Raw genomic sequence first — 55,502 nt, forward strand, 5'->3', positions numbered from 1 at the left:
CGAATTCGTGGCCTGGACAATGGGTGCACTGCTGCTGCTCGAATATGGCCTGGCTGCGTCCGTCGTTGCCGTCGGGTGGGGAGGCTACGTGGTCAGCCTGCTTGCAGATTTCGGATTGCAGATCCCGCTCCAGCTAACCGGCCCGGCCGGATACACACTGATGCGCGACGGCGTGCCCGTTCTCGTCGACGGGCAACCGGTGACCACCATTTTCAACCTTCCCGCTTTTCTGATCTGCCTCGCACTCGCGGCGCTCCTGGTGCGTGGCGTCTCGGAATCCGCGAAGGTCAACAACGCCATCGTTGCCATCAAGGTCAGCGTGTTGGTCGCCTTCATCGTGGTTGGCGGCCTGATTGTTCTTGCCAATCTGTCTGACCTCGTGGCCACCAACTGGACCCCCTTCATCCCGGCCAACGAAGGAGAGGGGCGGTTCGGAGCGGAAGGCATCATGCGCGCGGCCTCGATCGTCTTCTTCGCCTATATTGGCTTCGAAGCAGTCTCGACGGCCGGGCAGGAAGCCAAGAATCCGCAAAAGGACATGCCCTTCGGGATCATCGGGTCGCTGGTGGTGTGCACCGTCATCTACATGCTGGTCGCGGCCATCATGACGCTGCTGGTGCCCTACGCCTCGCTGAACGTGCCCGATCCGGTCGCGGTCGTTGTGGACAGCTTCGGCCCGACGTGGAGCTGGCTGGCCAAGATCATCAAGATCGGCGCGATCATCGGCCTGACGTCTGTCGTGCTGGTCCTGATGTATGGCCAGACGCGCATCTTCTATACCATGGCGCGCGACGGCCTGCTGCCGCGCGTTTTCGCGACCGTCCATCCGCGCTTCAAGACGCCCTACATCAACACGATGTTGGTCGGCGTGATTACCGCCGTTGCGGCCGGCTTCTTCGACATCAACGTTCTGGGCGACATGACATCGGTCGGGACGCTGGCGGCCTTCGCCATCGTCTGCCTGTCCGTCATCTACCTTCGCCGGACGGCGCCCGACCTGCCCCGCGGCTTCTCTGTGCCGCTGTATCCGGTGCTGCCGCTGCTCGGAATTCTATCGTGCGCTTACCTGATCACCACCGTTCCCTGGGCCGTGCTCCAGTTCTTCCTGTGGTACATGCTTGGCGCCGTGATCCTCTATTTCGTCTACGGCATGCACAATTCGAACCTGCAGCGGGGGCGAGGGCAGGACGATGCGCCCGACATGGGCGAATATGTCGCTCCGGTTGGTGAGCAGCCCTGAGCGGTCGGCTCCGCTGATCAACAAAAAGGCCGGACACCGCGAGGTGCCCGGCCTTTTCACTACGGCAACAGATCTCTCATCCGAGGCGGGCTTCGACCAATGCCTTGATGTCCGCGACCGGCCGCGCACCGATGTGGCTGATCACCTCTGCCGCGCACACGGCGCCGGCAGTCAGGCTCTGCTCCAAGGACAGGCCGCGCGCCTGCCCGTGCAGGAAGCCCGCGGCGAAGAGGTCGCCCGCGCCGGTCGTGTCCACCACCTGATCGATCGGCTCAGCCTTCACGGTGACGCGTTCGCCGTCCTTCAGCGCCATGGCCCCATCGGCCCCGCACGTCACCACCAGCAGCGGGACCCTCGGCGCGATTGCAGCCAGTGCTCCCTCTAGATCATTCTGTTCCGTAAGCGAAATGATCTCCGCCTCGTTGGCGAACAGGATGTCCACGTCGCCATTGTCGATCAACGCGACGAAATCTCCTCGGTGGCGCGAGATGCAGAACACGTCCGACAGTGTCAACGCGACCCTCAACCCGGCCTCGCGGCTCGCCGCGATCGCCGCTCGCATCGCTGCCCTCGGCTCTTCCGGATCCCACAGATATCCTTCCAGATACAGGATCGAAGCCGACCGGATCATGCCCAGGTCCAGCGCCGCCTCCGGCAGGAACTGCGACGCGCCGAGATAGGTGTTCATGGTGCGCTGCCCATCCGGCGTCACCAGGATCAGACAGCGAGCCGTTGAAGGCTCGCCCGGCCGCGGCTCGGTCGTGAAGTCCACGCCGACCGCCTTGATGTCATGCGCGAAGACATGGCCTAGCTGATCGTCCGCGACCTGTCCGATGAAGCCCGTCCGACCACCCAGCGCCGAAATCCCGGCAACCGTGTTCGCGGCGGATCCGCCGCTGATCTCGACGCCCGGCCCCATGGCCGCATAGAGCGCCTCGGCCTCGTCCATCGAGAAAACAAGTTGCATGGAGCCCTTGTTGAGCGCCCGCTCGGCGATGAATGCATCGTCAGCCTTGGACAGGACATCGACGATCGCGTTGCCGATCGCGACGACGTCATAACGGGTGCTGGTCAACAAAAATCCTCCTGAACAAAGTCCGATGCCGCATAGCGGTTGCGAAAGCGCGGTCAAAGGGCGGCGCTTGACCCTGGCCGACCCGTGGGCGATCGAAGCGCATGGCACGGGCGCTCCTCCTTTCGCTCGCTCAGCTCGGAGATCGCGCAATCCTGCGGGTTCTCCTGAAATCGCTGCTGGTGACCTTCCTTCTGCTGGCTGCTTTGGTCGCGCTTGCCGCATTCGCCGCCGATCGGCTGGGGAGCGCCTGGTGGCAGTCTGACGAAGGCCTATTCGCTGTGGCCGGTGCATTGGCGGCGCTGGTGGCGGGCGCGCTGCTGTTTCGGACGTTGGCGGTGGCGGTTCTCAGCTTTTTCGCCGACGAGATCGTGGCGGCCGTCGAGCGGCGACATTACCCGGCAGCGAACCGGACGCGGCTCGCACTGCCGTTCCGTCGAGAGATCGGGATGGCTTTGCGTTCGGCGATCCGTGCCGGTGTGGCCAATGCAGTGGCTTTGCCGCTCTACCTGCTTCTCCTGGTGACCGGGGTCGGTGCCCCGCTGCTCTTCATTGCGGTGAACAGCCTTCTGCTCTCGCGCGATCTGGGGGAAATGGTCGGGTCTCGTCACCTGTCGGAGCCGGCACTGAAGGAATGGCTTGCGGCCAGCCGCCGGGCGCGCGCGGCGACCGGACTTGTCGCCGCGCTGCTGTTCGTGGTTCCTGTCGTCAACCTGCTGGCGCCCGTCCTTGGCGCTGCCATCGCAACACACCGGTTCCATGGAGATCGACGAGCGTGACGCAACGGTACCTGCTCCTCGCGACAGCGTTGCTGGCCATCGGAGGCTGCACGGCGGTGCCGACGGGGTCGACCACCGCGCCGCCGCGGTTGCCGACGGCCAGCTACACCACCGCCGGGCTGGAGCGGGTGCTGGGCCATGACGCACCCGCGTTGCAGCGCCTGTTCGGTGAGCCGCAGCTTGATGTGCGGGAGGGACCAGCGCGCAAGCTCCAGTTCGGCGGGGCGTGCGTGCTCGATGCCTATCTGTATCCGAGCCGCGCCGGCTCGGCGCCGGTTGTGACCCATGTTGACGCCCGACAGGCCGATGGCCGCCCCATCGACAGGGCGGCATGCGTGTCGGCGCTGGCGGGGGCGCGGAGCCGATAGGATTCCACAAGCAGCGCCCTCCCGCCTTGTGTTGGAGCGCACCGGGCCGCTACCACGCTGTGGGCCGAGACGTGAGGGGGACGACCGTTGGGTGATCGTTTGGCGCTTCATGCCGCCGGGCTGGTGAAGTCGTTCGGAGGACGGCGGGCGGTCGATGGCGTCGACCTGTCGGTGCCGTCGAACATGATCTACGGCGTGCTGGGGCCGAACGGCGCCGGCAAGACCACCACCTTGCGCATGCTGCTGGGGATCATCGATCCAGACCAGGGCGACCGCACCGTGCTCGGCTGCCAGCAGCCGCGCGATGCCGGCGACCGGATCGGCTACCTGCCGGAGGAGCGCGGCCTTTATCCGGCCATGAAGGCGCGCGAGGCGATCGCCTTCATGGGAGCTTTGCGCGGCCTGCCCTGGCAGCTGGGCCGCAGCCGGGGCGCCGAGATGATGGAAGCGGCCGGCCTGGGCCATGTGGTCGACGAGAAGATCCGCAAGCTGTCCAAGGGCATGGCGCAGCTGGTCCAGCTGCTGGGATCGCTTGTCCACCAGCCCGACCTGCTCGTGCTGGACGAGCCCTTTTCCGGCCTCGACCCCGTGAACCAGGAGCGGCTCGAGAAGATCGTGTTCGCCGAGCGCGACCGCGGCGCCACCGTGCTGTTTTCCACCCATGTCATGGCGCATGCGCAGCGCCTGTGCGACCGGCTGGCGATCATCAACCGTGGTCGCCGCAGGTTCGAAGGAACGGTGGACGACGCGCGGTCGACCCTGCCGATGCGCGCCCATCTCGTCCCGCGCGACCCAGACGGGGTCCAGACCCTGCTGCCCCCGGATGCCGTCGAGGCGGCGGGAGGCGGGTTCGACTTCACGGTTCCGCCGGAAGGCATCGAGCCGGTCCTGGCGCGCGTGATCGAGGGCGGGCACGGCGTGGCTGGCCTGTCCGTGGAAAGACCCAGCCTGCACGACGCCTTTGTGTCGATCGTGGGCCAGGATGGGCGGGAGATGCACCGATGATCGGCCGGTTCCTGCGTCAGACGCTGGTCGTCGCCCGGCGCGACTTCGTCGCGATCGTCTTCACACCGACCTTCCTCATCTTCCTGCTCGCGCCGTTGCTGATGCTGGGCTTCGGCGCGATCGGTGGAGCGGGCGCGGCGCGGCTTGCCGAGGGCAGCGTGGACCGGAACCGCGTCGTCGTGATCGCGGATGCCGCGACCGGCCCCCGCGTGACCGCCGCGGATGCCGGCCTGCGCACCGTGTTCCGGTCGGAGGAAGCGCCCCCTGCCCTGGAGATCCGCGCGCCGGACGCGGACCCGCTGCGCCAGGCGCGCGCCTTGTTCGATGCCGGCGACATCGAGGTGTCGGCGGTTCTGGCCGGCCCGATCGAAACCCCGCAGATCCTCCATGGACCACGCGGCGACCGGTCTGCGGCCTATCTGCGGCAGCTGGCGGAACGCGTCGTGCTGGGCGAGCGGGCGGGCGCCGACGGACAGATCGTCACCGCCACCCTGACGGAGGTCCAGCGGTCGGGCGCCACCAGCAGCTCCCGCCAGGCGGCAGGCTTCTTCGCCGTGTTCGCGATCTTCCTGGTCACCCTGCTGCTCGCCAGCCAGGCGGTCGGCATGCTGGCGGAGGAGCGCGGCAACAAGGTGATCGAGGTGCTGGCGGCCGCGGTGCCGCTGGAGGCGGTGTTCCTGGGCAAGCTGCTGGGGCTGTTCGGCGTCGCGATCCTCTTCATCGGCTTCTGGGGTGCGCTGGGCGCCCAGGGCATCATGCTGTTGCCGCCCGAGCTGGCGGTGGCGAGCGCGCTGCAGCCGGCGATCGGGCTGCCGATGTTCGCGCTGCTGTTCATCGTCTATTTCATCATGGCGTTTCTGATCCTGTCGGCGATCTTCCTGGGCGTGGGCGCGCAGGCATCGACGATGCGCGAGATCCAGATGCTCTCCCTGCCCATCACCATGCTGCAGCTGGGCATGTTCGCCCTGTCTGCGGCGGCGGCAGGCAACCCGGGCGCACCGATCGCGCGTGTGGCCGAGCTGTTCCCGCTGTCATCCCCCTTCGCCATGGCGGCGCGCGCGGCGAACGACGCCAGCCTGTGGCCGCATCTGCTGGCCATCGCGTGGCAACTCCTCTGGGTGATGATCGTGATCTGGCTGGGTGCGCGGCTGTTCCGGGTCGGCGTGTTGAAGTCGGGCGGCGGCCTCAGCCTGCCGTTCCGGCGCAAGAAGCCGGTGGCCGAACCATCCTCTTGAAAAAACAGGACCGGCGTCCGACGTCGGTCAGCATGAACACATCGCGAGACGTGAGCCGTCGTGCCCTGATCGGGCTGGGCGTCCTTGGCGCGGGCGCCGTTGCCGCAAGCCGGCTGGGCCTGGGCGCCGAGCCGGCGCAGGCGCAGACCTATCCTTTCCGGCTGTCGGAGGCCGAGTGGCGGCGCCGGTTGTCCCCGGCGGCGTTCAACGTGCTGCGCGAGCAGGGCACGGAGCGCCCCTACAGCAGCCCGCTGAACGAGGAGCACCGCGCCGGCACCTTCGCCTGCGCCGGCTGCGGACAGCCCGTGTACCGGTCGCGCACGAAGTTCGAGAGCGGGACGGGCTGGCCGAGCTTCTGGGCGGCGGTGCCGGATGCGGTCGGCACCCGGCGCGACACGTCGTTCGGCATGGCGCGAACCGAAGTGCATTGCAGCCGGTGCGGCGGCCATCTGGGCCACATCTTCAACGACGGGCCGCGTCCGACCGGCCAGCGCCACTGCATCAACGGCGTGGCGCTGACCTTTCGTCCGGCCTGACACTGCCCGCCCCCTTAGTGGACGAAGCGGGCCACCACGTCGCGGTAGGAGCGGCTGACCTTCACCTGCGCGCCTGAGTTGAGCACGAGGAAGCACTCACCATTGGTGTGGGGCTTCACCTGCTTGACCAGGTCCAGGTTGACGATGGTCGACCGGTGGATCCGCTGAAACCGGCGGGGATCGAGCCGCTTTTCCAGATCCTTCATGGTTTCGCGCAGTATCAGCGTGTTGTCGCCGGTGTAGATGCACATATAGTCGCCGGCGGCGTCGATCCGTTCGATCGAGTCCACGTCGACGCGGAAGATCTGCCCGCGATCCTTGATGTTGATGAGCTTTTCGAAGCGGTTGGAAGACGGGCCGTCCTCCGTTCCGTCGGCCATCGCGTCCGCGGCCTCCGGCGCGACTTCGGCGAGCACGCCCTTCAGGCGTTCGACCTCTTCCACGCCGCGCTTTTCCGACAAACGCTGGCGCACGCGGTCGAGCGTGTCGGACAGGCGAGTCTCGTCGACCGGCTTCATCAGATAGTCGACCGCCTGCGCCTCGAACGCGCGAATGGCGTGGTCGGAATAGGCGGTGACGAACACGAACAAGGGCGGTTCGACCTCCATCAACCCCTGCACCACGGAGAAGCCGTCGAAGCCGGGCATCTGGATGTCGAGGAAAACGAGATCGGGCTTGTTGGTCTTGATCGCGCGGATGGCCTCGCGACCGTTTGTGCAGGTTTCGATGACTTCGATATCGTCATGCGCCTGGAGGCGGAGTTGCAACCCCTGCGTGGCGAGCGGTTCGTCGTCCACGAGGATGGTTCTGATCGTCATGCGGCTTCCCTGCTGTGCTGGTCCGTCTGGAAGGGGATGTCGATGGTCACGCCAAAGCCCCCACCGGGTTGCGTCTTCGCCTCGAACCGGTGGTCCGCGCCATAGGCCTGGGACAGACGGTCCCGAATGTTCGCCAAACCGACGCCGGTGGAATAGCTGGGTAGTTGCGATCGGTCGTTCAACCCCGGGCCCGAATCGCGCACCGTGAGGAGCACGCGGTCCCCGACGAGCCGCGCGCCCACGGAGATGTCGGCGCCGTCCTCCTGCGGGGTGACGGCATATTTGATCGCGTTTTCGACGAGCGGCTGGAGCAGAAGCGAGGGCAGCTGCGCCTGTGCGGCCGCCGCGTCGATGTCGAAGCTGGTGCGAAGGCGGTCCTCGAAGCGCATCTTCTCGATCTCGAGATAAAGCTTCAGCGTCTCCACCTCCTGCTCCACCGTCACCTGCGCCGTGGGCTCGTTGACCAAAGTGTAGCGCAGGAAGGACGACAGGCGCGACAGCATCGCATTGGCCCTGTCGGTCTGCTTCAGCAGCACCAGCGTGGAGATGGAGTTGAGCGTGTTGAACAGAAAATGGGGATTGAGCTGGTAGCGCAGCATCGCAAGCTGCGCCGAGGTGGCCTGCCCTTCCAGATGGGTCAGCTGATCCGCCTGCTCCTCGACGACCAGGTAAAAGTTGATCGCGAAGTAGAGCGCCGACCAGGCCGCGATCACGACAAAGTCGAGGAAGATGAGCCCGCTGAGCAGCCGGATGTTGAAGGCCTGACCACTGCCCTGGACCACATTGTAGATCCAGGCGTCGATCAGCGAGTAGATGGCGGCCGCCAGCAGGATGGTGACGATCGATCCGCCATAGGTGACGAGCGGGCGGCGGTCGCTCAGCACCCGGAAGGCCGCGGCCATGACCAGCGTGATCGAATAGCCGGTGGCGGTCGACACCAGGATCGGGATGATGAAGCTGGCGGTGAGGCCGTTCGAGAAGCCCGACACGGCGCGCAGGATCAGATAGCCCGCCCACCCGACCGTCTGCAGGTTCCAGAAGGCGCGGTTCTTGTCATCAAAGAACGGCCGCTGCGTGAACCCGATGGCGCTCATGCCCCATCGTCTAGCGCGAAGGCGCCGCCGCGCAAAGACGAACGGCCGCCCCTCGGGTGAGGGACGGCCGTTCAGCATGTTGATCGCGTGGTGGCTTAGAAGCCGAAGCGGATCGAACCCATGAAGGTACGCGGATAGCCGTAGGTTCCGTTCGGATTTCCGGCGGCGTTGATCTGCGTGCTGATGTTGCTGAAGTAACGCTCGTTGAAGACGTTGAGGACGTTCAGCTGGATGAAGCTTTCCTCAAGACCATAATCGGCGAGGTTGAAGCGCAGATCGACGTCGACGAGTGTGTAGTCGTCAAAAACGACGTCGTTCACGTCGGTGCCGAAGCGTTCGTCCACCCACTTAGCCTCAACCCCAAGATCCAGGGGACCTGCGGTGAACTGAGCGCGACCACCGAACTGCCATTCGGGCGTCTCGGGCACGCGCTTGCCGATGATGCCGGCGTTGGTGGTACCGGTCAGCGGAACGTCGTCCTTGAACTCCGAACTCAGATAGGAGCCGATCGCCGTCAGGGCGACCCAATCCGTGGGCCGCACGGTAACGGTCGCATCGACACCATAGCTTTCCACCTCGCCGACGTTGCGGTCGAGCGACGTGCCGAACGTGGGGCTGAGCGGATCGTTGTCGAACGAGGTGATGATGCGGTTCTGGTAGTTGATGTACCAGGCCGACACCTGCGATTGAATGAAGCTATTGTTGTAGCGCAGGCCGAGGTCGAACGCGTCCGTCTTCTCTGGCTGCACGCCCACAAAGGGGCTGCGGTAGAGGTTGTCGGTCCGGGGAGCCGAGAAGCCCTTGGCGTAGCTGCCGAAGATGCTGGCGGCATCCGTCACCGCGAAGGTGAAGCCGATGTTCGGCAGCACCGCGTCGTAGTCATAATCTTGTTCGAACGGCGCATAATACGGGGTCGCACCGGTCGACGGCACCGGATCGTTCGGACCGATGATTCGAAGCGTCGAGACTGGTTCGCTGGTGCAATAGGCGAAGCCCGACGAGCCCCGTGCTTCAGTGTAACAGTTCTGGTTCAGCTCACGGTGGAAGAACGGCACGCGAACGCCGATGTCCACGGTCAGAGCGTCATCGAAAAACCGGCCAATATACTGGCCAGAGATCTGATGAAGGCTGGCGTAGGATTGACGGTCGCGCTGCTGGAACTGAAAGCCGTCCGCCGTCAGGACCGGGCGTCCGTTGCGGCCCGAGAAGATGTTCTCCGGGTTGCCGTTTGGCTGGAGATAACCCCACTCGCCGGTCTGGCGGTGATCACCATAGTCAAAGGTATAAGCAAGGCGAACGCGCTGGCTCTGGGTGAACTCATAGATCAACGAGGCCGTAGCAGTGTAACGATTGGTGTTGGTGATGTTCGGCGTGAAGAAGCGAACGGTGTCGAGGAAATCGCCGTCGCCATTGTAGTCTACGCCCGGCGCCGTTGGCGTGCCCCCACGAGCCCGCGCGCTGCTCTCGGCCAGCGTCGTTGTTCCGCCGCCGTGCGCCAGCGTATACTGATATCCAGCGTCGGCGGTGAACGTCAGCTGATCGCTGAGCGTCAGGCGGAGATTGGCGCGCACGTTGCCCGTGTTCGACGGGTTGACGCGCAGATTGTAGTAGTTGGTGCAGGCTGCCGCGTTCAACGGGTTCTGCGTGCCGCCTGCCAGCGTGGGACCGGTGCCGTTCGGACCCGAACCGCCATTGGCATTCTGCACGCCCGGACCCGGGACGGTGAGGTTGCACTGTCCCAGATTCTCGAACCGACGAATGAGATCGTACTGGCTGTTCGAGAAGTCGCCGATGCGAATCGGATTGTCGGACGTTGCGCCCGCGGTCGCCGGGATCACGGTCGACCCAAGGAGCGAACGAAGGTCGTTCACGGTCAGATTGCGGTAGAAGTTGTTCCGGTTCTCATTGTAGTGACCGGAGACGCGGAAGAAGTCGCCGTTGGACCCGATCGGCTGGTAGATGCCGACGTTCGCCTGCCACTTGTCGATCTCGCCCGGACCCTTGAACTTGTCGTTGCGGGTGCGCGACGCCGAGAGGAAAGCACGCGTTCCGGACGAATTCAGGTTGCCGGTTTCGATCAGGCCAAAGGCGCGCACATAGTCGAAATCGCCAACGCCTGCGACGGCGGTCGCCGACAAGGTCTCTGAGGGGATGATCGTGCGATAATTGATCGTTCCGCCGGCAGCCGACGCCGTCGGGCTGTCGATGTCGGTTGTGCCCAGATTCACGTTGATTTCGTCGATCAGCTCGGGGTCGAGCTGCTGATTGGAATAGATGGCGTAATTGCCCGTGTCGTTGAGCGGAAAACCGTCAAACGTGAGCGAGATGCGGTTGCCGTCGAAGCCGCGGATGCGGATGTTGCCGCCGGAGGAGCCAAACGGATCGCTTTGCGTGAAGTTGACGCCGGGAACGAGGTTCAGCGCATCGAGCACGGTCTGACCGGGGGCCTGCCGCTCAAGATACTCCTGGTTGAGGATGACCCGAGCCTTGGGGCTGTCGGGGATCTCAATGCCTTCCACACCCTGCGTGCGCGTGCCGGTGACGATGATCTCCTCGCCTTCGGTCGTTTCCTCGAAATCGATCGAGCCCGTCGACTGCGCGTGGGCGGCCGTGCTGATGGTGAGGGCGAAGAGCGCCGCCCCGGCAAAAAGCTGATGTCGCATATGATCCCCATTGGAGCGGTGGAGCGTCAGGGGGCTCGACCGCGGCGGGGCCGCTCTGGTCACGCCATGTGTCGGGATTGTGACAAGTTCCGCCAGGCGTTAACGCGCGTTCATAATTGTTTGCCGCGTTGCACAAATGCCGCAGGTCGCAAGGGCGCAACAGCGATTGCAGCCCTTGCAATCGCAGCCACTTAGCTCTCGTCTCCCATGCGCAGCGCGGCGATGAACGCCTCCTGCGGGATCGACACCGAGCCGTATTCGCGCATCTTCGCCTTGCCCTTCTTCTGCTTGTCGAGCAGCTTGCGCTTGCGCGTCGCGTCGCCGCCATAGCATTTCGCGGTCACGTCCTTGCGCATCGCGCTGATCGTCTCGCGGGCGATCACCTTGCCGCCGATCGCCGCCTGAATCGGGATCTTGAACAGGTGCCGGGGAATCAGCTCCTTCAGCCGCTCCACCATGCCCCGCCCGCGCACCTCGGCGGTGGCGCGGTGGACGATCATGCTGAGCGCGTCGACCGGCTCCTCGTTGACCAGGATGCCCATCTTGACGAGGTCGCCTTCGCGGTAGCCGATCTGATGATAGTCGAAGCTGGCATAGCCCTTCGACAGCGACTTCAGCCGGTCGTAGAAGTCGAACACCACTTCGTTCAACGGCAGCTCATAGGTCGCCTGCGCGCGGCCGCCGACATAGGTGAGGTTCTTCTGGATGCCGCGGCGATCCTGGCAGAGCTTCAGGATGCTGCCCAGATACTCGTCCGGCACGTAGATCGTCGCCTCGATCCACGGCTCCGCGATCGTCTCGATGCGGTTGGGATCGGGCATGTCCGCCGGATTGTGGAGGTCGATCTGACCGCCGCCATGCGTCAGCTCGATCTTGTAGACCACCGACGGCGCGGTGGTGATGAGGTCGAGGTCGTACTCACGCGTCAGCCGCTCCTGGATGATCTCCAAATGAAGCAGGCCCAGGAAGCCACAGCGGAAGCCGAAGCCGAGCGCGGCCGACGTTTCCATCTCGAACGAGAAGGAGGCGTCGTTCAGCCGCAGCTTGCTGATGCTCTCGCGCAGCTTCTCGAAGTCGTTGGCGTCAACGGGGAACAGCCCGCAGAACACCACCGGCTGAACCTCCTTGAAGCCCTCCAGCGGCTCGGCGGCGGGCCGCTTCGCGTCGGTCAGCGTGTCGCCGACGCGGGCCTGCGCCACGTCCTTGATCTGCGCGGTGATGAAGCCGATCTCGCCCGGGCCGAGATCGGTCAGCTGCTCGATCTTGGGGCGGAAGCAGCCGACCCGGTCGATCAGGTGGGTGGTGCCCGCCTGCATGAACTTGATCTGCTGGCCCTTCTTCAGCGTCCCTTCCATGACGCGGACGAGGATCACAACGCCGAGATAGGGGTCGTACCAGCTGTCGACGAGCATCGCCTTCAACGGCGCGTCGGCGTCGCCAGTGGGCGCAGGGATGCGCTCGACGATCGCATCCAGGATCTCGTCGATCCCGATGCCGGACTTGGCCGACGCCAGCACGGCGTGCGACGCGTCGATCCCGATCACGTCCTCGATCTCCGTGCGCACCTTTTCCGGCTCGGCGGCCGGCAGGTCGATCTTGTTGATGACGGGCAGAATCTCGTGATCGTGCTCGATCGACTGGTAGACGTTGGCAAGCGTCTGCGCCTCCACGCCCTGCGCTGCGTCCACTACCAGCAGCGCGCCTTCGCAGGCGGCCAGCGAGCGGCTGACCTCGTAGGCGAAGTCGACATGGCCCGGCGTGTCCATCAGGTTGAGGACATGGCCCTTCCATTGGAGGCGCACGGTCTGCGCCTTGATGGTGATGCCGCGTTCCTTCTCGATATCCATGTTGTCGAGCACCTGGGCGGACATCTCCCGCTCGGCGAGGCCGCCGGTGCGCTGGATGAGCCGGTCGGCAAGCGTCGACTTGCCATGATCGATATGGGCGATGATCGAGAAGTTGCGGATCTGGGAGAGCGGGGTCGCCACTGGATGCTTTCAAGCGCGTTGGAGGATGCTGGCGCCGATAGCAGCAAGCGTGGGGCTTGCCAAAGCGCGGCTGACCGGCAACGCCGCCGCGCCAGAAGAGGAGCACACCGACATGAAAGCCGCCGCTGCCATCGCCCTCACCCTTGCTCTCCCCGCCCCCGCGATCGCCGACACGCTGGTGATCGGCAACAAGGGGGAGAACAGCGTCAGCTTCGTTGACCTGGAAAGCGGGCGCGAGGTGCGCCGGACGCCAACGGCGGCGATGCCGCACGAAGTGGCGCTGTCACCCGATGGCGCCCGCGCGGCCGTTGTCGCCTATGGCAGCAACACCATCGACCTGTTCGACGTGGCCAGCGGCAGAAGGATCGAACGGATCGACATGGGCGCGAACAGCCGCCCGCACGGGCTCGTCTGGCTTCCGGACGGTCGGCTGCTGACCACGGCGGAAGGGAGCAGCACGCTGGTCACGATCCTGGCGAACGCCCCCGCCGAGACGCCGGACCGCATCTATGCCGTGCCGACCGGCGGCGAGCAGTCGCACATGCTGGCCGTGCACGAGGGCAGCACCGCCTATGTCGTGAACATGAAGAGCGGCACCGTCAGCGTGATCGACCTGGATGGCCAGCATGACCGGCGCAGCTTTGCCGCCGGCACGGAGCCGGAGGGCATCGCGCTGTCGGCCGACGGCCGCCGCATCTGGGTCGCCGACCGCGCCGACGCGGTGGTGCGCGTGTTCGATGCCGAAACGCTGGCGGAGGTCGGCCGCGTGCCCACCGGCCGGACGCCGATCCGCGTCGCCATCAGCCCCGACGGCACCCGCGCCGTTGTCTCCAACTACGCCAGCGGCGATCTGACCGTGATCGACACGGCCGCCATGCGCGCGATCCGGACCATTCCCGTCAGCGGCACGGCCGAGGCCAAGCAGGTCACCTTGTTGTTCGCGCCCGGCGGCGGCCGGATCTTCGTCGCCGAAACGGGGCATGACCGCATCGCCGAGGTCGATCTGGCCGATGGGACAGTGCTGCGCCGGCTGCCGGCCGGCGACATGGGCGACGGACTGGGCCTGTCGCCGGTGAGTGCGCGGGCGAACGCCGAATAGGAAGGACGCTTGCGCCCACCGGATCACCCTCCTATAGGCCGTCGCCTTGCCTCCGGGCGGCCTCGTGCCGTCCTTTGGCCCGGTCGGGGAGTAGCTCAGCCTGGTAGAGCACTGTCTTCGGGAGGCAGGGGCCGGAGGTTCGAATCCTCTCTCCCCGACCACTTCTTTTCTTCAAGCGTCCTGATTTCTGACGATCGCCGGCTGGGCGCCGGCGGCACTCGTCGCGGTGGCGCCTTTGCCGGCAGCGGATAAGGTTTGTTCAGAAGAGGCGCGGCGCCGCCCGAGCGGAAACGGGGCCAGCGGTGCGGACCGCGCGATCGGTGCCGGTCCTGGCCATGGCGGCCGAGCGCTGCTCCAGCCGCCAGTTGAGCGCATGCCCCACCGACAGCAGCAGGGCGCCCGCGACCGTCAGGATCGTCTCGACCAAGGCGGTTGGCGCCGCCACCAGCGCGAGCGCGAGCAGCAGCAGGCCGGGGAGGATGAAGACGGCCGGCGCAGACCGACGATGCCGGCGAAAGCCGACCCAGAGCGCGACCGCGCTGGCCGGCACCGCAAAGGCAAAGGCCGCGAGGTGAAAACCGGCCGGCACGGTCAGGAAGGCGGCGAGTGCGGGCAGCAGCACGATGAGGATCGGCAGCACCAGGCAGTGCACCAGGCACAGGAAGGACGCGCCGATCGCGAGGCTGTCGAACAGATGCTGTCCCTGGCGCGGCACGCCCATTCTTCTTCTCCGACGCAGAGCGCGACCCGTCCGTGTCGCGCCGCAATGTTATACTGTAACCTCAGAGTCAAGCTGCGGGTTCCCGGTAGGTGAGGCCCAAGCTGCGCCGTGACCTTGATTCATCCAGGGCGGGAACCTGCCCTTCGCCTGTCGTCGCGTCGCTTTGCGTCGTCGTGCGTTGCCGCCGGAAGCCGCCTGTTCGCGTCATCAATCCTGATGTTATGGACAGTCGCGGGCGTAGGGGGGAGCAGCGAGAGGGCGCATGGTGAGGATGGCGTGGAACGGCAAGCGGGCCGGCGATGTCTGACAGTCCGCTGGAGGCGCGGCTGGCGCAATACCTGACCCTGACCTTTGCCGAGCGCGACGCACTCCGCTGGCTCGAACGGCGCGAGCGCGCCCTGCCGGCCGGGGAGATCCTGATCCGCGAGGGCGAGGCGACCGACCGGCTCTACATCGTCGCGCGCGGCTGGCTGCACGGATCGGTGAAGCTGAAGGACGGGGGCCGGCAGATCCTGCGCTTCTACTTCGTGGGCGACATCAGCACGACCTTCTCCATCGCCTGGGGACAGAGCGCGGCGACGCTGCAGGCGGTGAGCGACACGCAACTGTTCGAGATCGAGAAGGACGCGTTCGGCCGGCTGTTCCGCAACCACCCGCGGCTTGGGGCGCTGCTGTTCGCGGTGTCGACGTCCGAGCAGGTGGCGATGGCCGACCGCTTGACCTCCATCGGCCGCACCGACGGCGTGACTCGGATCGCCACGCTGCTGCTCGACATCCGGTCGCGGCTGCGGGTGGTCGACGGGCTCGACGGGTCGGTGTTCTCGCTGCCGCTGACGCAGCAGGACCTGGGCGATGCGGTGGGACTGACCAAGACGCATGTGAACCGGTCGCTGAAGGCGTTGGAGGCGACCGGGCTGGTGGAGCGGCAGGGGCGCGTCATCCGCATTAACGATGTGGAGCGACTGGCCGAGATGGTCGACTTCAAGGACCGGCACGGGTCGGTGGCGACCGACTGGCTGCCCCCGCCAGTCGCACGGAGTGACATGGATCACACAGGCTGAGTCTTTCCGATGACATAGATCATGGCGTCGGGAACAAAATACGTTTCACGCTTTTGCGCAGTGAAACCGGCCACGATCGCCATGGTTGAGACCGCACCGGCCCGTTCTGGGCCTTGCGGGGAAGGATCGACATGGCCGAACGTCTGGGCATCGCCATTGTGGGCGTGGGCGGGGCCGTTGCCACCACCGCGATCGCCGGCATCGAAATGATCAAGGCGGGGTCGAACAGCCTTGCCGGGCTGCCGCTTGCGGACCGCGACGTCGCCGGGCTGGTCGCCTATCGCGACCTGGAATTCGGCGGCTGGGACCTGGCCGACGACACGCTCGGCAATTGCGCGCTGAAGCATGGCGTGATCGGCGAGAAGGAGCTCGCCAATGGCGCCAGCGCGCTTAACGGCATGCGGCCGTGGAAGGCAGCGGGATCCACCGGCTATTGCGCCAACATCGACGGCGACAACAAGCTGTCGGGCGGTCACCGGGCGGCGGTCGCGCAGATCCAGGCCGATCTCGCGCGGTTCCGCGAGGAAAAGCAGCTCGACCGCGTGGTGGTGGTGAACCTGGCCTCGACCGAGCGGGTGCCGCACCCCGACGACGCGGCGCTGCAATCGCGCGAGGCGTTCGAGCGCGGGCTCGACAGCGACGACGGCGCGATCAGCCCGGCGATGCTCTATGCCTATGCGGCGATCGATGCGGATACGCCCTATGCCAATTTCACCCCTTCGGTGGCAGCGGACGTCGCGCCCCTCGCCGCCTTCGCGGCCGAGCGGAACGTGCCGGTGGCCGGCAAGGACGGCAAGACGGGCCAGACCTTCATGAAGACGGTGATCGCGCCCGCGCTGCGCGATCGCGCGCTGCATGTGGATGGCTGGTTTTCCACCAACATCCTCGGCAATTCGGACGGGCTCGCGCTCGACGATCCGAAGTCGCTGGCGTCGAAGATCGGGACCAAGGGCAGCGTGCTGGACCAGATCCTTGGCTATCCGGTCGAGGATCACATCATCATGATCCATTATTACCGCCCGCGCGGCGACGACAAGGAAGCCTGGGACAACATCGACCTGACCGGCTTCATGGGTCAGAAGATGCAGCTGAAGCTGAACTTCCTGTGCAAGGACTCGATCCTGGCCGCGCCGCTCGCCATCGAGATCGCGCGGTGCCTGGATCTGGCGCAGCAGCGCGGCCAGGGCGGCGTGCAGGAGCAGCTCGGCCTGTTCTTCAAGCTGCCGCAGACGGCAGGCGGGCGCCAGCCGATCCACGGCGTGCCCGAGCAGCAGGCGATCCTCGACCGCTGGCTGGATCGCGTGGAGGCGTGACTGGAGCGCTGGCCGATCCGATGTCGGCGGCGGTGCGCGGGCGATTGTCGCCGGCGGCGCTGCCGCTGTTCCGCGAACTCGGCGACCTGAAGCGGATCCGCTCCGCCGAAGCGGCGGGGTCGATCGCCGAGCGGCTGTTCGTGGCGGCATGGGCGGCGCTGATCCGCGGCGAGCCGGCCGAAGACGTGATGGCGCGCGTGACCGGTGCCGCGCTGGTGTCGGCCCGGCTGGGCGACATCGACCTGGTCGTGCTCGACCGGCTTGGGATCGGAACCCGGGCCGAGAGCATCTTGGAGCGTGCCTTCGACGAGCTGGCAGACGAGGGGGTGATCGAGGACGATGCGCTCCGCACGCATATTCGCGGCGCGTTGCCGCAGGGCCGGCCGCAGATGGGCCCCGTCCCGCCCTTCGTCGGCAAGCTGGCGCGGCAGCCGCGCGCGGGCGTCACCTGTCCGGGGCGGCCGCGCATCATGCTCCAGCCGCCGGAGAACCACGCCGAGCACTGCCTGATGGTCGCCGTCTACGGCGTGATCGCAAGCCCGTGGCACCGGGCCGATGCCACGAGAGTCTTCCTGGCCGGGCTGGCCCACCACCTGCACAACGCCGACATGCCCGACAGCGGCTATTCCGGCGAGATGCTGCTGGGCGAGGCGCTGAACGATGCCATCGCAAACGCGCGTGCTGCCGCGACCGCGGAGATCGCCGAGATGGCGCCCACCCTGGTCGACCAGGTGGAAGACGCGCTGGCGCCGATCAGCGGCGACAGTACGGGCGAAGCGCGCGCGTTCCACGTCGCCGACGTGCTCGACCGCGTGCTGGAGATCGAGCAGTTCACCCGCGCAGGCCGGCTGGCCATGGACGTGGTGCTGGGCGACTATGGCCTGGTGCATGACGGTCCGGTGAAGGCGTTCCACGACCGCATCCTGGCCGATGCGGGCCTGGCGTGAGCCTGCTCGACACGCTGCGGTCCCCGGTCACGGGCCAATTGCTGGAGCGGGACACGCCGCATTCGCTCGCCGCGCCGGGTGAACGCTGGCCGATCGTCGACGGCATCCCTTATCTCAGGACCGAGAGCGAGGGGCTGGTGGCCGTCGCGCTCGACCATCTGGACGCCGACTGCCCCGACGACGCGCTGGTGGCGCTGCTGACCGACCAGGATGGCTGGTGGACGGGACCCGCGACCGACCTGGGCGAGCTGAAGCGGCTGGTGCGGGAGCGGGACAGCCTGACCTTGCGCGAGGCGATGGCGCTGCTCCGGATGGGGCCGGTCGCGGATTATTTCGCGCATCGCTGGGTCGACCCGACCTATCTGGCCGGCCTTGCCCTGATCGAGGCGCACTGGGCGGCGGCCGGGACCGCCTTCGAGCTGGCGTGCGGCATCGGCCATTACCTGCGCGAGCTGACCCGCCGAGGGACCGCCTGCCTGGGCGCGGACGTGGTGTTCTCCAAATGCTGGCTCGCCAAGCACTGGGTGGCGCCGGACGCCGATTATCTTGTGTTCGATGCCGCCGCGCCGTGGCCGATCGCCGGGCAGCGCTTCGACCTCACCATGTGCCAGGACGCCTTCTACTTCCTGCCGGAGCAGCAGGAGATCGCACGGCGGCTGCGCGCGGTGACGGAGGCCGACGGGACGCTGCTGGTCGGCCACCTCCACAATTCCGAGTACTGGAACGGCAGCAAGGGCCCGGCGCGGCCCTGGTCCGACTGGGCGGCGATCTTCCCCGACGCAGCCGTCTATGACGAGGGGGCGCTGCTGCACGCCCTGTTGGTCGCCGGGCGCGCGGAGCCCCAGGGGTGGTACGAGGATCGCAAGGTCGAGGCCTGGTCGCTGGCGGAGCCGGCTCGTCCGGCGCGGCCGGTGGATGGCGGGATCGCGCTGCCGCCGCCCGGCGCGGTGCTTCGCCCCAATCCGCTGGTCGGCGCCGAGGCCGGGCACGAGCATGTGCAATGGCCGTCGCCGCGCTGGCGCGACGAATATGGGCCGGGCTGCTTCTGGGCGAACCGCGACGACGAGCTGGGCTTCGTGCCCGACCCCGTTCGGTTGCGCCGCGTGGTCGACCTGCCGGAGCGGTGGTGATGCGCTGGGGGATCGCCGGCTATGGCTGGGTCGCACGCGACCACATGGCGCCCGGGATCGGGGCGGCCGGCGGCCGCGTGACGGCGATCGCCGATCCCTCCCCCGCCGCGCGTGCCCGCGCCGAGGCGCGCGGCATCGAGGCCTTCGACAGCGTGGAGGCGATGGCGTCGGCCGGCGCCTGCGACCTTGTCTATGTCGCGACGCCGAACGACGCCCATGCCGGTCCCGTGCTTGCAGCGGTGGGTGCTGGCCTGCCCGTGCTGTGCGAGAAGCCGGTGGCGGCCTCCCTCGCCGAGGCGGAGTTGATGGCGGCCGGCGTCGAGGCAGCCGGCGTGCTCTACGGCACGGCGTTCGACCAGCGTCACCATCCCGCGCACCGCGCGATGGCGGAGGCGATCGGCAGCGGCGCCATCGGTCGTCCGATCGGCGTCAGAATCGTCTACGCCTGCTGGGTCGACCCGCTGTGGACGCCGGACGGCGACGCGCATGACAACTGGCGCGCCGATCCCGCGCGGGCGGGCGGCGGCGCGGTGATCGACCTGGCGCTTCACGGGCTGGACCTCGCCCAGCGGGTGCTGGGCGAGCCAGTGGACGCGCTCTCCATCGTCCTGCAGCAGCGGATCCACGATTATGCCGTTGACGATGGCGGCATGCTGATGGGGCGGACGGCGTCGGGCGTGCTGTTCCAGAGCCATGTCGCCTATAACTGTGCCGAGGTGCTGCCGCGACGCCGGCTGGAGGTGCTGGGCGAGCACGGCATGATCGTCGCCACCGACACCATGGGTCAGACGGCGGGCGGCACGCTCGTGCGGCGATGCGGGCGGAGCGGCGAGGAACAACCTATTGCCTTTGATGCCGACACCAGCCCCTTTGCCGCGCAGGCAGCCGCCTTCATGGCGGCGGCGCGGGGCGACGCCCATGATTTTTCGGTGCATCGCGACCTGTCGCTGATGCGCGTCTTCGACCGAGCCTATCGAGAGGCGATTGCATGCCGTTGAGCCATTTCGCCTGCGCCAACTGCGGCTTCTGGCAGCATCATTTCGCCCCGCCGGATTGCCCGGTGTGCAGCGATGTGCGCAACGATCTGCCGCCCGACGGCTGGCACTTCCTGCCAGAAGCTGAGGTCACCGCGACGCACCAGGGCGATGCGCGGGAGGTCGCGCCCGGGCTGTGGGCCTTCACGACCCGCCCGGCGCTGGGGCTGGCCGGTACGGGCTGGCTGATCGTGCGCGACAGCGGCAACATCGCGTTCGAGGCGGCACCCTATTACAGCGCCGCGATGATCGCGCAGATCGATGCGCTCGGCGGGATCGCGATCCTGTCGGCGAGCCATGCCCATGGTTATGGCGCGCTGTTCCAGCTCCAGCGGCACTTCGACCCGGCGGTGGTCGCGATCCACCGCGACGACCTGAAGATGACCAAGGCGTTCCGCGTCACGGCCCCGTTCGACGACATGCTGGAGTTGGCCCCCGGATACACGCTGCACCATGTCGGCGGCCATTATGAAGGGCAGGCGTGCCTCCACGATGCACTCGGAGGCCGGCTGTTCTGCGGCGACATGTTCAAGATCGACCAGCACCCCGACGGGCGGTCGCATGCGATCTCCAGCCACAAGGCATTCCACAAGGATATTCCGCTGACCCACGCCGAGCTTCGCCGCTACCGCGACGTGATCGCCCCGCTGTCCTTTGACGCGGTGCTGACCCCCTTCGAATATGCGCCGGACATCGGCCGCGACACGGCACTGGCCGCGCTGGAGGACGGATTGTCGCGCGCGCCGGGTGTCAGGAGGATGCCGCTGTGAGGTCCGGCCTGCCGACCGATCTGGGTGCCGCCGCGCGCGCCTACCTCGATGCCTTTCCGAAGGGCGACGTGGTGGCGTTTCCGATCCACCCGCTCGATCGGCTGGGCCTGCCGGTCTGGGTCGTCGCCCTGTTCCCGGAGGACGAGGCGCTGTCCGGCATCATGCCTTATGGCGTGGGGTACGGCGCGACTGACGAGGCCGCGGTGCTCGGCGGGCTCGGCGAGATCGCTGAGATGGTGTGGCCGACACTGACGCTGGGCAGCCGTGCAAAGACGCGCGGCAGCTTCACGACGCTTGTCGCCACGCTTGGCGAGCGATCGGTGGCCGATCCGCTGACGCTCTGCCTGCCGGCCGGATCCCCCGTCGACCGGGACACGGTGCTGGAATGGGTGGAGGCGAAGCGCTGGACCGACGGATCGACCGTGCTGGTGCCGATCGACCTGGCCGCCTACTCCGCCAAGGAGCTGTCGCCCGGGTACCGCCCGTTCACGACGATCATCTCGAACGGCATGGGGGCCGGGCCGGACCTCGACTGGGCGATCGGGCATGGCTTGTGCGAGATCCTGCAGCGCGACGGCAATGGCCTGTTGTTCCGCGCGCTCGACCGCGGCGTGTCGCTGACGCTGAACGCGGACGTGCCTGCGTCCAGCCGGGCGATCCTCGACCGGTTCGATGCCGCCGGCATCCGCGCCATGCCGAAGTTCGCGACCGACCAATATGGCATGCCGAACCTTTACTGCGTGGGCATCGACACACGCGACGCGCCGGCCGCGCCCATCATGGTCACGGCCTGCGGCGAGGCGTGCAACGCCGACCGCGAGGCTGCCCTCAACAAGTGCCTGACCGAGTTCGCGGCGAGCCGCGCGCGCAAGGCGTTCGCGCATGGTCCGGCCGACCTTGTCGCGCAGGTTGCACCCGACGGCTATGTCGCGCGCTTCATGGCGCAGGCGGGCGGAGCTGCGAAATCCAGCGACGGACGCGCCTTTGCGGCCATGCAGGACTGGACGCGGCGCGATGCGGGCGAGCTGCGCGACTGGCTGGCCGGCAGCGTCCTTTCCGAACGGTCGCGCCACGATTTCAGCGCGCTGCCGTCGCGACCGGTGGCCGACGGCCATGCCCGCGCTCAGGCCGCGCGCGCCGCGGTGGAAGCGGCCGGATTCGACATCCTCTATGTCGACATGTCGCCGCCGGACCGCGCCGTCACCGTCGCCAAGGTGATCGTGCCGGGGATGGAGGTGGAGACGATGAGCTACTACCGGATCGGCACGCGCAACACGGAAAAGCTGCTGGCGCTCGGCTCGCCGCTGATCCGGTTCGGCGAGGAGACCGACACGCTGCGCCGCATCCGCCTGCCGGAGCTGGATGCCGAGCGGCTTGGCCACCCGCTGTTCGACACGGAGGCCGCCGACCGGCTGGTGGGGCCGCTCTATCCTCTCTACCGCGAGCCCGAGGCGCATCATGTGGCTTGGGCGGAGGCGCAGGGATGAGCCTTCGGTTTGCCTACAACACCAACGGCGCGGCCAATCACCGGCTCGACGATGCGCTGCGGCTGATCGCCGATGCCGGCTATGACGGTGTGGCGCTGACGCTCGACCACCATCACCTCGATCCGTTTGCGCCCGACTGGCAGCGGGAAGCGGAGCGGGTCGGGCGGCTGCTGAACACGCTGTGGCTGGGCAGCGTGATCGAAACGGGCGCGCGCTACCTGCTCGACCCGCGGCAGAAGCACGAGCCGACCCTGATCGCGCCCGATGCGGACGGACGTGCGCGCCGGGTCGAGTTCCTGTGCCGTGCGCTCGATATCGCGGCGCTGCTCGGCAGCGAGACGATGTCCTTCTGGGCGGGCGTGCCGCAGCCCGGCGTCGGGGCGGCCGATGCGCGCGCCTGGCTGGACGACGGGCTTGCCCGCGTGCTGGACCATGCGGAGGCGGTCGGCGTGGATGCGAGCTTCGAGCCGGAGCCGGGCATGCTGATCGAGACGGTCGGCGACTATGACGGCCTGATCGCGCGGCACCCGCGGCTTCGCCTCGCGCTCGACACCGGGCACTGCCTGGTGACGGAGGATATCGAGCCGGCCGACGCGATCCGGCGCTATGCCCCCCGCATCGGAACGGTGGCGGTGGAGGACATGCGGCGGGGCGACCACACGCACCTGCCGTTCGGACAAGGCGACATGGACATGCCCGCCGTGATCGGCGCGCTGAAGGAGATCGGGTACAGCCGGCTGGTCTGCGTGGAGCTGTCGCGGGAGAGCCCGCGCGCCCACCTGGCGATCCCGGAGGCGATCACCTTCCTGAAGGGCATCGCCGCGTGAGGATATGCTTCGTGTCGCGGCGCTTCTTTCCCGCGATATCGGGCATGTCGATCTATGCCATCAACCTGCTGCGCCAGCTGGTCGCGGCGGGGCACGACGTGACCATGATCAGCCAGTTCTATGGCGATCCGGACAAGCGCCGCGTCTATGGCGGCGGACCGCCTCCGGCGGTGCCGGGCGTGCGCGTGATCGGCATGGAAGCGTTGGGCGAGCAGAACGGCGGCGATTTCGAGCGGGACGTCGATGCAATCGTCCAGGCGATCGCCGCCGAACATGCCACGGCGCCGTTCGACGTGCTGCACGCGCAATATGGCTATCCGACCGGGTGGGCGACCCTGCTGGCGGCGCAGCAGCTCGGCCTGACGTGCATCGTGTCGATCCAGGGCGGAGATGGCCACTGGGTCGGATCATGTTGCGAGACCCACCGAACGGCGATGGTGCGCGTGCTGGATCATGCCAGCGCGCTGCTGATCGGCGGGCGCAGCTTTGCCGGCGAGGTGCACGAAAGGCTGGGCACGCCCGTCGATCGCTTCACCATCGTGCCCGGCGCGGTCGACACCGACCGCTTCACGCCGGGACACGCACGCGAACCCGGGGCGCCCGTGCGGTTCTTCTACCATGGACGGGTGGATCGCCGGAAAGGCGTGCTCGACATGCTCCAGGCGCTGCCGGACGTGGCCGGGGCGTGGCGGTGCACGATATCCGGGATCGGTCCGGACCTGGAGCCGGCACGCGCGCTCGCGACGGAGCTGGGGCTGGACGACCGGGTGAGCTTCACCGGCTATGCCGATTATGACGCGGTTCCCGCGCTCTACCGCGATCACGACGTGTTCGTGTCCCCGACCTATGCCGAGGGTTTTTCGAACACGATCCTGGAGGCGATGGCGTCCCGGCATGCCGTGCTGTCATGCCGGTCGGTCGGTGTGGTGGATTGCATCCGCGACGGCGAGAACGGCATCCTGGTCGAGGCGGGCGACGTTCCCGCGCTGTCGCGCGCGCTGTCGCGGCTGGTGGCGGATGATGGTCTGCGGGAACGGCTTGCCGACGCGGCGCTGGCCGAATGCAGGCGGGTCTACAGCTGGCATGCGGTGGGACGGCAGATCATGGACATCTATGCGGCGGTCCGGAACGTGCCGCCGCCGGCGGGGATCGATCCGCATATCCCGGTCGAGCCCTGCCGGTTCCGCGCGGAGCCGCACCTGCTGTGAGCCATGTGGTCGCGATCTCGCCGCATCTGGACGATGCCGCCTTTTCCGCCGGCGGCATGCTGGCGGCGCATGCGCGCGGCGGCGGCCGGGTGACGATCGTCACCTGCTTCACGGGCAATGTCCCGCAGCCGACCGGCTTTGCGCTGGCCTGCCAGCTGGACAAGGGATTGCCGCCGGACGTCGATTACATGGCGCTGCGCCGGGACGAGGACCGGGCGGCGTGTGCCGTGATCGGGGCCGTGCCCGTCCACCTGCCGCTGCTAGAGGCACCGCACCGCGGATATGGCAGCGCGCCGGAGCTATTCGGTAAGCGGCGCGAGGACGATGGCATGCTGGCGCCGTTGACCGAAGCCTTGTCGGCCCGGATCGCGGCGCTGTCGCCCGACCTGCTGCTGGGGCCGATGGCGATCGGCGACCATGTCGACCACTGGCTGGTGCGCGACGCGCTGGCAGCGATCGGGACACCCTGCCTGCTGTGGGAAGACTGGCCCTATCTGCGGCGGACCGACAGGCCTGCGGGAACGCCGGCCAGGGTCCACCGGCTGAGCGACGCGGATCGTGCCGACCGGCTGGCGATGTGCGCGGCGTACACGACGCAGATCGGGTTCCAGTTCGGATCGCGGGCCGAGCTGGAGGAGGCGACCAACGAGATCGTGGCGGAGCGGTTGCACCGCCCCGAAGTTTAGCCCGAAGTTGACGCTGCGGCGGGTTGTCCGAGGCGCCTTTCCAACAGGGGCGCAAGGCGGTCCGCGATCACCTCCACCCCGGCTGCCGACGGGTGGATGCCGTCTGGCAGCATCATCGACGGACGGCCGAGCGCGCCGTCCAGGATGAAGGGGTCGAGCGTGGCGTCGTGTTCGCGCGCCAGATCGGGATAGATGCCGTTGAATTCGCAGGCATAATCCGGCCCCAGGTTGGGCGCGGCGAGCATGCCGGTGAGCACCACCGGAATGTCGCGTCCGTCCAGCACGTCCAGCATGGCCGCGAGGTTGGCGCGGGTCTCGGCCGCGGGGATGCGGCGCAGCATGTCGTTGCCGCCGAGCCCGAGCACCACGAGGTCGGGAGTGCGCGGAAGATTGTCGAGCGTGAACTGGAGCCGCTGCCGCCCGGCCGCGCTGGTGTCGCCGGACACGCCCGCGTTGACGACGCGCGCGTTGATGCCCGCCGCGCGCAGGCGGCGCTGAAGCGCGTCGGGAAGGCTCTGCCCGTCTTCCAGGCCGTAGCCGGCGTAGAGGCTGTCGCCGAAGGCGAGCACCAGCCGCTCGGGCCCCGCGACCGGCCGGTCGGCCGCCGCCGCCGCAGGCCGGGCGGGTGCCGGCGCGGCGACGTTCGCCTCCGGCGCGGTCGCCTGTCCGCACCCGGCGAGCGCCAGCGCTTGGAGAAGCACCGCCAACGTCGCATATGAGGCCGGTCCCGCCCTTTTCATGATCGATCCTTCTCCATGACCCTTCAGAACGCGGCCGATATGGTCGTCGATGCCGCCCGTGTCACCCTGACGCTGGGCCAGGGCGACGGCGCCACCGAGATCCTGCGCGGCATCGACCTGAAGGTGCCGGGCGGCGAGAGCCTGGCGCTGCTCGGCGCGTCGGGATCGGGCAAGTCGTCGCTGATGGCGGTGCTGTCCGGGCTGGAGCGCGCGACCGGCGGCAGCGTGCGGGTGGCGGGCATGGATTTCGGCGCGCTGGACGAGGACTCACTGGCCCGCGCGCGGCGCGGGCGGGTGGGCATCGTGCTGCAGGCGTTCCACCTGCTGCCGACGATGACCGCGCTGGAGAATGTGGCCGTGCCCATGGAGCTGGCGGGCATCGACGATGCGTTCGAGCGGGGACGCGCGGAGTTGGCGGCGGTCGGCCTGAGGCACCGCACCGACCATTATCCCACGCAGCTGTCGGGCGGCGAGCAGCAGCGCGTCGCGATCGCGCGCGCGCTGGGGCCGCGCCCGCAGCTGCTGTTCGCCGACGAGCCGACCGGCAACCTGGATGCCGCGACCGGCGCCAGCGTAATGGACCTGCTGTTCGAGCGGCGCGCGGCAACCGGCGCGACCCTGATCGTCATCACCCACGACCCGTCGCTGGCCGCGCGCTGCGACCGGGTGGTGGAGCTGGCCGACGGCCGTATCGTCGCCGAACGACGCCGGGCCGAAAGGGTTGGCGCCGCATGACCGGCTGGCGGCTCGCCTGGACGCTGGCGCGGCGGGAGCTGCGCGGGCGCTTCCGCGGTCTTCGCCTGCTGATCGTCTGCCTGTTCCTGGGGGTGGGCGCGCTGGCCGCGATCGGCAGCCTGTCGGCGGCGATCGGCGAGGAACTGGCATCGCGCGGACGGTCGATCCTGGGCGGCGACATCGAGCTGAGCGTGTCGCAGCGCGCCGCGACCGCCGGGGAGCGCGCCCGGATGGCGGCGATCGGGCGGGTATCCGAGACGGTGAGGATGCAGGCAACCGCCATCAGCGGCGGGCGGAGCCAGCCGGTCGAGCTGAAGGGAGTGGACGCGCAATACCCGCTGGTCGGTCGCGTCCGGCTGGCGGACGGGCGACAGGTGGCGGCCCCGGCCGGGAACGCCGCCTTCATCGGACCCGCGCTTGCCGAGCGGCTGGGCGTCGGCGTGGGCGATCCCGTGCAGTTCGGCACCGCCACGCTGCGGGTCGCCGGGATCATCGCGGAGGAGCCCGACCGGCTGAGCGAGGGCTTCACGCTCGGCCCCGTCGCGCTGGTGTCGCTGGCGGCGATCGAGCGCACCGGGCTGGTCCAGCCGGGCAGCCTGTTCGAGCGCAAGTTCCGCATCGCGATGCCGGCGTCCGCCGATCCGGCCGCGGCGGCGGAAAGCTTCAAGGCGGGCTATCCCGCCGGCGGGTGGGAAAGCCGGACGCGCGATCGCGCCGCGCCCGGCGCCGCCCGCTTCGTGGAGCGGATGGGGCAGTTCCTGGTGCTGGTCGGACTGGCCGCGCTGGTGATCGCCGGCATCGGGGTCGGCAACGGCGTGTCGTCCTACCTCGCGGCGCGGCGCGGCGGCATCGCCACGTTGAAGGTGCTGGGCGCCACGTCGGCGACGATCGCGCGCGTGTACCTGCTGCAGCTGGCGGCGGCGGCGGCGATCGGGATCGGCGCAGGGCTGATCGCGGGGATCGTGGCGGTGCCGGCGATCGTCGCGCTGGCGGGCGACGTGCTGCCGGTGTCCCCCGCCTTTTCGATCGAGCCGCTGCCGCTGGCGCTGGCGGCGCTTTATGGCGCCCTGATCGCGCTTGCATTCACCGTGGAGCCGTTGGCGGAGGCGGGCGCGGTGCCCGCGGCCGGCCTGTTGCGCGGCGTGCATGACCGGCGCCGCGCGCCGTGGCGGCGCACGCTGCCGCTGCAGCTGGCAGCCGGCGCCGTGATCCTGGCCATCGCGATCGGCAGCGCCGACCAGCGCGGGCTGACCGCCGGCTTCCTGGCGGCGGTGGCGGGCGTGCTGCTGCTGCTGGGGGCGATCGGCTGGCTGGTCAGGCGCGGCGCCCGGGCGGTGCCGCGCCCGCGCAATCCGCTGTGGCGGCTGGCGATCGGCGGGCTGCACCGGCCGGGCGCGCGTACGGGTGCGCTGGTGGTCGCACTGGGCCTTGGCCTGACGCTGTTCGTGCTGCTGGCGGCGATCCGCACCAGCCTGGATGCCAACATCGCCGGATCGGTGCCGGAGCGCGCGCCCGCGCTGTTCGCGCTCGACCTGCCGCGCGACCGCGAGGCGGAGTTCCGGCAGGCGGTGCAGGCGGTCGCGCCCCGTGCGGAGATCGCCACGGTGCCGGTGCTGCGCGGACGGGTGACCGGATTTCGCGACACGGAGGTGGCAGACCTGGAAACGCTGCCCGAGGGTGCCTGGGCGGTGCGCGGGGAGCGCAACCTGACCTATGCCGCCTCCCCGCCGGCGGGAAGCGAGGTGATCGCGGGCCGGTGGTGGCGGGCGGACGACCGCACGTCGCGGCTGGTATCGGTGGATGAGCAGCTTGCCACCGCGCTGGGTCTGAGCGTCGGCGATCCCATCCGCTTCACCCTGCTGGGCATCGAGCGCGAGGCGAGGATCGCGTCGATCCGCCGCATCCAGTGGGACAGCTTCGGGTTCAATTTCATCCTGGTGTTCTCACCGGGCGCGATCGCGGATGCGCCGCACAACCTGGCCGCGACGATCGACATGCCGGCGGCGGCGGCGGAGCAGGTCATCGCGGCGGTGCAGCCGCGCTTCCCCTCCACCACGATCGTGGCGGTCGGCGGCATCCTGGGCCAGGTCCAGGCGATCCTGGCGCAGATGAGCACGGCGATCGCCGCGGCCGCCTCCATCGCCGTGCTGGCGGGGATCGCCGTGCTGATCGGCGCGATCGCCGCGACCCGCGAGGCGCGCACCTATGACGGCGTCATCCTGAAGACGCTGGGCGCGACCAGGACCCAGGTGCTGGGCGTGCAGGCGATCGAATATGCGCTGTTGAGCCTGGTGCTGGCGGGCGTGGCGCTGCTGCTGGGCGGGGCCGGCGCGTGGTGGGTGGTGACGGAGCTGTTCGGGTTCGAATGGCGGCCGGACTGGAGCGTCGTGCTGTTGACGCTGGCGGCGGGCGCCGGGATCACGATGGCGGCGGGGCTGATCGGCGCCGTGCCGATCCTGAGTGCGCGGCCGGCCCGCGCGCTGAGAGAGCTGTAAGGGAGAGCGACGGATGGCCGAGCGGTTCGAACGGCACAAGCAGCCCTGGACGGCTGACGAGCTGACCAAGCTCCACACGCTGGTGAAGAAGGGCATGGCGCTGAAGGCCATCGCCAAGGCGCTGACGCGGAGCGAGGAAAGCGTGAAGCAAAGGGCCAAGGAAGACGGCCTGAGCATCGCCAAGCTGCGGTAAGGCTCCCCCGCTCCTCTTCGCCGTCCTGTCCGGCGTCAGGCGGCGACCGCCTCCAGCGCTTCGCTGGCTTCCATCCAGGCGGATTCCGCTTCCTCGATCCGGGCGTCAAGCTTGCCGCGGCGGCGGGAAAGCTCGCCCATGCCGAGCGTCCGGAGCGCCGGCTCCGCCGCCCTTGGATCGGACATGGCGCGATCGATCGCGGCGCGTTCGGCGGTGAGGCGGGCAAGCTCGGCCTCCGCGGACTTGGCCTGCTTGCGCAGCGCCTGGTCGCGTTCGCGCGCTTCGTCCCGCGCGCGCTTGTCGCCCTTCTTGCCCTTGCCGTCCGCCTTGGCCGGACCGCCCAGGATGAAGGCGATATAATCGTCGAGGCTGCCGTCGAACTCCCGCGCGGTACCGCCATCGACCAGCACGAGCCGGTCGGCGGTCAGCTCCAGCATGTGGCGGTCGTGGCTGACGATCACCACCGCGCCCGTATAGTCGTTCAGCGCCTGCACCAGCGCCTCGCGCGCATCGACGTCCAGGTGGTTGGTGGGCTCGTCCAGGATCAGCATGTGCGGGGCGTCGCGCGTGATGAGCGCGAGCGCGAGCCGCGCACGCTCGCCGCCCGACAGCCGGCCGACCAGCGTCGTCGCCTTGTCGCCCGAAAAGCCGAACCGGCCGAGCTGTGCACGGACGGCGGCGGGCGATGCGCCCTTCATGACGCGGGTCATGTGTTCGAGCGGCGTGTCGCCGGTGTCGAGCTCCTCCACCTGATACTGGGTGAAATATCCGACCTTCATCTTGCCGGATGCGGCCATGCCGCCGTCCATGGGCGCAAGCTGTGCCGCCAGCAGCCGGGCGAGCGTGGTCTTGCCGTTGCCGTTGCGGCCGAGCAGCGCGATGCGGTCGTCCGGGTCGAGCCGGAGGTTCAGCCGCTTCAGGATCGGCACCTCGTCATAGCCGACGGCGGCCATGTCGAGCGTGATGAGCGGCGGGCGCAGCTTGTCCGGGTCGGGGAAGCCGAACGACAGCGACGGATCGTTGGCAAGCTCCGCGATGGGCTGCATCTTCGCCAGCATCTTGGCGCGGCTCTGCGCCTGCTTGGCGGTGGATGCGCGGGCGGAGTTGCGCGCGACATAATCCTGCAGCTTGGCGCGCTGCGCGTCCTGGTTGGCCTTTGCCGCGGCGATCTGCGCCATGCGCTCCGCCCGCTGGCGTTCGAACGCGTCGTATCCGCCGACATAGAGCGTCGTCTTGCCGCCCTGCAGGTGCAGGATATGGTCGACGATGTTGTTGAGGAAGTCGCGTTCGTGGCTGACCACGACGATCGTCGCCTTGTAGGACTTCAGGAAGTCCTCCAGCCACATCACCGCCTCCAGATCGAGGTGGTTGGAGGGCTCGTCGAGCAGCAGCAGGTCGGGCGCGGAGAACAGCAGCGCGGCGAGCGCCACGCGCATCTTCCATCCGCCGGAAAAGCTGTCGAGCGGGCGGGCCTGCATGTCCTCGTCAAAGCCGAGGCCGAGCAGGATCTGCGACACGCGCGCAGGCGCGGTGTAGGCGTCGATGGCGATCAGCCGCTCGTAGAGGTCGCCGAGGCGGTCCGGATCCTCGCTCGTCTCCGCTTCCGCCATCAGCGCCGCGCGCTCCGTATCGGCGGCGAGCACGGTGTCGAACGGCGTCGCAGTTCCGTGCGGTGCTTCCTGCGCGATATAGCCGATGCGGGCGCCGCGCGGCATGTCGGCGCTGCCGCCGTCGGGCTCCAGCAAGCCCGCGATGACCTTCACCAGCGTCGACTTGCCCGCGCCATTGCGGCCGATCAGCCCAACGCGGCTGCCCGGCGGAAGCGCGGCGCTGGCGCGGTCGAGGATCGTGCGCCCGCCGAGGCGCACCGTGATGGCATTGAGGCTGAGCATGGCCGGCGCGTTAGCAAATGCGGGCGGCGGACAACAGGGTCGGGTTGACGCGCAGCCCCGCCTCCCGGAAGGAGCCGACCGACCCCCCTTGGATGGAGCGAGCCATGAGCGACACCCGGACCGAAACCGACAGCATCGGCGCGATCGCGGTGCCCGCCGACGCCTATTGGGGCGCACAGACGCAGCGGTCGATCGAGAATTTTCCGTTCGGCCAGACCGAGCGGATGCCGATCGGCATCGTCCATGCGCAGGCCATCGTGAAGCAGGCGGCGGCGCGGGTGAACGGCAAGCACGGGCTGGACGCCGGCCTCGTCTCCGCGATCGAGGATGCCGCGCAGGCGATCACGGCCGGCCGGCTGGACGACCAGTTCCCGCTCGTCATCTGGCAGACGGGGTCGGGCACGCAGACCAACATGAACGTGAACGAGGTGATCGCGGGTTACGCCAACGAGAAGCTGGCAGGCACGCGGGGCGGCAAGTCCCCCGTGCACCCGAACGACCATGTGAACATGAGCCAGTCGTCCAACGACAGCTTCCCGACCGCGCTGCACGTCGCAACCGTGCTGGCGACGGAAACGGTGCTGCTGCCGGCGATCGCGCGGCTGCAGGACGCGATCACCGCCAAGGCGGTGGCGTGGAGCGGGATCGTGAAGATCGGCCGCACGCACACGCAGGACGCGACGCCGCTGACGCTTGGCCAGGAATTCGGCGGCTATGCCGCGCAGCTGGCGAGCTGCCGTGCGCGGATCGAAGGTGCGCTGAACGGCAACATCCGCAAGCTGGCCATCGGCGGCACCGCCGTCGGCACCGGGCTGAACGCGCCGGCGGGCTGGGCGCCCGACATGGTGGCGGCGATCAGCGACATCGCCGGCACGCGGTTCGAGGAAGCGCCCAACAAGTTCGAGCAGCTTGCCGCCAAGGACGGGCTGGTGTTCTTCGCCGGCGCGCTCAACACGCTGGCGGTGGCGCTGACCAAGATCGCCAACGACATCCGCTTCCTGGGGTCGGGCCCGCGGTCGGGCCTGGGCGAGCTCAGCCTGCCCGCCAACGAGCCCGGCAGCTCCATCATGCCGGGCAAGGTCAACCCGACGCAGTGCGAGTCGCTGACCATGGTCGCCGCGCAGGTGATGGGAAACACGCAGGCCGTGACAATCGGCGGCATGCAGGGCCATTTCGAGCTCAACGTGTTCATGCCGCTGATCGGCGCCAACGTGCTGCGGTCGATCCACCTGCTGGCGACCGGTATGACGAGCTTTGCCGAGCGCTGCGTCGACGGGATCGAGGCCAACGAGCGCCAGATCGCCGAGCTGGTCGGCCGATCGCTGATGCTGGTGACCGCGCTGGCGCCCGAGATCGGGTACGACAACGCCGCCAAGATCGCCAAGAACGCGCACGAGAAGGGCCTGACGCTGAAGGAAAGCGGGCTGGCGATGGGTCTGGTCGACGAAGCGACGTTCGACCGCGTCGTGCGGCCCGAGAATATGCTGGGCGGCGCCTGATCCCGGGAACAATCATCGGCCAATCGCGCTTCGCTCCCGACAATCGTTTCGGGAGTATGACCATGATCGGCAAGGTGATCGGGATGCTGGTTGGCCGCGAGATGGACCGGCGCGACGGGTCCGGCGGCCTGAAGGGCGCGGCGCTTGGCGCGCTGGTCGGCGGCGGCCTGCGCCGCATGGGTCCGTTCGGCACCATGCTGGGCGCGGCCTATGTCGGCAAGAAGCTGCTAGACCGCCGCCGGGTGAAGCGGACGGGCGTGCCGCCGCGTTACTGAGCGGCCGCCTGCCATGTCCTGATCGCATCGGACGGTGTGATCAGCATCAGGATGTTGAGCGAGAGGTTGTCGCGAATGGCGACAAGCGCGACACCCTCCAGCAGCAGCGCCACGGCCAGCGCGCCCCACGCCGGCATGCGGGACGCGAGCAGGAAGCCGAGCAGCATCCACCCGATGTCGGCGACCGAGTTGAGGACGCTGTCTCCGGTATAGCCGAGCGCGATCGTGGCGTCCCGGTACCGGTCGATCATCGCCGGCGTATTTTCCGCGATCTCCCACGCGGCCTCCACCGCGACGGCGACACACAGGCGCGCGCCCACCGACAGGCGCGGCAGCGCGAGGCGGGTCACCCAGAAGAAGATCAGCCCGTGCACGACGTGGCTGAGCGTGTACCAGTCCGCCAGATGCTGGCTGTTTTCGGCCGAATTGACCGCGCTGTGCCACAGCCTGATCGTGCCGCAGGTGCAGATCGGCTCCCGCCCCATGAGGAGAAGAACCGCGGCAGTCGCGAGGACGAGCGCTGCCGCAGACAGCAGATGATGCCGGCCGATCCGCGTCTTCATCTGCCATCCCCCACGCGCGGCGTTGACGCCATCCTGTGCAGCCGCCACTAGCGGCCATGGTCGACGCCCACCAGCCCGCCACGGATCCCCACAAGTTCAAGCGGCGCGGCATGTTGTTCGTGCTGTCGTCGCCGTCCGGCGCCGGCAAGTCGACGATCGCACGCAAGCTGCTGGGCGCCGACGACGGGCTGCAGATGTCGGTGTCCGCCACCACCCGCGCGCCGCGCCCGGGTGAGCAGGACGGGCGCGATTACCACTTCGTCGACCTGCCCGAATTCAAGCGGATGGTGTCCGACGGCGAGTTCCTGGAATGGGCGCACGTCTTCGACCACCGGTACGGCACGCCGCGCGCGCCGGTGGAAGCGATGCTGGCATCCGGGCGCGACGTGCTGTTCGACATCGACTGGCAGGGCGCGCAGCAGCTGTTCCAGCTGGCCGCCGGCGACGTGGTGCGCGTGTTCATCATGCCGCCGTCGATGCAGGAGCTGGAACGCCGCCTGCGCGGGCGCGCGACCGACAGCGACGACGTGGTGACCCGGCGCATGGAGCGCGCAGCGGCCGAGGTCGGCCACTGGGACGGCTACGACTATGTGCTGGTCAACGACGATGTCGATGCCTGCTTCGACCGGGTGCACACGATCCTGCGGGCCGAGCGCCTGAAGCGGAGCCGGCAGACCGGGCTGATCGGCTTCATCCGGAGCCTGACGCGCTGAGGCACGTTGTTCCTCCCGCATAAACAGGGAGGATCATGATGCCACGGACGATCATCGGCGGGCTGCTCGGCGGCCTGGCGCTCTACTTCGTCGGATTCATCTTCTGGGGAACGCCGCTTGCGGCGCTGGCGTACAAGTCGCTGCCCGAAGCGCAGGGGGCCGCGCTGCAACTGGCGATGGCGCAGACGCTGACCACCGGCGGCACCGGCACCTATGTGGTGCCCAACCCGGCGACCAATGCCGGCACCACGCTGTACGGACAGGGGCCGGTCGCCACCGTGCATTACAACAGCGGCGGGTTCCCGGTGGTGGATGCTGGCGCGCTGGCGGTGACCCTGGTGCTGGCGCTGATCGCCGGGCTGGTGATCGCATTCGCGCTGGCGAAGGTCGCGCGCCGATCGGCCGAGCCGAGCCTGGCGTTTCGCGTGGGCGCGCTGTTCGCGATTGCCATCCCGCTCTACCTGCGGCTGGGCGACGCCTTTTCCAACCATTTCGGGCTGGGGTATTTCGCCTATGGCTTCGTGGCGGACGCGATCGGCTTCGTCGCCTGCGTGGCGGTGATCAGCCGCTTCCTGCGGGTGGCGCCGGCGGGCCGGCCGATCGATTAATCGAGCAGCGCGAGGAAGCGGGCGGCGGCCATCCATTCGGTGCGGCGGGCGGCGAGCACGGCCGTCGCCTCCGCATCCTCGCCCCAGCGCTGCTGCTGCCATTGTTCGTCGACGGTGACCGCCGCCCAGCCATCGTCGGCGGTGAGGGCGCCTTCGTCCACCGCCAGCGCCACCACGAGCGATCCGCCGATCGTCACCAGCGGCGACAGCCCGGCGAGCCGGAACGGCGGGCGGCCGGTGAGGGCAGCGGCCAGCCGGTCAAGCGTGGCGGGTGGCTGCGGCCGGTGGATGATGCCGGTCGCGGGCGTGAAGGCGACGTCGAACCGCCCACCCGCCCAGACCAGCGGCGGGTCCCACGCCGCGGCCTGCGCCGCCACCAGGCTGTCGGGTGCATCCGCCCGGTAGATGAGGAGGTCACTGTCGGCATAGGCGGCGAGCGGGCGGATGAAGGCGGGGGGATCGGGCGCCACGATGTCGATGGCGGCGTTGGCGAGGCCGGTGAGGCGCATGGCGCGCGGATCGATCACATCCGCGACGGCCGCCCATTCGGCCGCGACTGCATCGGCAAGATCCCGAGTCGGCAGCAGCAGCGGCCGGCGGCCGGGCGTGCGGACCGGCCGGTCATCAAGCCGGATGGCGTGCCCGCCGGGATCGGCGACCACGGCGACGTCGGTCCAGAACCGCTTCACGGGCGGTCGTCCCCGGGCGATCGCCAGCGCCGCGCGAGACGGCGGGTGAGGACGCCGATCACCAGGAAGCCGGCCACGACCATCGCATAGCCGGCTGCCACGGGAACACCGTCCGACCGGCCGCTGGCGACGACGATCCCGAACATGATGAGCAGCACGCCGCCGATGCGGGTGGCGGCGAGCAGGAAGAAGCGATTGCGCGCGGGATCGACGCTCATGCCGGGTTCCGCATCCAGGCGGCGGTGGCGGGATCGCCGGCGGCCGCCACGCCGTCGGCCGCCGCGAGGCGCGCGGCATCGGACTTGTTCTGGTTCATCTTGCAGGTGGCCCGCCAGGCGGTGATCCGAAGCTCGAACCCGCGGATGTCGTTCAGCATCGCGTCAAAGGTGCCCGGCTTCATCCCCGCGCGCGTCCAGGCGGGCTTCGGCGCCAGCGCTCGCTCCGACTGGGCGACCAGCAGATCGACCTGTTCGGCGAGCGCGGCACGGCCCAGCGGATGGACGGTCCCCTCCAGCTCGGCGGCGACATAGTTCCAGGTGGGCACCTGACCGGGGCCGAGCCGGTACCAGTCCGGGCTGACATAATGGTGGGGGCCGGATGCCACGAACAAGGCGGTGGCGCCGTCCAGCCGGTCCGCCACGTCGTTGCGCGCCGACAGGTGGAAGCGCACGGCATCGTCGCCGGCGGGCGTGACCGGCAGGTGCACGACCCGCGGCCCCGCGTCCGTCTGCACGAACAGCGTGCCGAACGGATGGTCGGCGACGAAGCGGCGGACCCAGGCGCGGTCCTCCACCCGGAAGGCGGGATCGGGATGCATCAGCGGCTGCCGCGGCTGCGCCGTTCGCCGCGACGTTCCTTTCTGACACCCTTGGCATGGGCGCGCGCCTTCTGCTTCAGCTGTTCGCGGCTGAGCGGCGGCGGACCGTCGTCGAGCGGGCGGTCACCGAGCGAGAGATCGAAGCCAAGCGTCGTCATGCTCTCGGCGAAATGGGGCGGCAGCTCCGCCGTCACGTCGACCCGGCCGCCGTCCGGATGATCGATGCGCAGGCGGCGCGCGTGGAGGTGCATCTTGCGACTGACCCCGCCGGTCAGGAACGCGTCCTGCCCGCCATATTTGCCGTCGCCCAGGATGGGATGGCCGATCGCGGCCATGTGGACGCGAAGCTGATGCGTGCGGCCGGTAAAGGGTTGCAGCTCCACCCAGGCGGCGCGATTGCCGGCCTGTTCGATCACGCGGTAGCGCGTGCGCGCGGGCGACCCTTCCGCCTCGTCGACCTGCATCTTTTCCCCGCCCGAGCCCGGCTGCTTGCCGATCGGCAGTTCGATCATGCCATCCTCGACCTGCGGCACGCCGGTGACGACGGCCCAATAGACCTTGCGCGCGGTGCGGCTGGAAAAGCTCTTGGCAAAGCTTGCCGCCGCGCGGGCCGACCGGGCAAGCAGCAGCGCGCCGGACGTGTCCTTGTCCAGCCGGTGGACAAGCTTGGGCCGGGCCGGCGCATCGAAAGCGAGCGCATCGAGAAGGCCGTCGAGATGCTCGGTGGTCTTGGTGCCGCCCTGCGTGGCGAGGCCAGGGGGCTTGTTGACCACGATCGCCTGCGGGTCGCGGTGGATCACCATTTCCTGCGCGAACGCCTCCTGCTCGGGCGTGAGCGGGACGCGGGGGCGGCGCGGGCGGTCGGCCGCCGCGGCCGCGGGCTTGGGGTCGAGCGGGGGAACGCGGATGACCTGCCCCGCCTCGATGCGGTCGCCGGGCGTCGCGCGCTTGCCATCGACGCGGATCTGGCCGGTGCGCGCCCAGCGCGACACCTGCGCGAAGCCGAGATCCTCCATGTGCCGCTTGAACCAGCGGTCGAGCCGGATGCCGTCGTCGTCCGGCCCGACGGTGAAGCTGCGCGCCTCGCTCATGCCGCGACCCGCACGGCGTGGAGGCCGATCCAGAGGAGCACAACCGCGCCCAGCACGGACGCGCCGACATAGGCGAGCGCGGGACCGATCGCGCCGCGTTCCAGCATGGCCACGACCTCCAGGCTGAAGGCGGAAAAGGTGGTGAAGCCGCCGAGCACGCCGACCGCGAGGAACAGCCGGAGCGCGGTGCCGCGCGCATCGGCCGGGATGGCCCCGGCAACAAGGCCCATCGCCAGTCCGCCCGCCAGGTTGACGGCCAGCGTCCCCCACGGAAAGCCGGGGCCGAACAGGCGCAGCGCGGCCGTGCCGACGCCATAGCGCGCCGCCGCGCCGATCGCGCCGCCGGCCGCCACGAGAAAAAGAGGCTGCATGGGCCAAGCGCTTAGCCCGGCCGCGCCCGTTTCGCCAGCGGAGCGGTGCGGAACCGGGCGCGCGGCGGTTCATTGTGCGGATCATGGCAGACAAAGGACGAGCAGGGATCGATCCGCGCTGGATCGGCGGCGGGTTGCTGGCGGTGGGCATCGGCGCCCTGGCGGCGGCCTATCTGAAGCGCGCACGATCAGAAGCGCCGGGCTATCGCCCGCTCCTGACCGAGGGCGACATCCAGTTGCGCGCCTATCCCCGGCTGACGCTGGCCAGCACGACGCGCGACGGCGGGCGCGAGCAGGCGCTGAAGGCGGGGTTCAGGACGCTCGCCGACTACATTTTCGCCAAGGATCGGGGCGGCGAGCGCATCGCGATGACGTCCCCCGTGCTAAACGACCGCGACGGATCGGCGTGGCGCACGCGCTTCGTGATGCCGGAAGGGCGCCGCCCGGCGGACCTGCCGGCGCCGGGCAGCCAGGCCGTGACGATCGCGGAGGAGCCGGCGCGGCGCATGGCGGCGATCCGCTTCAACGGCCGACCCGACGATGCCGCCCAGGGAGAGCATGAGGCGCGGCTGCGCCGCTGGATCGCGGCCAAGGGATTGCGGGTCGACGGGGATGCGGTATTCGCCTTCTACGACCCGCCGATGATGCCGTCCGCGCTTCGCCGGTCGGAAGTGATCATCCCGGTTGGCTGACCGGGCCGGAGACACGTCATGCTCAACATCCTGTCCATCCTGATCGGCGTGTTCGCGCTCCTCCTCGGCCTGCCGGCGTTCCTGCCGCTGCTGGGCTGGGCGTGGTGGTTCATCCTGCCGGTGGCCGCAGTGGGCGCGCTGGTCGGGCAGCTGTCGGCAAGCCGCACGGGACGCAATTTCAACCTGCTGCTGATGCTGATCGGCGTGATCCGCCTGTCGCTGGGCGGCGGGATTTTCTGAACGCGTCGGCGGCGGCCCCGCGCGACGAGACCCGTGCGGGCATCGCTTATGCGCTGTCCGCCTATCTGATGTGGGGCGTGCTGCCGCTCTACTTCCGGACGGTCAGCAGCGTTCATCCCTTCGAGATCGTCGCGCAGCGCGTGCTGTGGTCGGTGATCTTCATTGCCGGCGTGCTGCTGGCAGCGGGCAGGATGGGCCGCTTGCGCCGGGCCGTCGGCGACAAGCGGGTGGTGCTGACGCTGGCGGCGACGGCGGGGCTGATCGGGCTCAACTGGCTGATCTACGTGTGGGCCGTGCTGAACGGCCATGTGCTGGCGACGAGCCTTGGCTATTACCTCAACCCGCTGGTGAACGTGGCGATGGGGGTGGTGGTGCTGAAGGAACGGCTGAGCCGCGCGCAGGTGGTCGCGGTGATGCTGGCCGCGGCAGGCGTCCTGGTGCTGGCGCTGGGCGCGCCGGACGGGCTCTGGATCAGCCTGACCCTTGCCGTCAGCTTTGCGAGCTACGGCCTCCTGCGCAAGATCGTGGCGGTGGAGGCGTTGGAGGGGCTGGCCGTAGAAACGCTGATCCTGGCGGTGCCGGCGGCAGCGGCCATCGCCTGGTTCGCCTCCGCCGGCGCGCTCAGCTTCGGCACGGCCCCCGACGTCAGCCTGTTGCTGATGGCCGGCGGCGTGGTCACGGCGTTGCCGCTGCTGCTGTTCGCCGCGGGCGCACGCAGGTTGCGCTATTCAACGGTCGGGATCCTGCAGTTCGTGGCGCCGACCATCCAGTTCGGACTGGCCGTGCTGGTGTTCCGCGAGCCGCTGTCGCTGGCGCAGCTTGCCTGCTTTTCTGCGATCTGGGCGGGCCTGGCGATCTACCTGACGGACAGCATCCGGACGGCGCGGCGCGCGCCGGCCTAGGCCGCGATTCGCGAGAAGCCGGGAACGCGGGCGAGCCGGCCGAGGCCGATCGGGTTGGCGAAGCGCGCGTGGAGATGACCGTCCTCGCTGGAGAGCACGCGCGCGTGCGCCGCACCCAGGCCGGGAAGCTTCAGGCGCACCTGCGCGCCCGGAGGAATGAGGCCACGCATCTCGGCCGTGAAGCCGTCGGCACTCAGCATGTTCACGAGAATGTCGATGCCATGATAGCCGCAGGCGCGGCGCGACCCTGCGACAGCCTGTTCGTGCTGATCGGCACCGCTTTCCAGCGCCAAGCGTCCGGCAAGTTTCATCCAGCGACGTCCCTCAAACCTGCCGGGAGACTATGGAGCCAATGGTTTCGAGTTGGTTAACGGGGCGTCGGAGCGCTGCGGCGACACGTTCTATTTCCACGACGAACTGTGCTGACACTTGGAACCGCGTCGGAGGAAACTTCGAAACTGCCCGTCAAGGCTCCTCGATCTCGGGCGGGATCGGCACGAGCTCGTAGATGTCGAGTCGCGCCTCCTGCCCCGCCACGGGCAGGACGAGGCGCCACCGGAAGGCCCCGATGCGCTCGACAATGCCAACCAGGTCATGTTCGGGCTGTTCGCCATAGCCCACCGCGCCGGGCTCCCGCCCGGGCACGCGGGTGCCCAGGAAGACATAGCGGTTGGCCTCGTCGGCATAGAGCCAGCCGGCGGGCTGATCGGTGCCTGTCTGCTTGGTGAAGTTGAGCATCTGCCCGTCCGACCGGACATAGCAGAAGAAGGGGCGAAAGGCGGCAAAGGCGGCCCGGCCCGGCCCCGGCGTTCCGATGCGCACGGTGCGGCACCGGTAGGAGCCGGGCGGAAGCGCGGGATGATCGAGCCCGCTGTCGCCCGACAGCAGATCAGCGTTGGCGGTGAGCGCGGCCGGCGCGCGCCGCCCGGCATCGGCAAGTGCGCGCGTCCAGACAGCGCCCAGATCGTCGAGGCGCGCGCGGTCCGCGGGCTTGATGATGGTTTCCCAGGCGCGTTGCGGATCCGGCAGGGGCGCGGGCGCCGTCGCCACCACCGTCGGTGCGGGGGCGGAGGCGCAGGCCGACAGCCAGAGCACGCAGGACATGGTCATCGGCAGGGTGCGAAGCATAGCCCGACCTTTCGGGCCGCCGCGACGCTGTTTTGCGCCACCGGACGGCCCGACAGACGCTAGGCTTTGCCGGTTAACGAAAGGTAAATTTCAGCCCTCGTCGCGGAGCGGAACGTCCAGATAGACGCAGGTGCCGGCGCGTTCCTGATCAAAGCGGAGCGGCGCTGCCATGCTGGCGGCAATCGCCCGGACGATCCGCGAGCCAAGGCCGGTTCCGAGCGGCTTCTGCTCCCCGTTCCAACCGACCCCGTCATCCTCCACAGACAGGCGCAGAGAGTCGTCCGCGATCTTGCGCGCGGCCACGCGGATCTCGCCCGGTCGGCCGTCCGGATAGGCGTATTTGCACGCGTTGGTCACAAGCTCGTTCACGACCACGCCGAGATTGACGGCCTGATCCGGCGGCACGGAAAGCGGTTCTGCGACAAGGCCGATCCGCACGGCGCGACCGGCGCTGGCCATCGTGCGCGACAGTTCGTCCACCAGCCCGTGGAGATAGTCGTCCAGCCGCACCTGGCCGACATCGTCGGACGTGTAGAGCCGGCGGTGGACCTGGGCCACGGCCGCGATGCGCGACTGCGTTTCCTCAAGCGCCGCGCGGGCGTCGCCGTCCACCAGCCGCGCCTGCATCTGCACAAAGGATCCGACCAGCGCGAGGCTGTTGGCGACGCGGTGGTTGACCTCGCGCAGCAGCGCCTGCGCGCGGTCGTGCGCGATCTGCAGCGCGGCCTCCGCCGCCGCCTTCTCGCGCTGGGTACGGTCGGCGCGCACCGCCTGTTCGATGGTTTCGGCCAGCAGCTCAAAGAAGCTTTCGCCGATGTCCTTGACGACATAGTCGGTGGCGCCGGCCTTCAGGGCGGCAATGGCGATGCGCCCTTCCTCGCTGCCGGTGACGTAGACGACCGGCGGCGCGTCCGCCCGGGTGCGCAGCTGCGCCAGCGTCGCCAACCCGTCCTGCACCGGCATGTAATGGTCGAGCGCGACCGCATCGAACCGCGCCTCATCCAGCCGGGCAAGACCCTCCGCCCCGCTGTGCGCGACCTCCACCTCGAAGCCGCGACGCGTCAAAGCCTTCTGCGCCAGGCGCGCGAGCCCGACGTCGTCGTCGACGTAGAGCAGCCGCGCGACCGGGTCGGCCTCGCTCAAGCAGCGGACTCCGGCACCTGCATGACCGACAGGAACAGGCCCAGCTGGCGGATGGCGTTGGCGAACTGGTCATAATCGACCGGCTTGGTGATGTAGACGTTCGCGCCAAGATCGTAGCAGCGCTGGATCTCGCGCTTGTCGTCGGTGGTGGTCAGCACGATCACCGGCGACCGGCGCAGCCGCTCATCCTCCTTGATGCGCGCCAGGATGTCGACGCCGGACATGTCGGGCAGGTTGAGATCGAGGAGGATGAGCACGGGACCATTGTCGCGCACCGCCGGCTCGAACAGGTAGGACAGCGCGGCACCGCCATTTTCGAGATGCACGATCTCGTTGCAGACGCCCGCGCGGCGGACGTTCTTCTCGATCAGCCGGGCGTGGCCGGCGTCGTCTTCGACCATGACGATCGTGACCGGGTTCTGGGTGCCCTTCATGCGGCGTCCTTCTGAGAAATCGTGGCAGGTAAGACCTTTGGCAGCGCTATAACGAACGTGGCGCCATTGCCCAATTCAGACTTGAGCGTGACGGTGCCGCCCAGCCGGCGGATGGTGGCGCGGACATTGGCAAGGCCGATCCCTTCCCCCGGCCGGTCCTGCGCGCCCGAACGGCGGAACAGGTCGAACACGCGTTCATGATCGCGCGTGTCGATGCCGCGGCCGTTGTCGGCGACCGAGATGTCGACAAAGCCGGGCCGTTCCGTCGCGCTGATCCGCACGGCGGCGGGGCGGCCGGCAGCGGTGTATTTCAGCGCATTCTCGACCAGGTTGGCGACCACCTGTTCCAGCGCGACCCGATCGGTGACGATCGTCGGCATGGGTTCGACCGTGAGCGTGGCCTCGCCTTCCTCCAGCTGGTGCCGGACGGTGTCGCCGATGCCCTCGGCAAGCGCGGTGAGGTCGATCTGCTCCGGATCGAGGACGCGGCGGCCCTGGCGCGACAAAGCGAGGATCGCGTTGATCAGCCGGTCCATCTTGGCGGTGGAGGCGTGGATGAAGCCCAGTGCCTCCGGAAAATCCTCGGCCGCGGCCGTGCGGGCGGCATCAAGGCCGGCGGTGTCGGGCGGCACGGCGGCGACGAAGCCGGACAGGTCGCGCTGCACGGCCTGCAGCTCGCTGGTGAAGCCCATGATGTTCACCAGCGGCGAGCGCAGGTCGTGGCTGACGATGTAGGCGAACCGCTGGATCTCATCATTGGCGAGGCGGAGGTCGGCGGTGCGTTCGGCCACCGTCGCCTCCAGCCCGACGTTCAGTTCCTGCACGGTGGCGCGCGCGGCATCCGCCTCCCTGGTGCGGGCCGTGAGGCTGCGGATGGCAAACAGCGTGAGGAGCGCGGCCAGGACCAGCCCGGCGACGGTCAGCGCGAGAAGCGCCAGCGCGCTCCGCTCCGCCGCGGCCCGGCGGGCGTGGAGCAGCTGCTCCTCCACCGCGATGATCCGCGCGATGTCGGCGCGCAGCAGCCGCATCAGCTCCGTCCCGCGCCCCTGCCGGACGATGCCGATGGCGTCGCCGCGCCGGTCCGCCGCCATCAGCGCGAAGGTCTGGTCGAAAACCGCGAAGCGTTCGCGAAGCCGGGGGCCGAGCGAGCGGGCGGCGGCGGCCTGCGCGGGATTGTCGGCGACAAGCGCCTCGAGCCGGGACAGGAGCGCGGCGGCGTCGCGCCGGGCGCGGTCGACCTGCGGGACGAAGCCGGGCTCGCCCGTCAGCAGGTAGCCGCGCTGCGCCGCTTCTGCATCCACGACCGCGCCGAGGGTGGCGGTGGCGACCTCCTGCACCTCCAGCGTGTGGATGACGAGCTGGTTGTAAGCCCGGTCGCGCGACAGGGCGAAGCCGGCGCCGCCCGCGACGAGGATGAGGAGAACGAGCCCACCCAGGAGCAACAGGGTGGAGCCGCGCAGGCGCTGCAGCGATGCCGACTGCGTCATCGCAGCGCATCCACGGCGAGCGCCGACATGATGGCATAGCCGGCGGGGTTGGGATGGACGCCGTCGTCGGCGAGCCCGGGGCGCATGGCGCCGTCCGGCGTGGTCATGGCGGAATGATAGTCGACAAAGGCGATGCGGTTGGCGGCGGCGAACTCCCGCAGCCAGCCGTTCACCTGCCGGATCTGCGCGGCGGGCCGCAGTGCGGGCGCCCACCAGAAGCGGTCTGCCGGCGGCAGCGCGCCGATCACCACGCGGATGTCGTGGGCGCGGGCGATGTCCACCATCGCCTGGATGTTGTTGCGATAGGCGGCTTCGGACGTCGGGCCGGTGTTGCCGGCGATGTCGTTCGATCCCGCCAGGATGTGCACGGTGCGGGGGCGCAGCGCGACCACGTCGGCGTAGAAGCGCAGCAGGATCTGCGGCGTGGTCTGGCCACTGATGCCGCGGTTGAGGACGCGTTCGGAAAAGAAGGCCGGATTGCCGGCGGTCCAGCCCTCCGTCAGCGAGTCGCCGATGAGGATGGTGTCGGGCCGCGCACGCACCGCGGCGTTGGCGGCGGCATAGCGGCAGAGGTTGGGCCAGTCGCGACGGGCGCGGAGCGCCTCCGCCGCCTCGGACGCGAGCCCGGCTGTTTCCGCCGCCAGCGCAGCGCAGGGATCGGGAACCATCGCGGTGTCGGCGGGCGCGTGCGCCTGGACGGGCGCGGCGGCGGCGACGCCAAGCACCAGCGACGACAGCATCCGTCCAAGCCTGTGTCCCACCCGCGCACCCCTTTTTCACCTTGTCGAGGCCGGGACATAGGTGAGCAGGCGGTGGGCCGTCTATCCGCTCGTTGCGCCGATCGCACGGGCAGCCAGGCCGCGCACGTCGACGCGCGCCTTCAGCCGGGCGGCGAGCAGCGCGGTGCCGCTGACCTTGCGCTGCACGAACAGCGTTTCGACGTCGGGCACGTGCCAGGTGTCGCGATCCGCGATCATGTCGCGCGCTTCGGCGCGGACGACGGGCACGAAGGCACGGTCGCCGAAGTCGAACGGGCCCTCCCGATTCATGGCCTCGTCGATGGCGGCGATGATGCGGTCGATCGCGCCGCGATGCGCGCGGACGGCATCGGCACCCAGGAAGCCGGCGGCAACGGCGGTGTCGCGGATGCGGTCACGATCGCGCGAGAGCCCCGCCTCGATCAGCGAGCGGTAGATGTCCGCGACATGCGGCGGCACCGGCCGCGCGGCGCCGAAGTCCAGGAGCACGATGCGCCCGCTGTCGGGTTGCCAGCGGTAATTGGCGAAGTTCGGGTCCGTCTGCATCACGCCGAAGGCGAACAGCTCGCGCAGCACCAGTTCGACCAGCGCGGTCATCACCCGGTTGCGCGTGTCCTGGTCGGCATCGGCCAGCGTCTCGATCGGCCGGCCTTCGACGAAGGTCATCGCGAGCACGCGGCCGGTGGACAGCGTCTCGTCCAGGCGGGGCACCAGGAAGCGCGTATCGTCGCCGAGCAGGGCGGCGTAGCGGCGCATCTCCTCGCCCTCGCGCCGGTAATCGGCCTCGTCGGCGAGCTGGCGCTTGGCCTCGGCGAGCAGCGGCTTCAGGTCCACGGTCGGCGGCAGCAGGTTGGAGATGCGCAGCAGCGTGGCGACATTGTCGACATCGGCATCGATGCTTTCGCGCACGCCGGGATACTGGATCTTGATCGCGAGCACGCGGCCGTCGGGCAGCCGCGCGCGGTGGACCTGGCCGATCGAGGCCGCGGCGATGGGCGTGGCTTCGAACCCGCGCACCTGCCGCCGCCAGTCGGGGCCCCATTCTGTGCGGAGCACGCGATCGAGCTGCGGTGCGGGCATGCGGTAGGCCTGGTTGCGGAGCCGGGCGAGAATGGACGCAAGCTCCGGCGGGAGCATGTCACCGGCGTCCATCGAGATCATCTGGCCAAGCTTCATCGCGGCACCGCGCAGGTGCGACAGCCGATCGGCGACGCGGGTGGCGTTGGCCGGCGTCAGCATCAGGTCGCCAAGCTTCGGCCGCTCCCCGCGGGCGAGGCGCCGCGCGCCCTCCGCCAGCATCCCGCCCGCCACCGACGCGCCGAGCCGGCCAAAGCTGCCGAGCCGCGCGACCCGCCCGCTGGGAACGGCCCGGCCGGGCTGATCGCCGTTCAGGGCATCGCCATCGTCGCTCATCGTGGGTCACGCCGGATGAGGACGACCGCAAACTGGAAGAGGCCAGTCGGGCCGGCCGATGCGAAGCTGCACATGATGGCCCTTAACCCCGCCGGAGGCAGAAGGGTTCATGGCGACTGCGGCGCCATTGTTGCCAACATGGCGACCTTAGCTGCGGCTGCGCCTCGACCGACGGCCAGACGGAAACCGGGCCGCGAGCCTTGTCATGCCTGAGCGGGATGACCGCGCCACTGACGCCGCCGCATGGCACAGCCCACGGCTCCGAAACCGGAGATCATCATCGCCCAGGTCGCCGGTTCCGGCACTGCCGCCGCGCGTTCCGTGATGATCACGGAGGTCGCGGAGACCATGTCCTGGCTGGAGCCGGTGGCGTAGGCGAACCCATAGGTCACGATCGGCGGGCCGAGAATATCGGACAGGTCGATCATGCTGCTGATCGAGAGCTCGAAATCATCGATGCCGCTGGTGAGGAACGATCCGCCGTCGAGCGTGCCGTAGACCGAGAAGCTGGATCCGAAAATAAAGCTGCTCGTGGCCGCTTCACTGTTCGACAGGTCGAAGCGGGTGTCGCCGATGACGAGATCGATTGCTGTCAGGCGGTCGAAGTCGTCGATCGTGTAGGAACCGGCGATCCGGGCGAGCGGGCCGGAGGTGAAGCGCGCGTCGAAATCGAAGGTGGCTGCGGCCGCGGGCGCCGACATGCTGATGGCGGCGAAAGCGGCAAAGGCATAGCGGATCATGATGAGGCCCCTCGATCAGGCGTGAAGTGGTGAGCGTCGGCGCATCGCTGCACCCACAAGCATGAATCCGCAGATCATCATCGCCCAGGTCGCGGGTTCCGGCACCGCGGCAACGGGATCAGTCCCCGGCGGCGGACCATCGGCGAGGAAGCGGGCGACATCGATGGAGATGCTGCAGCGGGTCGACACCTGGCTGCTGTGCGTGGTCGGCTGGAACCCCCCTGGATCCGACGCGATCAGCGTTTCGCGACCTGCGCTGGATGAACAGCCGATCGTTCCATTTTCCATGCTGCTCGGTGCCAGACTGGAAACGATGTTCTCCTCGTCCGGAAAGGGCTGCCGCGTGCCCGTGCTGACACCCCGGAACGTGGCGTGGCGATGTTGTTCGAAGAGCCCGGTGACATCAAAGCGCAGGCTGCTGGGAACCACGCCCCAGTCAAACAGGATCAGCAGCGTGTTGCCTGAGGAAAGCGACCAGAGCGGGTATGTGGGATCTTCCGCATCGGACCGATCATGATCGAAGACGATGCCATAGCTTTCGGACGCCAGATCATATTGGTTGATGGCATAGCCCCACCATTTCTGGCCGCCGTTGATGACGCCGCCGGGGCTGAGCGTGTAGGCCATCTTCTGCGACATCGTGTAGGATGAGCTGAGCGGGGACGCGTCGATCGTCAGAAGCAATCCGGCGGAAAAGCGCGGGTTGATGGGCGCTCCGCCGATCGCCTGATTGACGGCATCCGACCCGCGCAGGAACGTGCCGTCGATCGCAAGCGACACGCTGGCGCAGGCCGGCGACACCAGGCCAGCGGCAAGCCCGATCGTTCCAATCGCACGAAACAGCGACTGCATGACATTTCCCCCTCCCTGCCGGCGCGGACCCCCCGTCCATGCGCATCAGCAAGGTTAAGCCGTCCTTTACCTGCATGAACCAGGCGGCGAGAGGCGCGCAGTCCCGATCACCGTGCAACCTGTCTCAACCATCGTAACCGGAAGCGGCGCTGTGATTGCGGGGTTGTTGCTGACTGGTTGGATGTCCACGAACGGCAGACACGGGCCCGCGACTGCCATTACCCAGCAGTCGAGCGTAGCCGATCGAATCCAATATGGGTGGTTGAGCCGGCCACCCTCACCGTCGCGAAATGGCTGTTCCGCACCATCCCCCCGCCGGCCGCCGAGCGCTGCGCTCAGGCCAGCCGTGACGCGATTGACGAACAGGTCGGTTTGATCGGGTCCCCCAACACCGATCGTGGCCGGCTCAGCCACCGGCAGTAGAGGGGCCGCGGGCAAGGCGTTAGGCCTGGCGTCCCGCGCAGCAGGCCTGCCGTCTCAACCGGCGCCGTTGGACAAGCCTTGGAAAGCGCGGCGGAAGGACTCCAGCGAATCCGTCGCGGCGCCGGGGCGCGGCGACGGCGGCAGATGGTCGCGAACCTCGCTCATGCTGTGGCCGAACTGAGCGCGGAACTGCCGGGCGAGCGACGACAGGTCCATGAAGCCGAATCGCGCGCCCAGCGTGCCGAGCGGGGTGTCCAGCGGCTCTTCCAGCAGCGCCAGGTGCAGCAGGCGCAGGCGCCGTCGCCGGTCATAGGCGCGGACGCCGCCATCGCCGCCGAACAGGCGGTAGAGCCGCGAGCGGCTGAGCCCCAGCGCCGTCGCCATGCGCGAGACATCGAACGTTCCGGCGGGCTGCGCGTCGAGATAGGCGTGGGCGCGGGCGCGCAGGCTGCCCGGCGCGGGCGGCGCTACCTCCGGCCCGAGCGCCGTCATGATGAGGCGGCGCGTGACGGCCGCGACCGGCACGGCGCTTTCCTGCCACAGGTCGGGCAGCTGGCGCACCAGCGTCTGCAGATAGCCGGCGAACAGCCGGGTTTCGGCCGTCGCCGGGAGGAGGCCGTGGGTGCCGATCGGCCCTAACCGGTCCTCGATCGCCGCGCGCGGCAGGCTGACGGTCGCGCCGCTGTGGCCGTCGGTCCGGTAATCAAAGGCGCGCGCATAATCGATCAGCAGCACGTCGCCGGGTCCGGCGGTGCGGGACTGTTCGGCGATGTGGGTCAGCGTGCCATCGAACAGCGTCATGATCGTCAGGTGATCGGCAGGCGCGGTGACGAGCTGCTCCGCCCCGCGATGGGCATGCACCGCGCCCATGCGGTGCTCGGTCACGACGAGGTCGCCGATCGACCAGAAGCTGCCCCGCGCGTGGAACGGCGGCGGCCCCGCGCGTTCGAACCGGAACAGGTTGGTGAAGGTGAAATATTCGTCGAAATTGTCGGGCGCGTCGGGCGACTCGCTTCCGTAGCGGATCGTCCTGACCACGTCGGAGCCGAGTTCCTGCGCCATGTCCGCCTGCTTAGCGCGCCGCGCGTGGCGCGACCATGCCGGACGATGGCGCCGGGGCCGCCATCGTCCCCCGGGGAGACTCCGCCGGCCCGGCGGCGGCGGGACGCGCGGCTTTCGTCCTCAAAACGCGGCGCGCATCGTCACCTGGTAGAGCGGGCCGGCGCGCTCCCGCTCCTGCTCGAACTCGTCGATCTCGCCGGCTGCGCGATTGGCGAGGATCTCGCCCAGGCTGTCGCCGTCGAAGGTGCGGAAATCCTCACGCTTGCTGCGGCGCAGGATGTCCTGGACGGAAAAGCGCAGCACGAAGCGCTCGCCGAAGCGCTTTTCCACGAAGGCTTCCAGGTCCGCGCCGTAACGCAGATCCACAATCTCGTCGAAGTTCGATTCGCGCGCGTCGCTACGGCCCGACACGGTCGCGCCGAAGCTGGCATCGGCGGCGCGCAGCGTCTGGATGAAGCCGGCATTGTAGATGTGGTGCGGCTGGTTGTTGAAGCGGCGGTCCTGCTCGGTGAACGGATCCGTCACGCTGCTGTCCAGATAGGTGTAGTTGGCGAAGATGCCGGTGTCCGGCAGCCCGGCAAAGGTCAGCGGCACGGACACGTCCACCTCGACGCCCCAGGTCTCTCCATCGCCGATGTTCTGCGGGGTGAAGAGCTGGCCGTCCTCGTTCTCCGGATTCTCGCCCAGCGACACCAGTTCGATCAGGTCGTCGACTGCGCGGTAGAAGAGATTGACGCCGAGGATGCCGGCGCCCAGCCGCCGCTCATAGCCGGCGTCCACGCCCCAGGCGCGCTCGTTGCGGAGCGCGGGGTTGCCGAGCGTGGTGTCGTCATCGCCGGGGCTCTCCTCCTGCTCCAGCGGGGAGACGAGATCATAGCCCGGGCGGCGCACGGTGCGCGCCACCGACAGGCGGAACTGGTCGGCGACGGTGGGCGCGAAACGGAGGTGGAGCGAGGGGTTGAGCGTTTCCGCCTCGTAGCGGACCTCGCCCACGTCCTCTCCGGCGACCGTGCGGCGCGTGATCTCGTACCGCAGGCCCGCGTCCACCGACAGGTCGGGAAGCGGATCAAAGGTGAAGCGGACATAGGGATCGTAGCGATCCTCGCGCACGCGGAAGGCACCCGACAGGAAATCGCCGTCGTTGAGGCCGTCGCGATCCTTGCGCAGCAGGTCGATGCCCGCCTTCACCCGCGCGCTGCCGAGGGCATAGGCGAGGCTGACGGTGCCGCCATATTCGTCGTCGCGGATCTCCAGCCGCTCCTCGTCGTCGAGTTCGAGATCGTCGAGATCGTCTTCATTCTCGCCGACGAAGGTCGTGGCGGTTGTGTCCTCCCGGTAGCCCGACCAGCTCGCCGCCAGCCCGAGTTCCAGGCCGCCGCCCAGCGGCACGCCGGCATCGCCGCTGATCGTGTAGGTCTGCTGGTCGATGTCCTCGATCTGCGTTTCGACGCCGTCGAAGTCGAGATCGGCGCCGTCGAGCGTCACCGATCGCTCGAACTCCTCGCGGTCCGTGTCGACGAAGAAGCCCTGCACGCGCACGAACCCGCCGCCGGCGAACTCGTGGCGAAGCTCCGCGCTGCCGGACAGGTCGCTGCCGTCGCGCGTATCGTCCTGCAGCTCCGTGTTGGAGAAAGCGGGGTCGTCGATGCCGCCGCCCGCTTCCGGCAGGCCGTCGTAGCGCAGCGACACCTTCTCCTTGGGGTTGCGGCGTTCCTGATAGTTGAGCGCGCCCCACAGGCTGGTGCGTTCTCCCAATCGGCCCGAATAGGCACCGGCGAAGGACGGGCGAAGCTCGCCATCCTGGTTGATCAGCGCCGCCGCCTTGGCGAAGCCGCCCTCGAACGTCGTCGATTCCTTGGTGACGATGTTGAGCGTGCCGGCGACGCCCTCGCTCGGCTGGTCGGCGCGCGGGCTGCGGACGATCTCGATGCGCTCCACCAGCTCGGCCGGGATGCGGTCCACGAAGAAGCTGCGGTCCGCCTCGCCGCCGGGCGCGCGACGGCCGTTGATCAGCACCTGGGTGTAGCCGGGCGGCAGGCCGCGGAACTGCACGCCGTCATATTCCAGCACGTCGGAGGTGAAGGTGACGCCCGGCACCCGCTTCAGCATCTCGCCGACCGATACCGGTTCGAACCGCTGGAAATAATCGAGGTCGTAGGACAGCACCGGATTGGGATCGGTCGTGCGGTTGCGAAAGGCGATGGTGCCGGTGACGATGATGTCGGACGCGGCGGGCGTTTCGCCTTCGGCAGGCGCATCGGCGGTGCGGGCGTCCTGGCCGACGGTGGCGGTTTCCTGCGCAAAGGCGGGCGCGGCGAGCGCGAGCGGAAGCGCGGCCCCCATCAGGAGCTTCGTCGTCAACGTCATCGCAATCCCCCGTAACCCCGATGTCGCAATTGGATGCGACGAGCGCCGCGTTGGGGGATCAGCATGACAGTCGCGCGACCGGTACGTTTCTGTTCGATGACATTGGCGATTGCGCTGGGCGGCTGTGCGGCCGCCACGCCCGACTGGGCAACGATCGCGGCGGCCAACCCCGCCCCCACCGTCACGGCATCGCGCGAGACCGATGCGGTCGCCACCGCCAACGCCGATGCGGCGGACGACCCCGCCATCTGGCGCAACGCCGCAGACCCGGCAGCAAGCCTGATCGTGGGAACGGACAAGCGCGCCGGGCTCCACGTCTATGGCCTCGACGGGCGCGACCGGCATTTCGTCGATGCCGGGCGGGTGAACAATGTCGACCTGATCGAAACGCGGATCGGCGGTGAGCCGGCGGTGCTGGTGGCGGCATCCGACCGCAACGACCTGGCCGCCGCGCGCATCGCGCTCTTCCGGCTGGACACGGCGGCGGCGCGGCTGGTGCCGATCGGCACGGTCGCCGCGGGCGCGGGCGAGGCTTACGGCATCTGCCTGGCGGCGCGCGGCGACGGCGTGGACGCGTTCATGGTGGTGAAGGACGGCACCATCAATCAGGTCGCGATCGACCTGTCGGGCGCAGCACCGTCCGGCCGGATCGTCCGGACGATGAAGCTTGCCTCGCAGTCCGAAGGCTGCGTCGTCGACCCGCGCACGCGCCGGCTCTACGTGGCGGAGGAGGATGTCGGCATCTGGCGCTTCGACGCAGCGCCCGACGGTGCGACAACCGCGGTGCCGGTCGCCCGTGTCGATGGACGAACGCTGGTCGCCGACGTGGAAGGGCTGGCGATCGCGCCGGAGGGCGCGGGCGCCGGCGGCTGGCTGATCGCGTCGAGTCAGGGCGACAATGCGTTCAGCGTCTATTCGCTTGCCGACGACCGGTATGTCGGCCGCTTCCGCATCGCGGCGGGTGCCCTCGGCGCCGTCAGCGAAACGGACGGGATCGAGGTGGCGCGCGGCGGCTTCGGCCCGGACTTCCCCGACGGCGTGATGGTGGCGCAGGACGGCGACAACGCGCCCGTCGCGCAGAACTTCAAGATCGTCGACTGGCGGCAGGTGAGAAGAGCGCTCGGCCTGCGCTGAGGGCGGCCGCCGGGATGCCGCCACCGCCGCCTTGCGTTCCCCCCGGCCTTTGACGATGATCGGCCCTGTCGGCGCACCGGCAGGAGAATGATGTGATCATCCGTCGGATCGGCCGATCCAGCCAGTCATGCCGCGCAGGCGCCCCCGGACCACGCCTTGGATAGCGGCGCCGAGGGCGGCATCGAGGCCGATCCGCGATACCGCACGCTCGTGTCGGCGCGCCGGCGGCTGACCTGGGTGCTGAGCGCGACGATGCTGGCGCTCTACCTCGGCTTCCTGCTGCTGGTCGCATTCAACAAGCCGCTGATGGCGCGGCCGGTCGGCAGCGGCGTGCTGTCGATCGGCATCCTTCTGGGGCTGGCGGTGATCCTGTCGGCGATCGGCCTGACGGCGGTGTATGTCCGCCGCTCCACTGCGGTCTACGACCCGCTGGTGGACGCCATTCGCGCGGACCACGGCGGTTGAGGCCGGGGCTGCTGCTGGCCGGGCTGATCGCGGCCGCCACGCTGATCGGGCCCGCCGTCGCGGCGGGCGGCGCCGTGCGGTCGGGGACGAACTGGACCTCCATCCTGATGTTCGCGGCCTTCACTGCCGTGACCCTGGGGATCACGCGGTGGGCCGCGCGCCGGACGCGCACCGCATCCGACTTCTACACGGCCGGCGGCGGGATCACGGGGTTCCAGAACGGACTGGCGATCGCGGGCGACTATATGTCGGCGGCGTCCTTCCTCGGCATCTCGGCGCAGATCTTCACCGACGGCTTCGACGGGCTGATCTATTCGATCGGCTTCCTGGTCGGCTGGCCGATCATCCTGTTCCTGATCGCCGAGCGGTTGCGCAACCTTGGCCGCTACACCTTCGCCGATGTGGCGTCGTTCCGGTTCGCCCAGGCGCCGGTGAGGAGCTTTGCGGCGGTGAGCACGCTGACGGTGGTGCTGTTCTACCTGATCGCGCAGATGGTCGGCGCGGGCCAGCTGATCCAGCTGCTGTTCGGCCTCCCTTATGAATATGCGGTGGTGATCGTCGGCCTGTTGATGACGGTCTACGTGCTGTTCGGCGGGATGACCGCGACGACATGGGTGCAGATCGTGAAGGCGGTGCTGCTTCTGGGCAGCGCAACCTTCATGGCGGCCATGGTGCTGCTGCCGTTCGGCTTCTCCCTGGAAGCGCTGTTCGCCCGCGCGGTGGCCGTGAAGACGGACCTGGCGGCGGCGAGCGGATCGGGCGACGCCGCGGCGGCGGGCCGATCGATCATGGGGCCGGGCAACTTCATCCGCGATCCGGTGTCGGCCATCTCCTTCGGGCTGGCGCTGATGTTCGGCACGGCGGGGCTGCCGCACATCCTGATGCGGTTCTTCACCGTCCCGGACGCCAAGGCCGCACGCGTCTCCGTGCTGTGGGCGACAAGCTGGATCGCCTATTTCTATTTGCTGACCTTCGTGATCGGGTTCGGCGCCATCGTGCTTGTGGCGACCAACCCCGGCTATTTCGATGCGGCCGGCGGGCTGGTCGGCGGCGGCAACATGGCGGCCATCCACCTGGCGCATGCGATCGGCGGCAACGCATTCCTTGGCTTCGTGTCGGCCGTCGCCTTTGCCACCATCCTGGCGGTGGTCGCGGGGCTGACGCTGGCCGGCGCATCCGCCGTCAGCCACGATCTCTACGCCACCGTCATCAAGAAGGGCGCGGCCGACAGCGCGGCGGAACTGCGCGTGTCCAGGCGCACGGTGCTGTTCCTGGCGGTGCTGGCAGTCGCGCTCGGCATCCTGTTCAAGGGGCAGAATGTCGCCTTCATGGTCAGCCTGGCCTTTGCCATCGCGGCGTCCGGCAACTTCCCGGTGCTGCTGCTGTCCCTGTTCTGGCCGGGCGCCACCACGCGCGGCGTGGTCGCGGGCGGGAGCCTAGGCCTCGTCCTCGCGCTGGTTCTGACCATCCTGTCGCCGACCGTATGGGTCACGGTGCTCGGCTTCGCCGACCCGATCTTCCCCTATTCCTCGCCGGCAATCTTCTCCATGCCGGCCGCCTTCCTGACCATCTGGCTGGTGTCGCGCCTGGACCGCAGCAGGCGAGCCGCCGTCGACCGGGCGGGTTACCGGGCGCAGCAGATCCGGGCGGAAACCGGGATCGGCGTCGACGCCGCGCACGCGCACTGAGGGCGAGGCCCGCGCGGTCATCGCCCCTCGCCGGCAGCCCTTCCGGCTGCCTCATGCGTTCAGCCCTGCGCTTCATCCGGAGACTTGCATGACCGACACCGCCATCCAGACCCGCCGCCGCGAGATCGCGACCGAGCATCTGCTGTTCAAGCTGATCGAATATGTCGAGGGCCAGCATCCCGGCCTGCTCGACACGTTGGAGCAGAGCCTCGATCATCTCGGCGATCCCGCCGACGACGACAGCAAGGATGACGAGGCGGTGCGACAGATCGCGCGGCGCATGATCGCCGGGGCACGCGCGGAGACCGGCGGCGGCGCCAAGCGCTGACGAACGAAACCCCGGCGCTCCTGGTAGGGAGCGCCGGGGCCGTTTACGCGAACGTTACTTACGTATTCGCTTAGCGCAGCAGGCTCAGCACGTTCTGCTGGCTCTGGTTCGCCTGGGCGAGCATGGCGGTCGCCGCCTGGCCCAGGATCTGTGCCTTCGCCAGGTTCGTGGTCTCCGTGGAGAAGTCCGCGTCCTGGATGCGGCTGCGCGCATCGGTCAGGTTGGTCGACTGCGTGTTCAGCGAGTTGACCGTCACCTCGAGGCGGTTCTGGATGGCACCCAGATCGCCACGCTTGGCCGACACCGTGTCCAGTGCCTTGTCGATCACCGAGAGCGCCGCCGAGGCCGCGTTCTGGCTCGAGATGTCCAGGTCGAACGATACGCCGTCAGCACCCTGGGCGCTGAAGCCGGCCGCGGTCGGGTTGGTGCCACCGATCTTCACCGCGCCGCCGCTGTTCGACGACAGGATCAGGCGGTTGTCGTT

56 protein-coding genes, 1 tRNA gene and 3 pseudogenes (2 of these 60 running past the window's edge) are annotated in these 55,502 nt (G+C 68.9%); 33 read left to right on the forward strand and 27 right to left on the reverse strand.

Annotation, left to right across the window (positions count from 1 at the left end; genetic code table 11):
* Positions 1-1,240, forward strand: the 3' portion of a protein-coding gene (locus GGR88_RS10830) for an amino acid permease (protein WP_245196831.1). Its footprint begins 329 nt before the window's first position; only the last 1,240 of its 1,569 coding nucleotides appear in the window; its start codon lies off the left edge, out of view; its stop codon occupies positions 1,238-1,240.
* Between the two features lie 76 nt (positions 1,241-1,316).
* Here GGR88_RS10830 and GGR88_RS10835 read toward each other — a convergent pair whose 3' ends face one another.
* Positions 1,317-2,315, reverse strand: a complete 999-nt coding sequence (locus GGR88_RS10835; protein ID WP_167954851.1) for an adenosine kinase — start codon at positions 2,313-2,315, stop codon at positions 1,317-1,319.
* A gap of 101 nt (positions 2,316-2,416) precedes the next feature.
* On the opposite strand from GGR88_RS10835, the gene GGR88_RS10840 reads away from it, so the two are divergent.
* The 5 genes from GGR88_RS10840 to msrB all read left to right on the forward strand — a co-directional run bounded on the left by GGR88_RS10840 (position 2,417) and on the right by msrB (position 6,235).
* Complete coding sequence (locus GGR88_RS10840; protein WP_167954853.1) at positions 2,417-3,091, forward strand: EI24 domain-containing protein; 675 nt, start codon at positions 2,417-2,419, stop codon at positions 3,089-3,091.
* Positions 3,088-3,459 carry a hypothetical protein gene (locus tag GGR88_RS10845; RefSeq protein WP_167954855.1) on the forward strand — a complete coding sequence of 124 codons (372 nt, stop codon included), beginning with the start codon at positions 3,088-3,090 and terminating at the stop codon, positions 3,457-3,459. The genes GGR88_RS10840 and GGR88_RS10845 overlap by 4 nt, the downstream gene beginning before the upstream one ends.
* 87 nt (positions 3,460-3,546) lie before the next feature.
* Positions 3,547-4,464 (forward strand): ABC transporter ATP-binding protein, encoded by a 918-nt coding sequence (locus GGR88_RS10850; protein ID WP_167954866.1) that lies wholly within the window; start codon positions 3,547-3,549, stop codon positions 4,462-4,464.
* Positions 4,461-5,699, forward strand: a complete 1,239-nt coding sequence (locus GGR88_RS10855; RefSeq protein WP_167954868.1) for an ABC transporter permease — start codon at positions 4,461-4,463, stop codon at positions 5,697-5,699. The genes GGR88_RS10850 and GGR88_RS10855 overlap by 4 nt, the downstream gene beginning before the upstream one ends.
* 32 nt (positions 5,700-5,731) lie before the next feature.
* The gene (gene msrB, locus GGR88_RS10860) at positions 5,732-6,235 is read left to right on the forward strand and encodes a peptide-methionine (R)-S-oxide reductase MsrB (RefSeq protein WP_167954870.1); all 504 of its coding nucleotides are present in this window, start codon (positions 5,732-5,734) and stop codon (positions 6,233-6,235) included.
* A gap of 14 nt (positions 6,236-6,249) precedes the next feature.
* Here msrB and GGR88_RS10865 read toward each other — a convergent pair whose 3' ends face one another.
* The 4 genes from GGR88_RS10865 to lepA form a co-directional block, all read right to left on the reverse strand.
* Positions 6,250-7,053 (reverse strand): LytR/AlgR family response regulator transcription factor, encoded by an 804-nt coding sequence (locus tag GGR88_RS10865; protein ID WP_167954872.1) that lies wholly within the window; start codon positions 7,051-7,053, stop codon positions 6,250-6,252.
* The gene (locus GGR88_RS10870) at positions 7,050-8,147 is read right to left on the reverse strand and encodes a sensor histidine kinase (RefSeq protein WP_167954874.1); all 1,098 of its coding nucleotides are present in this window, start codon (positions 8,145-8,147) and stop codon (positions 7,050-7,052) included. The genes GGR88_RS10865 and GGR88_RS10870 overlap by 4 nt, the downstream gene beginning before the upstream one ends.
* 95 nt (positions 8,148-8,242) lie before the next feature.
* Complete coding sequence (locus GGR88_RS10875) at positions 8,243-10,810, reverse strand: TonB-dependent receptor (RefSeq protein WP_167954877.1); 2,568 nt, start codon at positions 10,808-10,810, stop codon at positions 8,243-8,245.
* Between the two features lie 191 nt (positions 10,811-11,001).
* Complete coding sequence (lepA, locus tag GGR88_RS10880; RefSeq protein ID WP_167954879.1) at positions 11,002-12,798, reverse strand: translation elongation factor 4; 1,797 nt, start codon at positions 12,796-12,798, stop codon at positions 11,002-11,004.
* 49 nt (positions 12,799-12,847) lie between these two features.
* On the opposite strand from lepA, the gene GGR88_RS10885 reads away from it, so the two are divergent.
* Together GGR88_RS10885 and GGR88_RS10890 are read left to right on the forward strand one after the other, a co-directional pair.
* Entirely contained in the window at positions 12,848-13,897 is a 1,050-nt protein-coding gene (locus tag GGR88_RS10885; RefSeq protein ID WP_167954881.1) for a beta-propeller fold lactonase family protein, read from the forward strand.
* A gap of 84 nt (positions 13,898-13,981) precedes the next feature.
* Positions 13,982-14,058 (forward strand) — tRNA-Pro (locus GGR88_RS10890).
* Positions 14,059-14,156: 98 nt separating this feature from the next.
* On the opposite strand, the gene GGR88_RS10895 is transcribed toward GGR88_RS10890, so the two are convergent.
* On the reverse strand, positions 14,157-14,618 hold the full coding sequence (locus tag GGR88_RS10895) for a MerC domain-containing protein (protein ID WP_167954883.1): 462 nt from the start codon (positions 14,616-14,618) through the stop codon (positions 14,157-14,159).
* 299 nt (positions 14,619-14,917) lie between these two features.
* On the opposite strand from GGR88_RS10895, the gene GGR88_RS10900 reads away from it, so the two are divergent.
* From GGR88_RS10900 to GGR88_RS10945, 10 genes are all read left to right on the forward strand, one after another.
* Positions 14,918-15,679 (forward strand): Crp/Fnr family transcriptional regulator, encoded by a 762-nt coding sequence (locus GGR88_RS10900; protein WP_167954885.1) that lies wholly within the window; start codon positions 14,918-14,920, stop codon positions 15,677-15,679.
* 131 nt (positions 15,680-15,810) lie between these two features.
* On the forward strand, positions 15,811-16,992 hold the full coding sequence (locus GGR88_RS10905) for an inositol-3-phosphate synthase (RefSeq protein ID WP_167954887.1): 1,182 nt from the start codon (positions 15,811-15,813) through the stop codon (positions 16,990-16,992).
* Entirely contained in the window at positions 16,989-17,939 is a 951-nt protein-coding gene (locus GGR88_RS10910) for an HD domain-containing protein (RefSeq protein WP_342449785.1), read from the forward strand. The genes GGR88_RS10905 and GGR88_RS10910 overlap by 4 nt, the downstream gene beginning before the upstream one ends.
* The gene (locus GGR88_RS10915) at positions 17,936-19,069 is read left to right on the forward strand and encodes a methyltransferase domain-containing protein (RefSeq protein ID WP_209023375.1); all 1,134 of its coding nucleotides are present in this window, start codon (positions 17,936-17,938) and stop codon (positions 19,067-19,069) included. Before GGR88_RS10910 ends, GGR88_RS10915 begins: the two co-directional genes overlap by 4 nt.
* On the forward strand, positions 19,069-20,067 hold the full coding sequence (locus GGR88_RS10920; RefSeq protein WP_167954889.1) for a Gfo/Idh/MocA family protein: 999 nt from the start codon (positions 19,069-19,071) through the stop codon (positions 20,065-20,067). Before GGR88_RS10915 ends, GGR88_RS10920 begins: the two co-directional genes overlap by 1 nt.
* Complete coding sequence (locus GGR88_RS10925) at positions 20,058-20,873, forward strand: MBL fold metallo-hydrolase (RefSeq protein ID WP_167954891.1); 816 nt, start codon at positions 20,058-20,060, stop codon at positions 20,871-20,873. Before GGR88_RS10920 ends, GGR88_RS10925 begins: the two co-directional genes overlap by 10 nt.
* Complete coding sequence (locus GGR88_RS10930; protein WP_342449786.1) at positions 20,870-22,360, forward strand: YcaO-like family protein; 1,491 nt, start codon at positions 20,870-20,872, stop codon at positions 22,358-22,360. Before GGR88_RS10925 ends, GGR88_RS10930 begins: the two co-directional genes overlap by 4 nt.
* Positions 22,357-23,187 (forward strand): sugar phosphate isomerase/epimerase family protein, encoded by an 831-nt coding sequence (locus GGR88_RS10935; protein WP_167954893.1) that lies wholly within the window; start codon positions 22,357-22,359, stop codon positions 23,185-23,187. The genes GGR88_RS10930 and GGR88_RS10935 overlap by 4 nt, the downstream gene beginning before the upstream one ends.
* Positions 23,188-23,231: 44 nt before the next feature.
* Entirely contained in the window at positions 23,232-24,395 is a 1,164-nt protein-coding gene (locus GGR88_RS10940; RefSeq protein WP_209023377.1) for a glycosyltransferase family 4 protein, read from the forward strand.
* Positions 24,392-25,081 (forward strand): PIG-L family deacetylase, encoded by a 690-nt coding sequence (locus GGR88_RS10945; RefSeq protein WP_167954897.1) that lies wholly within the window; start codon positions 24,392-24,394, stop codon positions 25,079-25,081. The genes GGR88_RS10940 and GGR88_RS10945 overlap by 4 nt, the downstream gene beginning before the upstream one ends.
* Here GGR88_RS10945 and GGR88_RS10950 read toward each other — a convergent pair.
* Entirely contained in the window at positions 25,078-25,782 is a 705-nt protein-coding gene (locus GGR88_RS10950) for an arylesterase (protein WP_342449814.1), read from the reverse strand. The two genes, GGR88_RS10945 and GGR88_RS10950, sit on opposite strands and share 4 nt — an antisense overlap.
* A 54-nt stretch (positions 25,783-25,836) precedes the next feature.
* On the opposite strand from GGR88_RS10950, the gene GGR88_RS10955 reads away from it, so the two are divergent.
* Genes GGR88_RS10955 through GGR88_RS10965 form a run of 3 tightly spaced genes read left to right on the forward strand, consistent with a single transcriptional unit; the run spans position 25,837 to position 29,244 of the window.
* Positions 25,837-26,556, forward strand: coding sequence for an ABC transporter ATP-binding protein (locus tag GGR88_RS10955; RefSeq protein ID WP_245196852.1), 720 nt, complete (start codon positions 25,837-25,839; stop codon positions 26,554-26,556).
* The gene (locus GGR88_RS10960) at positions 26,553-29,051 is read left to right on the forward strand and encodes an ABC transporter permease (RefSeq protein ID WP_167954901.1); all 2,499 of its coding nucleotides are present in this window, start codon (positions 26,553-26,555) and stop codon (positions 29,049-29,051) included. Before GGR88_RS10955 ends, GGR88_RS10960 begins: the two co-directional genes overlap by 4 nt.
* A gap of 13 nt (positions 29,052-29,064) precedes the next feature.
* Positions 29,065-29,244, forward strand: coding sequence for a hypothetical protein (locus GGR88_RS10965; protein ID WP_167954903.1), 180 nt, complete (start codon positions 29,065-29,067; stop codon positions 29,242-29,244).
* A gap of 35 nt (positions 29,245-29,279) precedes the next feature.
* On the opposite strand, the gene GGR88_RS10970 is transcribed toward GGR88_RS10965, so the two are convergent.
* Entirely contained in the window at positions 29,280-31,136 is a 1,857-nt protein-coding gene (locus GGR88_RS10970) for an ABC-F family ATP-binding cassette domain-containing protein (protein ID WP_167954905.1), read from the reverse strand.
* Positions 31,137-31,240: 104 nt separating this feature from the next.
* Between GGR88_RS10970 and fumC the strand changes: the two genes are divergently transcribed.
* Positions 31,241-32,635 (forward strand): class II fumarate hydratase, encoded by a 1,395-nt coding sequence (gene fumC, locus GGR88_RS10975; protein WP_167954907.1) that lies wholly within the window; start codon positions 31,241-31,243, stop codon positions 32,633-32,635.
* A gap of 62 nt (positions 32,636-32,697) precedes the next feature.
* Complete coding sequence (locus GGR88_RS10980) at positions 32,698-32,910, forward strand: hypothetical protein (RefSeq protein WP_167954909.1); 213 nt, start codon at positions 32,698-32,700, stop codon at positions 32,908-32,910.
* Here GGR88_RS10980 and GGR88_RS10985 read toward each other — a convergent pair.
* Positions 32,904-33,473, reverse strand: coding sequence for a DUF2585 domain-containing protein (locus GGR88_RS10985; RefSeq protein ID WP_167954911.1), 570 nt, complete (start codon positions 33,471-33,473; stop codon positions 32,904-32,906). The two genes, GGR88_RS10980 and GGR88_RS10985, sit on opposite strands and share 7 nt — an antisense overlap.
* Positions 33,474-33,529: 56 nt before the next feature.
* On the opposite strand from GGR88_RS10985, the gene gmk reads away from it, so the two are divergent.
* Positions 33,530-34,186, forward strand: coding sequence for a guanylate kinase (gene gmk / locus GGR88_RS10990; RefSeq protein WP_167954913.1), 657 nt, complete (start codon positions 33,530-33,532; stop codon positions 34,184-34,186).
* A 35-nt stretch (positions 34,187-34,221) separates the two neighbouring features.
* Positions 34,222-34,794, forward strand: coding sequence for a hypothetical protein (locus GGR88_RS10995; protein ID WP_245196854.1), 573 nt, complete (start codon positions 34,222-34,224; stop codon positions 34,792-34,794).
* On the opposite strand, the gene GGR88_RS11000 is transcribed toward GGR88_RS10995, so the two are convergent.
* From GGR88_RS11000 to crcB, 5 genes are read right to left on the reverse strand one after another with little or no spacing between them, the layout of a single operon-like run.
* A complete protein-coding gene (locus tag GGR88_RS11000) occupies positions 34,791-35,483 on the reverse strand; it encodes an ATP12 family protein (protein WP_167954915.1) in 693 nt (230 codons plus the stop codon). The two genes, GGR88_RS10995 and GGR88_RS11000, sit on opposite strands and share 4 nt — an antisense overlap.
* Positions 35,480-35,701 carry a hypothetical protein gene (locus GGR88_RS15345; RefSeq protein WP_167954917.1) on the reverse strand — a complete coding sequence of 74 codons (222 nt, stop codon included), beginning with the start codon at positions 35,699-35,701 and terminating at the stop codon, positions 35,480-35,482. The genes GGR88_RS11000 and GGR88_RS15345 overlap by 4 nt, the downstream gene beginning before the upstream one ends.
* A complete protein-coding gene (locus tag GGR88_RS11010; protein ID WP_167954919.1) occupies positions 35,698-36,300 on the reverse strand; it encodes an FMN-binding negative transcriptional regulator in 603 nt (200 codons plus the stop codon). The genes GGR88_RS15345 and GGR88_RS11010 overlap by 4 nt, the downstream gene beginning before the upstream one ends.
* Positions 36,300-37,391 (reverse strand): RluA family pseudouridine synthase, encoded by a 1,092-nt coding sequence (locus GGR88_RS11015; protein ID WP_167954921.1) that lies wholly within the window; start codon positions 37,389-37,391, stop codon positions 36,300-36,302. Before GGR88_RS11015 ends, GGR88_RS11010 begins: the two co-directional genes overlap by 1 nt.
* Complete coding sequence (crcB, locus tag GGR88_RS11020; protein WP_167954924.1) at positions 37,388-37,762, reverse strand: fluoride efflux transporter CrcB; 375 nt, start codon at positions 37,760-37,762, stop codon at positions 37,388-37,390. Before crcB ends, GGR88_RS11015 begins: the two co-directional genes overlap by 4 nt.
* 83 nt (positions 37,763-37,845) lie before the next feature.
* Between crcB and GGR88_RS11025 the strand changes: the two genes are divergently transcribed.
* The 3 genes from GGR88_RS11025 to rarD are packed head-to-tail and all read left to right on the forward strand — an operon-like array spanning position 37,846 to position 39,596.
* Positions 37,846-38,454 carry an SOUL family heme-binding protein gene (locus GGR88_RS11025; RefSeq protein WP_167954926.1) on the forward strand — a complete coding sequence of 203 codons (609 nt, stop codon included), beginning with the start codon at positions 37,846-37,848 and terminating at the stop codon, positions 38,452-38,454.
* Positions 38,455-38,472: 18 nt separating this feature from the next.
* Positions 38,473-38,694 carry a hypothetical protein gene (locus GGR88_RS15350; protein WP_245196864.1) on the forward strand — a complete coding sequence of 74 codons (222 nt, stop codon included), beginning with the start codon at positions 38,473-38,475 and terminating at the stop codon, positions 38,692-38,694.
* Positions 38,695-38,735: 41 nt separating this feature from the next.
* Positions 38,736-39,596, forward strand: coding sequence for an EamA family transporter RarD (rarD, locus tag GGR88_RS11030; RefSeq protein ID WP_342449815.1), 861 nt, complete (start codon positions 38,736-38,738; stop codon positions 39,594-39,596).
* Here the strand turns inward: rarD and GGR88_RS11035 are convergent.
* The 9 genes and pseudogenes from GGR88_RS11035 to GGR88_RS15360 form a co-directional block, all read right to left on the reverse strand.
* Positions 39,593-39,907 (reverse strand): hypothetical protein, encoded by a 315-nt coding sequence (locus tag GGR88_RS11035; RefSeq protein ID WP_167954930.1) that lies wholly within the window; start codon positions 39,905-39,907, stop codon positions 39,593-39,595. The two genes, rarD and GGR88_RS11035, sit on opposite strands and share 4 nt — an antisense overlap.
* A gap of 154 nt (positions 39,908-40,061) precedes the next feature.
* Entirely contained in the window at positions 40,062-40,706 is a 645-nt protein-coding gene (locus tag GGR88_RS11040) for a DUF4893 domain-containing protein (protein WP_167954932.1), read from the reverse strand.
* Between the two features lie 108 nt (positions 40,707-40,814).
* Positions 40,815-41,867: a sensor histidine kinase gene (locus GGR88_RS11045; RefSeq protein WP_167954935.1), complete on the reverse strand. Its 1,053-nt coding sequence runs from the start codon at positions 41,865-41,867 to the stop codon at positions 40,815-40,817.
* The gene (locus GGR88_RS11050) at positions 41,864-42,301 is read right to left on the reverse strand and encodes a response regulator (RefSeq protein WP_167954937.1); all 438 of its coding nucleotides are present in this window, start codon (positions 42,299-42,301) and stop codon (positions 41,864-41,866) included. Before GGR88_RS11050 ends, GGR88_RS11045 begins: the two co-directional genes overlap by 4 nt.
* The gene (locus tag GGR88_RS11055) at positions 42,298-43,788 is read right to left on the reverse strand and encodes a sensor histidine kinase (RefSeq protein ID WP_167954939.1); all 1,491 of its coding nucleotides are present in this window, start codon (positions 43,786-43,788) and stop codon (positions 42,298-42,300) included. The genes GGR88_RS11050 and GGR88_RS11055 overlap by 4 nt, the downstream gene beginning before the upstream one ends.
* Positions 43,785-44,549: a GDSL-type esterase/lipase family protein gene (locus GGR88_RS11060; RefSeq protein WP_167954942.1), complete on the reverse strand. Its 765-nt coding sequence runs from the start codon at positions 44,547-44,549 to the stop codon at positions 43,785-43,787. Before GGR88_RS11060 ends, GGR88_RS11055 begins: the two co-directional genes overlap by 4 nt.
* 60 nt (positions 44,550-44,609) lie before the next feature.
* Positions 44,610-45,959 (reverse strand): ABC1 kinase family protein, encoded by a 1,350-nt coding sequence (locus GGR88_RS11065; protein ID WP_167954944.1) that lies wholly within the window; start codon positions 45,957-45,959, stop codon positions 44,610-44,612.
* A gap of 203 nt (positions 45,960-46,162) precedes the next feature.
* Positions 46,163-46,273: pseudogene (locus GGR88_RS15680) on the reverse strand (PEPxxWA-CTERM sorting domain-containing protein); the annotation flags it as partial.
* 441 nt (positions 46,274-46,714) lie between these two features.
* Entirely contained in the window at positions 46,715-47,551 is an 837-nt protein-coding gene (locus tag GGR88_RS15360; RefSeq protein ID WP_245196870.1) for a PEPxxWA-CTERM sorting domain-containing protein, read from the reverse strand.
* Between the two features lie 258 nt (positions 47,552-47,809).
* Between GGR88_RS15360 and GGR88_RS11080 the strand changes: the two genes are divergently transcribed.
* The gene (locus tag GGR88_RS11080; RefSeq protein WP_167954946.1) at positions 47,810-47,974 is read left to right on the forward strand and encodes a hypothetical protein; all 165 of its coding nucleotides are present in this window, start codon (positions 47,810-47,812) and stop codon (positions 47,972-47,974) included.
* A 54-nt stretch (positions 47,975-48,028) separates the two neighbouring features.
* On the opposite strand, the gene GGR88_RS11085 is transcribed toward GGR88_RS11080, so the two are convergent.
* On the reverse strand, positions 48,029-49,036 hold the full coding sequence (locus GGR88_RS11085; protein ID WP_167954948.1) for a helix-turn-helix domain-containing protein: 1,008 nt from the start codon (positions 49,034-49,036) through the stop codon (positions 48,029-48,031).
* 120 nt (positions 49,037-49,156) lie between these two features.
* On the reverse strand, positions 49,157-51,397 hold the full coding sequence (locus GGR88_RS11090; protein ID WP_167954950.1) for a TonB-dependent receptor plug domain-containing protein: 2,241 nt from the start codon (positions 51,395-51,397) through the stop codon (positions 49,157-49,159).
* A gap of 102 nt (positions 51,398-51,499) precedes the next feature.
* Here GGR88_RS11090 and GGR88_RS11095 point away from each other — a divergent pair, with 102 nt between their 5' ends.
* The 4 genes from GGR88_RS11095 (at position 51,500) to GGR88_RS11110 (ending at position 55,018) form a co-directional block, all read left to right on the forward strand.
* The gene (locus GGR88_RS11095) at positions 51,500-52,537 is read left to right on the forward strand and encodes a phytase (RefSeq protein WP_167954952.1); all 1,038 of its coding nucleotides are present in this window, start codon (positions 51,500-51,502) and stop codon (positions 52,535-52,537) included.
* 156 nt (positions 52,538-52,693) lie between these two features.
* The gene (locus tag GGR88_RS11100) at positions 52,694-53,002 is read left to right on the forward strand and encodes a DUF485 domain-containing protein (RefSeq protein ID WP_167954954.1); all 309 of its coding nucleotides are present in this window, start codon (positions 52,694-52,696) and stop codon (positions 53,000-53,002) included.
* Positions 52,999-54,690: a cation acetate symporter gene (locus tag GGR88_RS11105; RefSeq protein ID WP_167954956.1), complete on the forward strand. Its 1,692-nt coding sequence runs from the start codon at positions 52,999-53,001 to the stop codon at positions 54,688-54,690. The genes GGR88_RS11100 and GGR88_RS11105 overlap by 4 nt, the downstream gene beginning before the upstream one ends.
* A gap of 88 nt (positions 54,691-54,778) precedes the next feature.
* The gene (locus tag GGR88_RS11110) at positions 54,779-55,018 is read left to right on the forward strand and encodes a hypothetical protein (protein WP_167954958.1); all 240 of its coding nucleotides are present in this window, start codon (positions 54,779-54,781) and stop codon (positions 55,016-55,018) included.
* 70 nt (positions 55,019-55,088) lie between these two features.
* Here the strand turns inward: GGR88_RS11110 and GGR88_RS15365 are convergent.
* Positions 55,089-55,358 (reverse strand): annotated as a pseudogene (locus GGR88_RS15365) (flagellin); the annotation flags it as partial.
* A 126-nt stretch (positions 55,359-55,484) separates the two neighbouring features.
* A pseudogene (locus GGR88_RS11115) lies at positions 55,485-55,502 on the reverse strand (flagellin N-terminal helical domain-containing protein) (its annotated part continues 1,206 nt past the right edge of the window); the annotation flags it as partial.

This window comes from Sphingomonas jejuensis (assembly GCF_011927695.1).
In the GTDB taxonomy this organism is placed as follows: Bacteria; Pseudomonadota; Alphaproteobacteria; order Sphingomonadales; family Sphingomonadaceae; genus Sphingomonas_K; species Sphingomonas_K jejuensis.

Bases quoted from the DNA above. Each gene is read 5' to 3' on its own strand.
- GGR88_RS10840 (WP_167954853.1), top strand. From the start codon at position 2,417: ATGGCACGGGCGCTCCTCCTTTCGCTCGCTCAGCTCGGAGATCGCGCA.
- GGR88_RS10855 (WP_167954868.1), top strand. From the start codon at position 4,461: ATGATCGGCCGGTTCCTGCGTCAGACGCTGGTCGTCGCCCGGCGCGAC.
- msrB (WP_167954870.1), top strand. From the start codon at position 5,732: ATGAACACATCGCGAGACGTGAGCCGTCGTGCCCTGATCGGGCTGGGC.
- GGR88_RS10865 (WP_167954872.1), bottom strand. From the start codon at position 7,053: ATGACGATCAGAACCATCCTCGTGGACGACGAACCGCTCGCCACGCAG.
- GGR88_RS10870 (WP_167954874.1), bottom strand. From the start codon at position 8,147: ATGAGCGCCATCGGGTTCACGCAGCGGCCGTTCTTTGATGACAAGAAC.
- GGR88_RS10875 (WP_167954877.1), bottom strand. From the start codon at position 10,810: ATGCGACATCAGCTTTTTGCCGGGGCGGCGCTCTTCGCCCTCACCATC.
- GGR88_RS10895 (WP_167954883.1), bottom strand. From the start codon at position 14,618: ATGGGCGTGCCGCGCCAGGGACAGCATCTGTTCGACAGCCTCGCGATC.
- GGR88_RS10900 (WP_167954885.1), top strand. From the start codon at position 14,918: ATGTCTGACAGTCCGCTGGAGGCGCGGCTGGCGCAATACCTGACCCTG.
- GGR88_RS10905 (WP_167954887.1), top strand. From the start codon at position 15,811: ATGGCCGAACGTCTGGGCATCGCCATTGTGGGCGTGGGCGGGGCCGTT.
- GGR88_RS10920 (WP_167954889.1), top strand. From the start codon at position 19,069: ATGCGCTGGGGGATCGCCGGCTATGGCTGGGTCGCACGCGACCACATG.
- GGR88_RS10925 (WP_167954891.1), top strand. From the start codon at position 20,058: ATGCCGTTGAGCCATTTCGCCTGCGCCAACTGCGGCTTCTGGCAGCAT.
- GGR88_RS10935 (WP_167954893.1), top strand. From the start codon at position 22,357: ATGAGCCTTCGGTTTGCCTACAACACCAACGGCGCGGCCAATCACCGG.
- GGR88_RS10940 (WP_209023377.1), top strand. From the start codon at position 23,232: ATGTCGATCTATGCCATCAACCTGCTGCGCCAGCTGGTCGCGGCGGGG.
- GGR88_RS10955 (WP_245196852.1), top strand. From the start codon at position 25,837: ATGACCCTTCAGAACGCGGCCGATATGGTCGTCGATGCCGCCCGTGTC.
- GGR88_RS10960 (WP_167954901.1), top strand. From the start codon at position 26,553: ATGACCGGCTGGCGGCTCGCCTGGACGCTGGCGCGGCGGGAGCTGCGC.
- GGR88_RS10965 (WP_167954903.1), top strand. From the start codon at position 29,065: ATGGCCGAGCGGTTCGAACGGCACAAGCAGCCCTGGACGGCTGACGAG.
- GGR88_RS10970 (WP_167954905.1), bottom strand. From the start codon at position 31,136: ATGCTCAGCCTCAATGCCATCACGGTGCGCCTCGGCGGGCGCACGATC.
- fumC (WP_167954907.1), top strand. From the start codon at position 31,241: ATGAGCGACACCCGGACCGAAACCGACAGCATCGGCGCGATCGCGGTG.
- GGR88_RS10980 (WP_167954909.1), top strand. From the start codon at position 32,698: ATGATCGGCAAGGTGATCGGGATGCTGGTTGGCCGCGAGATGGACCGG.
- GGR88_RS10985 (WP_167954911.1), bottom strand. From the start codon at position 33,473: ATGAAGACGCGGATCGGCCGGCATCATCTGCTGTCTGCGGCAGCGCTC.
- gmk (WP_167954913.1), top strand. From the start codon at position 33,530: ATGGTCGACGCCCACCAGCCCGCCACGGATCCCCACAAGTTCAAGCGG.
- GGR88_RS10995 (WP_245196854.1), top strand. From the start codon at position 34,222: ATGATGCCACGGACGATCATCGGCGGGCTGCTCGGCGGCCTGGCGCTC.
- GGR88_RS15345 (WP_167954917.1), bottom strand. From the start codon at position 35,701: ATGAGCGTCGATCCCGCGCGCAATCGCTTCTTCCTGCTCGCCGCCACC.
- GGR88_RS11010 (WP_167954919.1), bottom strand. From the start codon at position 36,300: ATGCATCCCGATCCCGCCTTCCGGGTGGAGGACCGCGCCTGGGTCCGC.
- GGR88_RS11015 (WP_167954921.1), bottom strand. From the start codon at position 37,391: ATGAGCGAGGCGCGCAGCTTCACCGTCGGGCCGGACGACGACGGCATC.
- crcB (WP_167954924.1), bottom strand. From the start codon at position 37,762: ATGCAGCCTCTTTTTCTCGTGGCGGCCGGCGGCGCGATCGGCGCGGCG.
- GGR88_RS11025 (WP_167954926.1), top strand. From the start codon at position 37,846: ATGGCAGACAAAGGACGAGCAGGGATCGATCCGCGCTGGATCGGCGGC.
- GGR88_RS15350 (WP_245196864.1), top strand. From the start codon at position 38,473: ATGCTCAACATCCTGTCCATCCTGATCGGCGTGTTCGCGCTCCTCCTC.
- GGR88_RS11035 (WP_167954930.1), bottom strand. From the start codon at position 39,907: ATGAAACTTGCCGGACGCTTGGCGCTGGAAAGCGGTGCCGATCAGCAC.
- GGR88_RS11040 (WP_167954932.1), bottom strand. From the start codon at position 40,706: ATGACCATGTCCTGCGTGCTCTGGCTGTCGGCCTGCGCCTCCGCCCCC.
- GGR88_RS11050 (WP_167954937.1), bottom strand. From the start codon at position 42,301: ATGAAGGGCACCCAGAACCCGGTCACGATCGTCATGGTCGAAGACGAC.
- GGR88_RS11055 (WP_167954939.1), bottom strand. From the start codon at position 43,788: ATGACGCAGTCGGCATCGCTGCAGCGCCTGCGCGGCTCCACCCTGTTG.
- GGR88_RS11065 (WP_167954944.1), bottom strand. From the start codon at position 45,959: ATGAGCGACGATGGCGATGCCCTGAACGGCGATCAGCCCGGCCGGGCC.
- GGR88_RS15360 (WP_245196870.1), bottom strand. From the start codon at position 47,551: ATGCAGTCGCTGTTTCGTGCGATTGGAACGATCGGGCTTGCCGCTGGC.
- GGR88_RS11085 (WP_167954948.1), bottom strand. From the start codon at position 49,036: ATGGCGCAGGAACTCGGCTCCGACGTGGTCAGGACGATCCGCTACGGA.
- GGR88_RS11095 (WP_167954952.1), top strand. From the start codon at position 51,500: ATGACATTGGCGATTGCGCTGGGCGGCTGTGCGGCCGCCACGCCCGAC.
- GGR88_RS11110 (WP_167954958.1), top strand. From the start codon at position 54,779: ATGACCGACACCGCCATCCAGACCCGCCGCCGCGAGATCGCGACCGAG.